General features: G+C 63.8%; 35 protein-coding genes and 1 pseudogene. 15 read left to right on the forward strand and 21 right to left on the reverse strand.

Features of this window, described 5'->3' with window-relative positions; genetic code table 11:
• Positions 1 to 376 precede the first annotated feature (376 nt).
• Positions 377 to 610, forward strand: coding sequence for a helix-turn-helix domain-containing protein (locus QYC26_RS16595; protein WP_317513329.1), 234 nt, complete (start codon positions 377 to 379; stop codon positions 608 to 610).
• A gap of 53 nt (positions 611 to 663) precedes the next feature.
• Positions 664 to 2,157, forward strand: coding sequence for an undecaprenyl-phosphate glucose phosphotransferase (locus QYC26_RS16600; RefSeq protein ID WP_317513330.1), 1,494 nt, complete (start codon positions 664 to 666; stop codon positions 2,155 to 2,157).
• Here the strand turns inward: QYC26_RS16600 and QYC26_RS16605 are convergent.
• Genes QYC26_RS16605 through QYC26_RS16640 form a run of 8 tightly spaced genes read right to left on the reverse strand, consistent with a single transcriptional unit; the run spans position 2,151 to position 18,267 of the window.
• Positions 2,151 to 2,744, reverse strand: coding sequence for a 4'-phosphopantetheinyl transferase family protein (locus tag QYC26_RS16605; RefSeq protein WP_317513331.1), 594 nt, complete (start codon positions 2,742 to 2,744; stop codon positions 2,151 to 2,153). The two genes, QYC26_RS16600 and QYC26_RS16605, sit on opposite strands and share 7 nt — an antisense overlap.
• Positions 2,745 to 2,797: 53 nt before the next feature.
• On the reverse strand, positions 2,798 to 3,784 hold the full coding sequence (locus QYC26_RS16610; RefSeq protein WP_317513332.1) for a glycosyltransferase family 2 protein: 987 nt from the start codon (positions 3,782 to 3,784) through the stop codon (positions 2,798 to 2,800).
• Positions 3,781 to 10,146: a type I polyketide synthase gene (locus QYC26_RS16615; protein ID WP_317513333.1), complete on the reverse strand. Its 6,366-nt coding sequence runs from the start codon at positions 10,144 to 10,146 to the stop codon at positions 3,781 to 3,783. The genes QYC26_RS16610 and QYC26_RS16615 overlap by 4 nt, the downstream gene beginning before the upstream one ends.
• Before the next feature lie 2 nt (positions 10,147 to 10,148).
• The gene (locus QYC26_RS16620; RefSeq protein WP_317513334.1) at positions 10,149 to 14,732 is read right to left on the reverse strand and encodes a MupA/Atu3671 family FMN-dependent luciferase-like monooxygenase; all 4,584 of its coding nucleotides are present in this window, start codon (positions 14,730 to 14,732) and stop codon (positions 10,149 to 10,151) included.
• A 40-nt stretch (positions 14,733 to 14,772) separates the two neighbouring features.
• Entirely contained in the window at positions 14,773 to 15,018 is a 246-nt protein-coding gene (locus tag QYC26_RS16625; protein WP_317513335.1) for a hypothetical protein, read from the reverse strand.
• Positions 15,019 to 15,029: 11 nt separating this feature from the next.
• Positions 15,030 to 15,950, reverse strand: coding sequence for a glycosyltransferase family 2 protein (locus QYC26_RS16630; RefSeq protein ID WP_317513336.1), 921 nt, complete (start codon positions 15,948 to 15,950; stop codon positions 15,030 to 15,032).
• Complete coding sequence (locus QYC26_RS16635) at positions 15,947 to 16,981, reverse strand: hypothetical protein (protein ID WP_317513337.1); 1,035 nt, start codon at positions 16,979 to 16,981, stop codon at positions 15,947 to 15,949. The genes QYC26_RS16630 and QYC26_RS16635 overlap by 4 nt, the downstream gene beginning before the upstream one ends.
• Complete coding sequence (locus QYC26_RS16640) at positions 16,981 to 18,267, reverse strand: glycosyltransferase family 4 protein (protein ID WP_317513339.1); 1,287 nt, start codon at positions 18,265 to 18,267, stop codon at positions 16,981 to 16,983. The genes QYC26_RS16635 and QYC26_RS16640 overlap by 1 nt, the downstream gene beginning before the upstream one ends.
• A gap of 311 nt (positions 18,268 to 18,578) precedes the next feature.
• Between QYC26_RS16640 and QYC26_RS16645 the strand changes: the two genes are divergently transcribed.
• Genes QYC26_RS16645 through QYC26_RS16655 form a run of 3 tightly spaced genes read left to right on the forward strand, consistent with a single transcriptional unit; the run spans position 18,579 to position 21,817 of the window.
• Positions 18,579 to 19,514: a VOC family protein gene (locus QYC26_RS16645; RefSeq protein ID WP_317513340.1), complete on the forward strand. Its 936-nt coding sequence runs from the start codon at positions 18,579 to 18,581 to the stop codon at positions 19,512 to 19,514.
• Between the two features lie 14 nt (positions 19,515 to 19,528).
• Positions 19,529 to 20,716 carry a flavin-dependent monooxygenase gene (locus tag QYC26_RS16650; RefSeq protein ID WP_317513341.1) on the forward strand — a complete coding sequence of 396 codons (1,188 nt, stop codon included), beginning with the start codon at positions 19,529 to 19,531 and terminating at the stop codon, positions 20,714 to 20,716.
• Between the two features lie 24 nt (positions 20,717 to 20,740).
• Positions 20,741 to 21,817 carry a Rieske 2Fe-2S domain-containing protein gene (locus QYC26_RS16655; protein WP_317513342.1) on the forward strand — a complete coding sequence of 359 codons (1,077 nt, stop codon included), beginning with the start codon at positions 20,741 to 20,743 and terminating at the stop codon, positions 21,815 to 21,817.
• A gap of 28 nt (positions 21,818 to 21,845) precedes the next feature.
• On the opposite strand, the gene QYC26_RS16660 is transcribed toward QYC26_RS16655, so the two are convergent.
• Genes QYC26_RS16660 through QYC26_RS16670 form a run of 3 tightly spaced genes read right to left on the reverse strand, consistent with a single transcriptional unit; the run spans position 21,846 to position 25,345 of the window.
• Complete coding sequence (locus QYC26_RS16660) at positions 21,846 to 23,102, reverse strand: N-succinylarginine dihydrolase (RefSeq protein ID WP_317513343.1); 1,257 nt, start codon at positions 23,100 to 23,102, stop codon at positions 21,846 to 21,848.
• Between the two features lie 21 nt (positions 23,103 to 23,123).
• The gene (locus tag QYC26_RS16665) at positions 23,124 to 24,140 is read right to left on the reverse strand and encodes an arginine N-succinyltransferase (RefSeq protein WP_317513344.1); all 1,017 of its coding nucleotides are present in this window, start codon (positions 24,138 to 24,140) and stop codon (positions 23,124 to 23,126) included.
• Complete coding sequence (locus QYC26_RS16670) at positions 24,137 to 25,345, reverse strand: hydrolase (RefSeq protein ID WP_317513345.1); 1,209 nt, start codon at positions 25,343 to 25,345, stop codon at positions 24,137 to 24,139. Before QYC26_RS16670 ends, QYC26_RS16665 begins: the two co-directional genes overlap by 4 nt.
• Positions 25,346 to 25,503: 158 nt before the next feature.
• Here QYC26_RS16670 and QYC26_RS16675 point away from each other — a divergent pair, with 158 nt between their 5' ends.
• Positions 25,504 to 27,597 carry a malate synthase G gene (locus QYC26_RS16675; protein ID WP_317513346.1) on the forward strand — a complete coding sequence of 698 codons (2,094 nt, stop codon included), beginning with the start codon at positions 25,504 to 25,506 and terminating at the stop codon, positions 27,595 to 27,597.
• 8 nt (positions 27,598 to 27,605) lie between these two features.
• On the forward strand, positions 27,606 to 28,412 hold the full coding sequence (locus QYC26_RS16680; protein WP_317513347.1) for a rhodanese-related sulfurtransferase: 807 nt from the start codon (positions 27,606 to 27,608) through the stop codon (positions 28,410 to 28,412).
• A 17-nt stretch (positions 28,413 to 28,429) separates the two neighbouring features.
• On the opposite strand, the gene QYC26_RS16685 is transcribed toward QYC26_RS16680, so the two are convergent.
• Positions 28,430 to 30,712, reverse strand: a complete 2,283-nt coding sequence (locus QYC26_RS16685; protein WP_317513348.1) for a hypothetical protein — start codon at positions 30,710 to 30,712, stop codon at positions 28,430 to 28,432.
• Positions 30,713 to 30,894: 182 nt separating this feature from the next.
• Here QYC26_RS16685 and QYC26_RS16690 point away from each other — a divergent pair, with 182 nt between their 5' ends.
• The 3 genes from QYC26_RS16690 to QYC26_RS16700 are packed head-to-tail and all read left to right on the forward strand — an operon-like array spanning position 30,895 to position 34,580.
• Positions 30,895 to 32,067, forward strand: coding sequence for a hypothetical protein (locus QYC26_RS16690; RefSeq protein WP_317513349.1), 1,173 nt, complete (start codon positions 30,895 to 30,897; stop codon positions 32,065 to 32,067).
• Positions 32,068 to 32,100: 33 nt separating this feature from the next.
• Entirely contained in the window at positions 32,101 to 33,222 is a 1,122-nt protein-coding gene (locus tag QYC26_RS16695) for a DUF2336 domain-containing protein (RefSeq protein ID WP_317513350.1), read from the forward strand.
• On the forward strand, positions 33,210 to 34,580 hold the full coding sequence (locus QYC26_RS16700; protein WP_317513351.1) for a HAMP domain-containing sensor histidine kinase: 1,371 nt from the start codon (positions 33,210 to 33,212) through the stop codon (positions 34,578 to 34,580). The genes QYC26_RS16695 and QYC26_RS16700 overlap by 13 nt, the downstream gene beginning before the upstream one ends.
• A 111-nt stretch (positions 34,581 to 34,691) precedes the next feature.
• Here the strand turns inward: QYC26_RS16700 and QYC26_RS16705 are convergent, their stop codons facing one another.
• The gene (locus tag QYC26_RS16705) at positions 34,692 to 35,978 is read right to left on the reverse strand and encodes a citrate synthase (RefSeq protein ID WP_317513352.1); all 1,287 of its coding nucleotides are present in this window, start codon (positions 35,976 to 35,978) and stop codon (positions 34,692 to 34,694) included.
• Between the two features lie 34 nt (positions 35,979 to 36,012).
• Positions 36,013 to 37,443: a glutamate--tRNA ligase gene (gene gltX, locus QYC26_RS16710; protein ID WP_317513353.1), complete on the reverse strand. Its 1,431-nt coding sequence runs from the start codon at positions 37,441 to 37,443 to the stop codon at positions 36,013 to 36,015.
• A gap of 132 nt (positions 37,444 to 37,575) precedes the next feature.
• Here gltX and QYC26_RS16715 point away from each other — a divergent pair, with 132 nt between their 5' ends.
• Complete coding sequence (locus tag QYC26_RS16715; protein WP_317513354.1) at positions 37,576 to 39,624, forward strand: ComEC/Rec2 family competence protein; 2,049 nt, start codon at positions 37,576 to 37,578, stop codon at positions 39,622 to 39,624.
• Here the strand turns inward: QYC26_RS16715 and lexA are convergent.
• From lexA to QYC26_RS16745, 6 genes are all read right to left on the reverse strand, one after another.
• Complete coding sequence (gene lexA / locus QYC26_RS16720; RefSeq protein WP_317513355.1) at positions 39,618 to 40,307, reverse strand: transcriptional repressor LexA; 690 nt, start codon at positions 40,305 to 40,307, stop codon at positions 39,618 to 39,620. The two genes, QYC26_RS16715 and lexA, sit on opposite strands and share 7 nt — an antisense overlap.
• 94 nt (positions 40,308 to 40,401) lie before the next feature.
• Positions 40,402 to 41,193 (reverse strand): indole-3-glycerol phosphate synthase TrpC, encoded by a 792-nt coding sequence (gene trpC, locus QYC26_RS16725; protein ID WP_317513356.1) that lies wholly within the window; start codon positions 41,191 to 41,193, stop codon positions 40,402 to 40,404.
• Entirely contained in the window at positions 41,190 to 42,188 is a 999-nt protein-coding gene (trpD, locus tag QYC26_RS16730) for an anthranilate phosphoribosyltransferase (RefSeq protein WP_317513357.1), read from the reverse strand. The genes trpC and trpD overlap by 4 nt, the downstream gene beginning before the upstream one ends.
• Complete coding sequence (locus tag QYC26_RS16735; RefSeq protein WP_317513358.1) at positions 42,185 to 42,778, reverse strand: aminodeoxychorismate/anthranilate synthase component II; 594 nt, start codon at positions 42,776 to 42,778, stop codon at positions 42,185 to 42,187. Before QYC26_RS16735 ends, trpD begins: the two co-directional genes overlap by 4 nt.
• Before the next feature lie 107 nt (positions 42,779 to 42,885).
• Positions 42,886 to 44,382, reverse strand: coding sequence for an anthranilate synthase component I (gene trpE, locus QYC26_RS16740; protein ID WP_317513359.1), 1,497 nt, complete (start codon positions 44,380 to 44,382; stop codon positions 42,886 to 42,888).
• Complete coding sequence (locus QYC26_RS16745) at positions 44,379 to 46,331, reverse strand: peptidylprolyl isomerase (protein ID WP_317513360.1); 1,953 nt, start codon at positions 46,329 to 46,331, stop codon at positions 44,379 to 44,381. Before QYC26_RS16745 ends, trpE begins: the two co-directional genes overlap by 4 nt.
• Before the next feature lie 113 nt (positions 46,332 to 46,444).
• Here QYC26_RS16745 and tpiA point away from each other — a divergent pair, with 113 nt between their 5' ends.
• From tpiA to QYC26_RS16765, 4 genes and pseudogenes are all read left to right on the forward strand, one after another.
• Positions 46,445 to 47,185, forward strand: a complete 741-nt coding sequence (tpiA, locus tag QYC26_RS16750) for a triose-phosphate isomerase (RefSeq protein WP_317513361.1) — start codon at positions 46,445 to 46,447, stop codon at positions 47,183 to 47,185.
• Between the two features lie 95 nt (positions 47,186 to 47,280).
• A pseudogene (secG, locus tag QYC26_RS16755) lies at positions 47,281 to 47,670 on the forward strand (preprotein translocase subunit SecG); the annotation flags it as partial.
• Between the two features lie 215 nt (positions 47,671 to 47,885).
• Positions 47,886 to 49,520: a CTP synthase gene (locus tag QYC26_RS16760; protein WP_317513362.1), complete on the forward strand. Its 1,635-nt coding sequence runs from the start codon at positions 47,886 to 47,888 to the stop codon at positions 49,518 to 49,520.
• Between the two features lie 133 nt (positions 49,521 to 49,653).
• Entirely contained in the window at positions 49,654 to 50,340 is a 687-nt protein-coding gene (locus QYC26_RS16765) for a Crp/Fnr family transcriptional regulator (protein WP_317513363.1), read from the forward strand.
• A gap of 49 nt (positions 50,341 to 50,389) precedes the next feature.
• On the opposite strand, the gene QYC26_RS16770 is transcribed toward QYC26_RS16765, so the two are convergent.
• Positions 50,390 to 50,860, reverse strand: a complete 471-nt coding sequence (locus QYC26_RS16770; RefSeq protein WP_317513364.1) for an Hsp20 family protein — start codon at positions 50,858 to 50,860, stop codon at positions 50,390 to 50,392.
• Between the last annotated feature and the right edge of the window lie 474 nt (positions 50,861 to 51,334).

Here is a 51,334-nt window from a genome sequence, read left to right on the forward strand (position 1 = left end):
GGGTAGGTGTGCGGTGGACCGTGGGGAAATATCGGTCGGATAAATCAGGGGGTAAACATAGCATTGTCAATATAATCAATATATTAAATTGAATGAATGCATGTGCTTGCGAAGCTAAAATCGTAATTTTACGTATATTATCTGAATTTTAGGCGCTGTTTTTGGGCTTGATCGCGCGCCTTTGTTGAAATATTCAACGAAATGTTAATTCATTCCTCCCGTCATAATCTCATCGGGTCGCCGGGGGACATGTAGCAGTCGAGCAGACTGAGGCATTTCGTGCTGGGACACCGAAATTCCTTGGACTGGAAGGCACATTGGTGTGCTTTCCGGATAGGCGGCGGATCGCCCTGCTTACAACGCACAGGGGGTGAAGATGAGCTATTTTACGGATACCGCGACGATCGAACTCACCAACCGCGAGGCCGAAGTGCTTCAACTGGTGGCTTACGGCCTTTCGGCCAAGAAGGTCGCGATCGCGCTCGATATCGCGCCGTGCACGGTCGAACGGCATATTGAAAATGTCCGTCTCAAAACGCGCACGCGCAACCGGGCGCACATGATCGCCTTCGTCATCCGCGAAGGGATGCTCCCGTCGCAAACGGCTTGATGACGCACTGAACGCAAAGGGCAGGCTCCATCATGGGTGAGCCAGGGCTTGGTATGGAAAAAGCCTTTCCGGCTGCCCGCCTCGACGGGCTGGTAAGGCTGCCGCCATCCGGCCCGCATGGCGGCGGGGCGCCGCGGCGCACGGCATTTCCACTGCCGCTTGTCGCCGCCCTCAACGGTTTTGCCGATGTCGTGGCGGTTGTTATCGTCACGCTTTGGCTCGCGCCGGGCATATCGGCAGATCATGTCGTGTTCGGGGCGTTTCGGAGCAGCCCGCTTGTCCTGCTGGCAGGAATGGCCTTTGCCGCTCTGGGGCAGTTCGTCGGCGCCTATGATCAGGAAGTGCTGTTCTCGCTCCGCCGTGGCTGGGCGCGCATCCTCACGGTGTGGTGCTGCACAGTGCTGCTGCTCTTCGTGGCCGGCATATTCTTCAACGCGATGGGGTCTTTCTCCTGGGATAGCTGGATGGCTTGGCTCGGTGCCGGCTGTGCGGCACTGGCGGCGGTCCGCGCGGTCTTCGTGGTCGTCGCGAGGCGCTTGCGCGAGGCGGGGGTGTTTCACTGTCGTACCGCCATATTTGGCGCGGACGTCCAGGGACAGGAACTGGCCCAGTACATCATGAGTCACGACAAGCTGACCTTGTCGGTCGTCGGCTTTTATGACGACAGCGCGGTTGCGCTATCTCCGGTCAAGGTGGCGTTGCCCTTTCTGGGGGGGCTGGCGGAGCTCGTGGGCGCCATTCGCGCGGGCACGGTGGACAGGGTCATCATTGCCTTGCCATGGGCGGCCGAGACGCGGTTGCGAACCGTGGTGGAGGCGCTCGCGCTGACCCCGGTCCAAATTCGCCTTGCGCCCGAACGGGCGGGTTTCATCTATGCTGAACGCCCGGTCACCCTATTGGGTGGCCTTCCGGTCATGACCTTGCTGGAACGCCCGATTTCAGGCATGCAGCGTGTCGAAAAATGGCTGGAGGATCGCGTTCTCGCATTTCTGCTCCTGCTCTTCACCGCACCGCTCATGTTGCTTATCGCGCTGGTGATCCGGCTGGAATCGGGCGGGCCAATCCTGTTCCGTCAGGCGCGTGAAGGCTTTAACTGCCGGACCTTTTCGATCTTCAAGTTCCGCACCATGTATGCCGATCGCGGTGAGGACGGCACCATTCATCAGGCGCGCCGCAAGGATCCGCGGGTCACGCGCGTCGGCGCCTTCCTTCGCCGGACCAGTCTTGATGAACTGCCGCAACTGCTCAACGTGCTGATGGGGCAGATGTCGCTCGTCGGCCCACGCCCGCATGCGCCGGCGACACGGGCGGGAGATCGTCTTTTCGGCGAAGTCGTCGCCTCCTATGCGGCGCGCCACAAAGTAAAGCCGGGGCTTACCGGCTGGGCGCAGGTATGCGGCTGGCGCGGGGAAACCGATACCGAGGAAAAGCTCGTCAAACGCCTCGAGCATGATCTCTATTATATCGAGAATTGGTCGCTGCTTTTCGACCTCTATATCCTCGTCCGCACCGTCGCCACGGTGCTCACCCAGAAGAACGCCTATTGATTGAAACAGGCATAGGCGCCGACCATGTCGGCGTGGATGAAGGAACACACTGTCGCGGCGGCCACACCGTCCATGTTTACCTGCGCAGGCTTTTCCGTCAGCCCCACAGTCACGCTCTCGGGCGGCAGGGTAAAGCCTGATCCCGTCAGTTTGAGATAGGCTTCCTTGCGCGTCCATCCGAGGAGGAAGCGCTGTGCCAGATCTGCAGGCGCGCTGTCATCCAGTTCCTCGATTTCACTTGGGGTAAAGCATGAACGCGCTACCGCTCGCGCATCGGGAATATGCCGGAACCGTTCGATATCGATCCCGATCGCTTGCCCTTCGGCAATGGCAATCAGAGCGTGTCGCCCCGAATAGCTCAGGCTGAAATGCAGTTCTGGCAGGTCCGCAAAGCGGGGTTTCCCCAACGAATCGATATGCCAATCGAGCGAGGCGCCCGGCGCAAAATGCCTATCGGCCATCTCCCTGAGCGCCGTGTGCGCATGGATATAGCGCCTGGCTTGAACCGGTGCACGAAAGCGCCGCGCGCGTTCATGTTCGGCTGGGGACAGGCATATATCGCGGCGCTCCACATCAAGATCGACCATCCAGATGGGGAAGGGCGCGCTGGTGCCTATCTCGGTGATTCCGTCCGCCATGCTTACGCCGTCTTTCGCTCCGCACGGTTGAATAGCGCCGAGTGCGAAAGAAAGTCCGTCAGGCGCTCCCTTGGCTCGCGGTCGATGGGCAACCGAAAGCGGTGCCGGGCAAGCCGAAGGATATGGCCGATCGTCCAGAACAGATCCGCCGCAATGGCATAGCTGCGGCCATGGTTCTTGATGAAATAGCGGCGCCGGGATTCGAACCAGTATCCGGGCATCGCTTTCTGCGTGGGGGCTTGTCCCGTCAATCCGGTGCTTTGCCCGGCGATATGGACCACATGGGCGTCGGGTACATACCAGCAGCCCCATCCCGCGCGCGCGGCCTGCAGGCAGAAATCGGTTTCCTCGAAATAGAGGAAATAGCCATCGTCCATCTTCCCGATATCGGCGAAGACGGCACCGCGAACGACCATGCTCGCACCCGACACCCATTGTGCCCGCGATGGCTGATCGCCCATTTTTTCGAGGATGTTATAACGCGATAGCCAGCGACTGAGCGCCCTCAGCCGCGCGCCGCGTTCCAGTTCGCCCAGTAAGGAAGGGAAGCGGAAGGCATAGGGCCAGGGCGCGCCATCGGCTTCGATAAGCAGGCTGCCCGCTATCCCCGCCTCCGGATGCGCGGCCATGAAATTGGCCAGGACGGTCGCCGCGCCGGGCCGGACGATCGTGTCCGGATTGAGCAACCAGACAAGATCGTTCGGCGCGCAGTCGGTTATCAGTCGGACGATCGCTTGATTATTGCCATGCGCAAAACCGCCATTTACCGGCGAAATCACAAGCTCCACCCAATCGTGCCACCCGCTCTGGGAAATCGCAGCGGCGATGGCGGCGGCTGAACCGTCGTCAGATGCGTTGTCGACCACCATGGCGCGCAGCCCCGGTTCGCGCTGGCGCTCATCGTTCAGGCTTTCAAGGCAGCCTATCGCCAGTTGCGCGGAACGATAGTTTACGATCACCGCCGTGATCCGGGGGGCCTGCTCCTTCATTGATGAACCAATCGCGCATCCGCATCGCGTGCGTCTGTTGGCTCCTCAAGGAATGAACCGGGCAAGCTCTGGCCGAGGGCGGCGTCGATCGACGCCTGCATGGCCCTTGCGAGCACATCGACATTCGGCTCCTGCAACGCGCTGCTATGCCCGCCCGGAACCTCCACCAGTTCGACATCGTGCGCGGCGCGCTTGCCCCAACCCAGAATACAGTCGGTATATTTTTCGCGGAACGGAATATCTTCTTCCGGCCCCGTACCTTGCATCGCCCTGAAAAGCGTCACCCGCGTATCGGCGAGCAATGCCCATGGGCGATATTCGCGGTGCGCCACCTGATAGATTTGAAGGAAACCGAGAGGAGCGGTCTCGGGCTCGGTTTTCTGCCGCAGCCGTTCGACTTCATGCTCCTGCCGGCGCCGGTCGAAGCGCGATGCGATTTCATAGCGCGCCGCGCCATACGCCTTGCGCCCGAGCGTCCGGGCAAGGGCGCCTATGCCTTTGTCCTCCGGGGCACTGAACAATTCACCCACGCGCCGCAGCCGCGTTCGCGCGATGTAGAAGGGCACTTCACTGGCCTCGACATCGGCGGCATCGACAATGCCCAGAAAGGCAATATCAGCGCCGTCGTGCTGCAGCTGGCAGGCCATTTCAAAGGCGATCACACCGCCCGCACATAGCCCAGCCAGTGCATAGGGCCCCTCGGGCTGCACCGCGCGCACCGCCGCGACATAGCTTCGGGCCATGTCCTCGATCCGGGTGTGCGCGAACGCCCCATCCGGCGATTTCACCGGCGCAATCCCGTAAACCGGGTGCCCCTCGTCAAGGCGCAGTGCCAATGAACGGTATAGCAGCACCTCGCCCAGCCCATCATGAACCAGGAAGATTGGGGCTTTTCCGCCACCGGGGCGCAGCAATACGGCGCGTGGCCCATCCATGGTCGGAACGATTTCGTCAGGGCTATCAAATGCTTCTGATTGCTCCTCGGGTGCGATCAGCGCGGCCAGCGTGCTCACGGTCGGGGCCTCGATCAATGCGGTCAGCAGAACGTCGCGCCCGCTTTGCTGGCGCAGCTTGTTGATCATCTGCACGGCCAGCAGCGAATGCCCGCCAAGATCGAAGAAATTGTCGCTGCGAGAAAGGTGGGATACGCCCAGCATCTTCTCCCACAGCTCGGCGATCAAATTCTCTGTCCGGGTTCGAGGGCCATCGTCGCATTGCGCGTCAGTTGCCCGCGACGCAACAGCCTTTGCTATCGGCGCTCGCAACGCGGAAAGCTGCTCGTCGATGGGGAGGGGGCAGATGATCGCCTGAGGTCCGCAATCGGCGCGGGTGAGTGTCTCGATCATTGCCATCGCATCGTCGGTTGCGATGGACAGCGCGTCCACCGCCATGCCTCCCGGTGCATCGGCAGAGAGCGTCATTCCGTCCCGCACGCGCAGCATGGTGAAGCGTTCGATCTCCACCAGCGTTTGCCCGTGGGCATCCATGATCGTCACGTCAAAGCACGCCATCTCGCCTTGCGTGCTCGCATCGGGGCGATAGCGAATATGGCTGAATATCCGTGCTGGCAGAGGTGCGTGGATCCGCACACGACCATAGGAAGCCGGCGCATAAAAATCGGTTTCCGTCCGATACCCTGGCATCAGCCACTGTGCCCCGGCCGTCGCGAAATCCATCAAGGCCGGGTGCAGCATGAAATGCGCCAGATCATGCTCCATCTCGGTGGGCAACTGCAGTTCGATCAGCGCGCTTTGGCCATTGCGGTTGATCTGGCGAACAGTGTCCCATCGCGGGCCAAAGCGCAGGTGCGGCTGGGCTTCGGGCGGGCGGACCATGTCGGGGCATTGGCGGCGCAACTCGGCCATGTCGTGGACCGGCGCAATCGCGCCGTCCTGCACCTCGGCAAAGCCGCGGACATGGGTCGCCCAGCCCTGGCCCGGTTCCGCCTCGGTGGCCCGCCCGATGATCGCGAACTGCCACATTCCACCGCCCTGCTGGATCAGGTGCACGCGCAGATCCCGTTCTCTACCATCCTCCACCGCGAAGGGGGCAAGAAAGGCTATGTCGCGCATCTCGATGCCTTCGGCGTTGCACAGGCCGCGCATCGCCGCCCTGACAAGTTCGAGATAGCCCGTGCCGGGGATCAGCGCAGCGCCCGATGCCAGCCGATGTTCGGCCAGCAGCCAATCGCGATCGGGAGACATGCGGGCCGCAAAAACCTGCTCTCTGCTGCCACCCGACCAGACCCGGTTCAAAACGGGATGCGGATTGTCGCATGCCTGTTCGCCCTTGCCTGTGGCGATCGCACCACATCCCGGCTGGATCGTCGCAGCCATGCCGATCTCCCGCCAGCGCGGCCAGTTCACTGCAATCGTCCGGGTGCCCGTGCGGTGGCAATGGCTCTGTGCAACCGCGTCCAGAAACGCATTCGCCGCCGCATAATCGGCCTGTCCGCCAATCCCGGCAAAGGCACTGATCGAGGAAAAGAGGAAGATGAAATCCGGCGTCTCCCGCCGCAGCGCTTCCAGCAGGTTCAGCGTACCGTCCACCTTGGGGGCAAGAACGGTCGCTGCGGCCGCGTCGGTTTTCAGCTGGATCGGCCCATCGTCGAGCACCCCGGCGGTATGGAACACGCCGTCGATCTTGCCGAACCGCTTTCGGGCTTCCCGAACCGCCCGGTCGAGCGCGCTTGCATCGGTCAGATTCGTATTGAGGATCAGGATATCGGCGCCCATCGCCTCAAGGGCAGTAAGGCGCCTGATACGCACGGCCATCGGATCGTCGGGGAGCAATTCCGCCAGCAGGCGGGGCCATGTCGCTCGATCGGGCAAAGCGGTCCGGGCGATCAACGCAATCCGGGCGCCCCAATGCTGCACAAGATGCTCGGCAAGGCTGAGGCCGATCCCGCCCAGTCCGCCGGTGATCAGATAGGCGCCGCCCGGACGAAGCCCTTGCTCATCCAACGAGACAGACCTTTCTGTCGGTAGCGAATGGGGCGTAAAGCGCCGGACCCAACGCTCGGGCCCGCGAAGCGCCACCGGGGCTCCCTGCGCGGCTCCCTCCATCTCCGCGAGCAACCGGCGTGCCAGCACATCCCGATCCTGCGGCCAGTCGACATCGATCGACGTCACGTCAACATTCGCCATTTCGGCTGGAATCACGCTTGCCGGGCCAAGGATCGTTGCCTTGGTGCTCGCATAAACCGGCTCACTGGCAATGCGCTGCATGCCATCGGTCACGACCGCGATGCGCACCTCATGCTCCGGGTCGCCGTCCCCCAGCGCGCGCGCGAGGTTGAGCAGGCTGTAAAACCCATGGTCGAGGTTCGCAGCAGCCTTCCGGTTTCGCCCGCCGTCGAGCGACCAGAGGTGAAAGACATGATCGGGCGGGGAGGGCATTGCCGCAAGCAAGGTCGCATAATCCTCCGCCGAACGCGCCCTCATCTGAAAGTCGCTGCCTCTTTGCCCGAAACGCGCGCCCGGCTTTACGGTCGAAACGGTAATTCCCCGCTGGCGCAGCCCAATGGCAATCCGTTCACCAACCCCCAGCCGATCAAGAAAGATCAGCGCCGATCGCGCTTCGTTTCCAGAGGACGGCGCGAGCGCTGCGCGCTCCCATGACGGGGCATAGCAATGGAGCCCGCCCACCGGATCCGTCGGTGGCTGGCGTGTCTGTGCCGTTTGCTTGCCCGGCTCGATCCAATGTCGGTGCAGATCGAAACAATAACCGGGCAGCGATACGCGCCGCCGCTTTTCACCATCATGATATGCGGCCCAGTCCACCGGCAGGCCCGCAGCCCATATCCGGCCCAGCATGTCGGCGGCGTGCGCCACATCTCCGGCCGCATCGTCGCGGTGGGGCAATGATCCGAAAATCGGCTGGTCGGCGTGGCGGTCGGGATGCAGCCGGGCTAGGCTCTGAAGCGATCGCCCGGGGCCAACCTCGATCAGTGCGGCTTCTTCGTCCCCCAGCACCGTGCGCAGTCCGTCGTGAAAGCGCACCGTTTCGCGCAGATGGCGCACCCAATATTCGGGATCGCAGGCCTCTTGCGCCGTGATCCAGTCCCCCGAAATATTGGAGATAAAGGCGCGCGACGGCGCCCGGAACGTCACGGTTTTCAGCAACTCGCGAAATGCCGGCAAGATGCCGTCTTGAAGGTGCGAGTGCGCGGCCACCGCAACAGGAATGCGTTGCGCCGAAATCTCGCGGGCCGCCAATTCGGTTTCAAGCGTTGCGATCGCCTGTTCGCTGCCCGAAATCACCGTCATTTCGGCACCATTGACCGCGGCAATCGAAAGCTCCGCTCCAATGAATGGTCGCAACGCATCTTCCGAGGCCATGACGCTCGTCATCGCGCCGCGTGGAGAGGTTTCGAACAATTGCCCGCGCCCCGCCACCAGCTTCAACGCATCGCGCAGATCAAAAACCCCCGCCAGATGCGCGGCGGTATATTGGCCCATGCTGTGGCCGATCATCGCGCCGGGCGTGACCCCCCATGCCATCCAGAGCCGCGCCATCGCATATTGCACGGTGAACAGCGCGGGCAGCGCAATCGACGGACGCTCGAGCAAGGTCGCCGCCTGTTCGTCCGCGCCGCTCTCGGGGAAAAGGACCATGCGAACATCAGCGCGCGCGGTCGCAGGCATCAGGTCGAGGCACTCGTCCACCGCCGCGCGAAAGACCTTTTCGGCGGCGTATAGCCCGCGGGCCATCCCCGCATATTGAACGCCCGCACCGGCAAAGAGAAAGACGGGCTTTCGCTCTGATGCCATCGTGGCCCCGCGCACCGCAGGCGGGGCGCTCAGTGCCTGTGCCGCCTCGGCGTGGGTGGTGGCCGCGATGCTCCTCCGGTAGCGCAGCGCCTTGCGACCGTGATGGAGCGTGAACGCGATATCGGCCAGCTTGTCGGTCGCCTTCTCCAGATGGCTGGCGAGCGCCGCGCAATTCGCCTCCAACGCGCTTTCGCTCGCGGCGGATACCGTCAAAATCTGATGCGCGCGCGCGGGGGCCGAGGGCGTCGCTTCGGGCGCTTCTTCAAGAATGGCATGGGCATTGGTACCGCCAACGCCAAGCGAGCTGACGCCCGCGCGGCGGGGGGCTGCCCGTTGGCGTGGCCAGTTCCGCAATTGCCCATTCACGAAGAACGGCGTGCGTTCGAAATCGCAGGCGGGGTTGCCGTTTTCGAAATGGAGCGAGGGCGGAATTTCTCCCTGATGCAGCGCCATCGCCGCCTTGATCAGTCCCGCGACGCCCGCTGCCGTATCGGTATGGCCGATATTGGGTTTGACCGATCCGATCGCGCAATATCCGCGCGCGTCGCCGTTCTGGCCAAAGGCTTGGGTGAGGGCGGCGATCTCGATCGGGTCGCCCACCGGGGTGCCCGTGCCATGTGTCTCGACATAGCCGATCGATCGCGGGTCGATATCGGCAACCGACAGCGCCTCGGCGATCGCGCGGGCCTGTCCGTCGACGCTGGGGGCGAGATAGCTGACCTTGCCCACCCCGTCATTGTTGACCGCCGAGCCTTTGATAACCGCATAGACATGATCGCCGTCGTCGAGCGCATCCTGAAGCCTTCGGAGGGCGACGACGCCAACTCCGCTGCCAAACACCGTACCGGCGGCGCTGGCATCGAACGCCTTGCACCGACCATCGGGCGACAGAATTTCGCCGGGTTCATAAAGATAGCCTTGGCGGTGCGGCAATTCGATCGTCACGCCGCCGGCCAGCGCCATGTCGCTCTCGCCATTGAGCAGGCTCTGGACCGCCATATGTACCGCCACAAGCGATGTCGAACAGGCCGTCTGGACGTTGACGCTCGGTCCCGTCAGGTTGAGCAGATAGGACGCGCGGGTCGCCAGAAAATCCTTGTCGTTGCCCGTGTGCCGCAACAGGAAAAAGCCGATCTGCTCGACAAGCTCTGCATTGGTCAGCAGATTATAGGGCATATAGGCATTGTGGCCCGAGCCCGCGAAGACGCTGATCGCGCCGGGAAAATTATCGGCGACATGCCCGGCATCCTCAAGCGCCTGCCAGGCGCATTGCAGAAAGTGGCGATGCTGCGGGTCCATGATCGCCGCGTCGCGCGGGCTGAGCCCGAACAGCGCATGGTCGAAACATTCCATATCGGGCAGCGGCGCGCCCATGGGCAGATAGTTGGGCTTTTCGAACATCTGGCGCGGGACGCCAGCGGCCTGCAACTGCTTCGGATCGAACCGTTCGATGGATTCGATGCCATGCCTCAAATTGGCCCAATATTCCTGAAGGTTGCGCGCGCCGGCAAAGCGACAGGCCATGCCGATGATCGCAATGTCATTCTCGCTGGGCGCAGGCGGATTATCGAAATTCTGGGGCTGATACATTGTCATTCCCCCTTGTCGGCCATGGCGAAACGAGATTCGCGCCGACGCTGCATCGCGGCCCGGCGTCCTGTCGCGCGGTCCTCTCCGGTCCGCGCGGCAATCGGCTCGTTCGCCGCACCTCCCAGATGTGCCGAAAGCGTTCGTACCGTCGGGAAACGGAAGATATCGGTAATCGGCAGATCGCGGCCCAGTTCCGTCTTCAGCAGACTGTGCAACTGGACGGCGAGAAGCGAATGTCCGCCAATGTCGAAGAAATTGTCATTGGCGCCGATGGTGCGCGGCCCCAGCACCTGCTTCCACAGGCCAACGATCCGCTCCTCCAGCCCATTGGCGGGGGGCTGGGCGTGGTCATGCTCAGCAATGGCCGCATTGCTGAACGGCACGGCTTCGGGCGCGGGCAGCGCGGCGCGGTCGATCTTGAAGTTGGGCGTGCGCGGCATGTCATCTATCGACAGGATCGCCGATGGTTGCATGAACGCTGGTAGTTGCCTTTGCACCAGCGCCTGCATCCTTTCGATCGCCTCGGGGTTCTGGCAGGGGCTGACATAAGCAATCAAGCCGCCATTATGGGCAATCACCACCGCCTCGCGGACAGTCTCCATCGACGCGAGAAGCGCTTCGATCTCGCCCAGTTCGATCCGGTAACCGCGCAGCTTCACCTGATTGTCTCGGCGGCCGAGATAGTCGATCGTCGAACCGTCGTTTCGCAGAACCCCGATATCACCCGTGCGGTACAGCCGTTCGCCAGACACGTCCGGATCGCGCGGGAAGCGTTCTTCGGTCAGGTCCGTGCGGTGGAGATATCCCCGCGCCACGCCCATTCCGCCGATGACGATTTCACCCGGAATGCCGGGCGGAAGCGGCCGAAGGCGACTGTCCCTGATGCAAAGCCGTTGGTTCGCCAATGGTCGGCCCAACGGCACTGGCCCCAAGGCGCTGTCCAGTTCATGCGCAGAGGACCAGATCGTCGTTTCGGTCGGCCCGTACATATTGGTGACCCGGCCGGGGACGATCGTCTTTAGCGCCACCGCCATGTCCGGCGGCATAGCCTCGCCGCCGACAAGAAGGTGCTGTAACTGGCCCAGCGCGGCCCGGCTTTCGGCATCCGCCAGTAACAGCCGCACCATCGACGGCGTGCACTGGAAATGGGTGACCCCATGTCGGTGGATCAGTTCCGCCAGCGAAAGTTGATCAGCCTGCTCCGCCGCTTGCGCACGTTCCCGAAGCGCGTTCAGCCAGCCGAGATGGCCCAGCACCGTATCGGTCGGCACCCCGAAATCGATAAGGCAGGCGATTTCGTCCACTCCGGCCGCGCGGACGCGGTCGATCATCGCAAGGCAGCTCTCCGGCGTGCCGAACAGTCCGCTCGTCTCATAATAGCGATCGAACGCATATTCGAGCAGCGCGTCCATATCGCTTGCGGACAGCGCGTCCAGCCCGCCCGATGTGCTCGTCTGCGCCGCGCCGTCCGGGCGACGAAAGGCGGGGAAAGACCAGGCATGCTGCTTCAGCAAATTGGTCGCGGTGCGCAGATAGGCAATCATCGGTTCGCGCACCTGCGCGCGGACCGCGTCGGCATCGGGGCCGACAAAACTGTGCAGCATCAGCGTCACATGCCCGTCACCGTCATGGCCCGCCGCGCGCCGCTCGCTGCGATAGATCGCCAGTTTTTCAACCAGCTCATCCAGCGATTGGCCGAGCAGGTGCGTGAGGACGGACGCACCTGCCCGGCCTGCGGCGGCGAAGCTGTCGACGCTTCCGGCCGATGTGATCCAGGTGGGCAATTCGGCCCGAAGTGGACGGGGCAGGGTCCTGAATTCTACCGGCTCGCCCAGCGGTCCCGGCATCCGCACCGCTTCGCCGCGCCACAGTTGCTGAACCAGCGCGATATCGTGCACCAGCCGCTTGGAACGATCGGCATAGCTTTCGGGGCGCAGCAGGAAATCATCGGGCTGCCAGCCCGAGGCAAAGGCAATGCCGACCCGCCCGCCCGAAATATTGTCGACAACCGCCCATTCCTCGGCAACGCGCGCGGGATGGTGCAGCGGCAGGACGACGCTGCCGCCACGGATCTCGATACGATCGGTGATCGCAGCGATGGCCGCGCTGGTCACTGCGGGGTTTGGATAGAGGCCACCAAAGGCATGGAAATGGCGTTCGGGCGTCCAGATCGCCTTGAAGCCATGCGTGTCGCCAAACTTCGCGCCTTCCAGCAGCAGCCTGTATTTCTCGCTCCCGCCCGCCGCCTCATCGGCCGAGAAATAGAAGAGGCTGAAATCGAGTGGCCGAGCCGCCTCAACGGCGCCTCCCGTCAACGCATCGCTGCCCGCCAGAACCACATGGAAACCGCGCGTCAGCGTCCAGAACAATTCCAGCACCGAAATGTCGAAGCAGATGCTCGTGACCGCAAGCCAGGTGCCATTGGGCGCCAGCTTCGCGTCCATCCCGTTCAGGAAATTGCAGACGTTGCGATGTTCGATCATCACCCCCTTGGGGCGGCCCGTCGAACCCGAAGTGTAGATCACATAGGCCAGATTTTCGGGTTGCACCTCCACCACGGGCGGGGTGTCCGGATAAAGCGCAATCGCCGGCCAGTCCGCATCGGCCCGCACGATGATCGCATCGCTCGCAGGCAGCGTATCGAGCAACCGCGATTGGGTGATGATCACCTGGGCGCCGCTATCCTCCATCATATGGGCGGTGCGCGCTTGCGGATATGCGGGGTCCAGCGGAACATAGGCGCCGCCCGCCTTATGGATCGCGATCATGGCGACGATCATCATCGGATCACGGTCCATGAACACGCCGACCAGAGTGTCGGGCTTCACGCCGAGCTTCTGCAAATGATGCGCCAGCCGGTTCGCACGTTGCTCGACGTCGCGGTACGTCAGCGTTGCGGCGCCAAAGCTGATCGCCTTGTCATCAGGCGTGCGCGCCGCCTGCTCGCTGAAAAGCCGGTGCAGACACAGCAATTCGCCGGTCTGCTCAACCGCATTGAAGCGCTCGGCCAGAGCCTGTTGCCGCGCGCTCACAACCGTCAAATCGCCAATGGCGGTCGCGGGTGCGGTTCGTGCGGCGGACAGGAAGGCCGAAAAGCTCTCGTCGAGCGCAGCCATCGCATCATCGGCAATGACCGAGGCGTCGTAATGCCATGTCCAGCCCGATCCGTCATCGCGCAGCGCCAGCGCAACCTGTGTTCCTTGCGGCAAAGCGGCCTCGCCGGGACGGTCGGTCACGATCAGCGCGACCGGGAAGTGCCGGAACGGGATATCAGGGCTGCGAAGCAGCAAATCCCAGCCAAAGCCGGGCCGTGATGCAATCTCGGCCAGATGCGGCGAAAGCGCTTCGTCGAGCGCGGCCATGGGGGCACCGAAATCGACCGCGATGCTGAGCGGACGGAGCCTTACCTCCAGACCGATATTAGCGTCATGCCCTGCCGAAAAACCGACATCAACCCGGCCCTTGTCTGCGATCCGGGCGAGGAAGGCGATCGCCGTTGCCACAGGATGCGGGGCGCTCAAAGCCGTCCCGGCAATCGCGCGCGGTATGGGGGACCCTACGGTCTCGTTGGCGATCGGCAGCACAAGCGGCTCGAAGGCGTGCAGGGCCTTGCGCCAGAATTTTTCTGCTGACGCACGCTTGCTGTCCCATACGCTGCGCATATCCAGCGCCGTCGCGTCTGGCATATCGAACCGTCGCCCGACGAGATGTTGCGTGGCCTCGATTGGTTGACCATGGATGTCGGTCAGCCGCGTCAGCAATATATCGTTCGAGCCCGTCGCCACCGTGATCCCGCTGTCATGGGCGGCCGTGATCGTTCCGGGTGCGCTGGCCGAGGTGCTCGACAGGATCTGCGCTGCGCCAATGACGGCAACCGCGTCACCGAGCATGGTATTGGCGATCCCCACCGGGTTTGGGTGCGGGCCGAAATCCAGCGCACGGATGAGCGCGTCGATCTGTTCGGCGCTATCTGCCCAGGTCAGGGCGCAGGCTCCTAGCGGCCGGTCCTTGCGTCGAAATATGCGGCAAGGGGGCTGCCCCGCCTGTAGAACCGGTGGCGGTGTCTGGCCGTCAAGTCGTGCCAGCAAGCCGCCAAAAGCCGCCTGCGCAGCCGAGAAGCATTTTACATTGAGCGAAAATGCCGTCTCGCCCGGATCGATGTCGAAATCCGCGCGCGCCAGAATATCGCCCGCATCTACCGCTTCGGTCATCCGGTGCCAGCGGATGCCATATGCTGTTTCGCCATTCAGAAGCGCCCATACCGGAGCATGCACGCCGGCATAATCGGGCAGGGGGCCATCATGGAAATTGATCGCCGCCACGCGCGGAAAGGCCAATAACGAAGCGGGCAGCAGCGAGAGGTTGGTGATGCTGAACAGATAGGCGACGTCGCCGATTGTGGCGCCGTGCAACGCCTCGGGCGTATCCAACGCAACAATGCCCTTGCTCCGCGCCCAGCTGCGATTGGCATCGTTGCTGCTCACCACGGCGGCAATGTTGTGGCCATGGTGCAGGATCATCTCGCCGCAATGGGTAAGAAGGCTCTCGTCGCCGATCAGGACGCAGCGCCAATTGCTGCCATTCATCGCACATCCCCCACGATAATTCTCTTGCGAACTGCCCGGCTCAGGACAGCACCACTTTCACCGGCGCCCGCCGCCGCGAAAGCCCGACGACCAGCGCGGCGCACGCGATCAGCGCGGCATAGGTGCGGTCATCGGATGGTGCTGTTCGCGGAATCTCGGTGCTCATCAGTGTCAACGAAAATGGATCGCCCGCTGCGCATGGAGGGGGGGCAATCCCTGCGATCGATGCGGCTTCCAGCCCAAGCAACAGGGCAAGGAAAAAGATGATCGTTCTGCCTCTTTTCATCTCGGCCTCTCTCATTTGTACTCGATAAGCGACATTTTCTTGTTTTTTATCTTGGACATCAGGAAATCGATCTGGCCCAGGCTGTGCGGGATCTTCCCGATCGTCATATAGTTCGCAGCCAGTCGCCCACGGCGCATTGCGATGCGCAGCCACAGGACCGGCCAGAGCAGCCAGGCGGGGGGCAGGGACCAGAAAAGGTTGCTGCACGCCTCACGGATCAATTGGGGTTCGTGCCGCCCGCGAAGAGCCAGTGCTTCGGCGGTGGCAAAACCGCTTCGCCTGTTGCGCTGCCACCATTGCCCGAAGCGCTCCATCGCGGCGTCATGCTCGGTCATGTCCGCAGCGATCCGGCAAATCTTCCAGCCCTGCGCGCGCATGCGGAAGCACAGGTCCGGTTCTTCGCCCGCGATCAGCCAGGGACGGAATCCGCCAACCGCGTTGAAGGCCGCAACCCGCACCAGCGCGTCCCCCCCGCAGGTGGGCGTTTCGCCGCAGGGCGTGTTCCATTCCTGATCGCACAGTTGGTTATAGGGGCTGGCCTGGGGGCGCCATTCCCGCCTGCGCCCGCACACCGCCGCTAGGTCTGCGCTGCGCTGCATCACCGAAAGCGCGGTGGCTGGCCAATGCTCGGCAAGGCTGCAGTCCCCATCGATAAACTGGATGAACGCGGCGTCGGGCAATATCGTACCCAGTTTTTCCGCACCGGCATTACGCGCCCGGGCAGCGGTAAACGGCTCATCGTCGGACAATGATATCACCTCGACACCCGCCTGTGCTGCCCGAACGAGGCTGTCGTCGGCGGAGCCGGAATCGACGTAGACGATGGCGTCATAGCGCCCGACAACGCTGGCGAGGCAACGGCTGAGCCGTTCGCCTTCATTGCGCCCGATCACCACGCAGCCGATCAGCGGATGGGGCGATTGCACGGTCATTGCGGCACCAAATCGGAAAGCGGACTTGTGTTGTCTGGCCGATACACCAGCCCCGGAAACACCATCCGCAAAGGGAGCAGATCGCGGCCCCACCGTATCCAGACCGCCCAGAGGCCGAGCAACAACCACAACTGCGCGCCGGCAAAAAGCATTGCGGGGGCAGCATCGTCGGTAATCATGGCTGCGCCGGCGAAAACACCCAACCCGATCGCCGAGAGCCCCAGTGCCGAGCGGATAGAGGGCATGAGGTGGCGGGGCATCGGGATGTGGCGCAGCGCGGGCGTGACGGCACCTGCCATCTGTCCACGCGCTCTGGCGCGATCATGCTCGACAAAGGCCGCATCGCGCTCGCAGCGGAGCGCATGCCGCGTCAGGCCTTCGGCCCCCAGCGGCATGCGATCGAAGACAGCCCATGGCAGCGCGACGGGCCCCTCGGCCGGTGCCGCGATACCGGCAAGACGCTGCAACCCGGTCTGAAGGATCTGGCGGTGCATCAGGCAGGAAAATGCCGCCACGCGCGTCTGCGGCCCGGCGGCGTGGTCCGGCACGCACAGCAACGGCGCTAGGGTGGCGCACCCGTTGATCGCGGCGGCGGCGGCGAGTTGCTGAATCGCTCCCGGAAATGGAACCTGCCCGGCTTCCATCAGGACAATCAGTTGGGGCGGGGCGGGCTGCAATATCGTTCGCCCGAACTGCCAGCCATCCGCCTTGTCGGCGTGCCGGAAATCCTGTCGTGCCACGACGGTAGCGCCCGCCACTTGTGCTATGGTCGCGGTATCGTCGGTGCAATTGTCCGCTATCACCAGCAACTGATCGCAGGGGCGAAGCTGTGCCCGCGCCGCACGGATAGTGGCGGCGATATGGCCCTGTGCATTGCGGGCGCGCATGATCAGCACAAAGGGGGACGCCGGCGGATGCTGCCCGCGCGCTTTCCGCTGCGTGGTCAGCGCCATCACGCATTCGAGCCCAAGCACCATCGCCGGAAGGCTGAGGAGGATCGCAAGGACCCAATGTCCGAGCGCGACGATCATCAGACGAGCGGACGCAGCAGCGCCGCGAGGGTGGAGGTGTTGCGATCCACATTATGGCTGCGGATCACGCGTTCACGCCCGATCGCGCCCATCTGGGCAAGGCGCGGGGGAGAAGCGGTCAGGATTTCCTCGATCGCCTGCGCCAGCGCTGCATCCGAGCCCGCGGCGACCAGGCAACCACAGGCCTCATCAACCAGTTCGGGAATACCCGCGATGCAGGTGGTGACGACCGGCCGGCCCAGCGCGAGCGCTTCCATCAGCACCACGGGCAGCCCTTCGGCAAGGCTGGGAAGCACCATCGCGCGCGCCGCCAATATTTCCTTGCGGACATCGTCGACGCCGCGCCAACCCAACAGCACGACATGCTGCTCCAGGCCGAGCGTCCGGATATCCTTTTCCAGTTCGGCCCGCAGTTCGCCGTCGCCGATGATACGGACCGTGAACTCATGGTCGTGCGCCAGCCGTGCGACCGCGCGGAGCAGCAGGTTCAGCCCCTTTTGCGCACTCAGCCGGGCGATGCACACCAGCGTGTTGGACCATATCCCGACATTGGCTTGGTCATTGGCCGAAGATTGGAGCAGCCGCTGGTCGACGCCGCAGCGGATCACCTTGATCTTCCGCCAGTCCTCGGGGTCGGACCAGCGCATCAGCTGCGCCAGCCCGAAATTGGATATCGCGACCACGAAGCTCGCGGACGCCACCTTTTCGCGGATGTGGAGTGCCTTGGGCGCGTCGAACTCGTCCGGCCCGTGCAGCGTCACGCTGAAGGTGATCGCGGCGAGCTGATGCGCCAGCATCGCAACCGTTGCCGGATTGGTGCCGAAATGGACATGCACATGCCGCAGGCCATGGGCTGCGAGCAGGCGCACCAGAAAACACGCTTCGACCAGATAGACCATCGATTTGAAAAGGCCCGCCTCGCTCCGCACTCCTGTGGTCGCGGCAAAGGCGCAGGCCTTGAGGAAGCGGATGGGGCGGCGGATCGCCTGGGCAAGCGTCGCGGTCAGGAAGGGCAACCAGCGCCCGTTGAGCATGGTGACCGTGCGGTCGGCTTCGGCGCGGTCCTCCGCTTCGGGCAGGTTGGCATCGCCCGGGCGGATCGAGATGCGCAGGATTTCAAAACCCTGTTGCTCAAGCGCGCGGATCTCGCGCCGGATGAAGCTGTGGCTCACCTTGGGATAGGCATTGGTGAGATAGGCGACGCGCGCGGGCATTCCGATCATCACCTGATCCGGCATGAAAGTGCGGGTTTCCGATGCACTGTTGGTGCATGTGGAGGCCTGCATGGCTATTTCCGGGCGAAGGGCGAAAGCTGGTGCATGCGCCTATCAGACGCCTGCGCGGCCGACCGCGCCATTCCAGAGATCAACCACGTCCGTCTACTCAGTACGGATTGGGTGCCCGAAACTACCCACTGTCTTGTCAGGTGTGGGTTGTCCCGCATTACGCAAAGAGGGGTTTATCAGTTGAATATATCGTGAAATGCGTTTCTTCGATTTGATTATGTGCGCAAAGCATCTCTAATTTGATCTGGATCAAGGTTTTCGGTGATCGGTGGCGGCATGTTTCCCTCACAAGGATCGAGGGAGAGCGAACCGTGCAGATCACCGCACTGGCCTATGTAGTCGTCCATGCCGCCGCGCCAGAGAGCTGGGTCCGCTATGGCGAAGACGTTCTGGGCATGAAGGCCGCGCGCCTCGGCGATGATGTCGCGCTCAAGATGGATGAACGCGCCGGCCGCATCTTTGTGCAGCGCGCGGCCGCCGATCGCTACGCCGCCAGCGGGTGGGAAGTCGCCAACAAGCCCGCCTTCCAGGCCGCCATCGCCGAACTGGTCGCCGCCGGTGTTGAAATTTTTCCGGGAACCCCTGCCGAAATCGCGCTGCGGCATGTGGCGGACATGGTCTGGTTTCTCGATCCGTCGAACAACCGCCACGAAATTTGCTGGGGCTATGTCAGCGACTTTGCGCGCTTCGTTTCGCCCGAGGGGGTAGAGGGCTTCGTCACCGGCGAACTCGGCCTTGGCCATATGGTTTTGCCGGCGCCCGCCTTCGAGGAAACCCGTGCCTTCATGCACGATGTGCTGGGCTTCGGCCTGTCGGATATCATGGTGCACCGTCCCGAGGGCCAGTCCGCGCAGCGCATCGATTTCATGCACTGTGGCAATGGCCGTCATCACAGCCTTGCGCTGTTCGAGGGCGATGTGCCGTCGGGTTGCGTCCATCTGATGGTCGAGGCCGCCACCATCGACGAAATCGGCCGCGCGATGGACCGCGCCGCCCGGCACAAGGTCCCCCTGATGGCCACGCTGGGGCGTCATGTGAACGATCACATGATTTCCTTCTACATCCAGTCACCCGGCGGTTTTGCCATTGAATATGGCTATGGCGGCCGCGTGATCGACTGGGATCGCCACACCGTTTTCGAAACCACCGCCGCCAGCCTCTGGGGGCATGACTTCTCGGTCGGTTTCGGCGCTGCGGACGCTTCCGCGCCCGCCGCCGAGCCCGAACTCGCCACCACTGAAATCTGAAAAGGAGACGCGCTATGAAAGCTTCTGCAGCAACCCTTGTCCAAAGCAGCGATCTCGTCGCCCGGGCCCGCGCGCTTGTTCCGGTCTTGCGCGAACGCGCCGAACAGGCCGCCACGCTCTGCCGTGTGCCCGATGAAACGATCCGCGATTTTCAGGACGCCGGCCTTTTCCGCATCCTCCAGCCCAGGCAATATGGCGGTTACGAACTCGATCCCGAAACCTTCTATGCGGTCCAGACCACGCTTGCTGAAGGGTGCATGTCCTCGGCATGGGTCTTCGGTGTCGTCGCGGTCCATAACTGGCAGCTCGCCTTGTTCGATGCGCAGGCGCAGGCCGATGTCTGGGGCGAGCGCGACGACACGCTGATCGCGTCGTCCTACATGCCCAAGGCCGAAGTTACGCCCGTTGATGGCGGCTATCGGATCAGCGGGCGCTGGAATTTCTCGAGCGGCGTCGATCACTGCGAATGGGTCTTTCTCGGTGGTCTCGTGCCCAGCCCCGATGGCCCGCCCGATTATCGCACCTTCCTCGTGCCCCGTGCCGATTTCGAGGTGATCCGCGTTTGGGACACGCTCGGCCTGCGTGGCACCGGCAGCCATGACGTCGTGGTGAAGGATGCCTTTGTGCCCGCCTATCGCTCGCACCGCTCGAAGGACGGTTTCGCCACCACCAGCCCCGGCCTCAAGGTCAACGACGCGCCGCTCTACAAGCTGCCCTTCGGCCAGATCTTCGTCCGCGCGGTGTCGTCCTCGGCGATCGGCGCACTACAGGGCGCGCTCGATACCTTCCTCGAAATGGGCGCGCGCCGGGTGAGCGCCAATGATTTCTCCAAGACGTCCGATGATCCGGATACCCGGATGACGGTTGCCCGCACGGCCGCCGCGATCGACGAGATGAAGCTGGTGCTCTCGCGCAATTTCGCGGTCCTGATGGATCAGGCGCGTGCCGGCCAGCCCTTCGATCTCGATCAGCGGTTGCGCTTCCGCTTCCAGTCGGCCGAGGTGCTCGATCGCTGCGCGGAACTGATCACGCGGATCTTCTATCTCAGCGGCGCACAGGGCGTGATCCGCAGCAACCCCGTCGCCCGCACCTTTGCCGACATCCATACCGGGCGCACGCATATCGCCAACAACCCCGACAAGGTCGGCCGCAATGTCGGCGGTGTCATGCTCGGCGCGGCAAATACCGACACGTTCATCTGAGCCAGCGAAACAAGGAGAGGGACTATGGCAACAACGGCTGAATATGGTCTGGGCGAACACACCTTCCCGCGGGGCTGGTTCATGATCGCCGACAGCAACGAACTGGGCGAGGCGCCGCTGGCGCTTCGCTTCTTCGGGCGCGAATTCGTCGCCTATCGCGGCAAGGACAGCGGCAAGGTCTTCCTCGTCGATGCTTACTGCCCGCACATGCGCGTCCATCTGGCGAAGAACACGACCTCCTATATCGTGCGCGACGGCAACCAGATCGAAGGGGATTCGATCCGCTGCCCCGGTCATGGCTGGCGCTTCAACCCGCAAGGCCAGTGCGACGATATTCCCTATTCCACCCACGCCATCCCCAAGGCCGCGTGCATCAAGACCTTCCCGGTGATCGAACGCGCGGGCTGCATCTGGATGTGGCACGATGCAGAGGGCGGGGCGCCCGATTACGATCTGCCCGCCTTCGCCGAATGGGATATGCCGGGCTGGGCACGCTGGCGGATCGATCATCTCGGCACGCTGCCGGTCCATCCGCAGGAAATCGTCGACAACATGACCGACTATGCCCATTTCGTGCCGGTGCATGGCAGTCTCGATATCGAATATTTCGCCAATGAATTCGAAGGCCATATCATCCGGCAGTTTTTCCGGGCAGGCCACCGGACGCTGGTGAGCGAGGCGGGGACGCTCGAAACCGATACCTGGTACACCGGCCCCGGCATCCTCCAGTCGCGCATGGGCGGCCAGTTTCCGGCCCTCATGATGATCTGCCACACCCCGGTCGAAGACGGCGTGGTGAAGGTCTGGCACGCGGTGATGGTCAAGGTCGCCGACGACAGCGTCGACGAAACCGGGCTCGAAATCGCGCGCGGTTATCAGGATACCGCGCTCGCCGCCTTCGCGCAGGATTTCGAGCTGTGGCAGAACAAGGAACCGGCCATCAGCGTGCTGCAGGTGCTCGATGACGGGCCGTTCCACAAGGAACGCATCTGGTATCGTCAGTTCTACAACCCGCGTACCCGCGCCGGTGACTTTCACAAGCGCGTGAATGGCATGCACGTCACGGTGGACAGGCGGGCATCGGCGATCGCCGCCGAATAACGGCGATCACCCTGTAAAGCGGCAGGTTCTAGCGCTGGGCCAGCGTATTCAGGTCCAGCATCTCCAACAGGGCCTGCCGCGCCGCCCGGATCTGTCTGATCAGCTCCGGGTTGCCGATGTCGGCGGCGCCGATCTGCTCCGGCCAGTGTGCCTCCACCAGTGCTTCGAGCTGCGCGATCTTCCGCCCATCGAGAAGAAAGCGCGGGTCGACCAGCGCTGGATCGCACACGACCCGTAGACGGAGACAGGCGGGGCCGCCGCCATTGGCCATCGACTGGCGAACATCCACCACTTCGAGCCGGCGGATCGGGCCATTGCCCGCCACATGCGCCTCCAGCCAGCGCCACACCGCGGGCGTCTCGCGCGCTTCGCTGGGCAGGATCAGCGCCATGTCGCCCATGGGCAACGTAACCAGCTGGGCGTTGAACAGATAGGATCGGATGGCGTCCTCAAGGCTCACCGCCGCCGCCGGAACCTCGACGATCTCGATCTCGGGCAGCTTCCGCCGCAATTCGGCATACACCGCCTCGCGGTCGGCAAAGGCCAGCTCGTGGGTGAACAGCACATGCTCGTTCGCCACCGCAACAACATCGTTGTGGAACGCGCCCGCCGCGATCGCCGCGTCGGATTGGCGAACGAACATTGTCCGCTCCGGGGGCAGCCCGTGGCGCCGGGCCACCGCGCGCGAGGCTTCCACATGCTGGCGGGCAGGGAAGGGGCCACCGCTTTCGCCGTAAACGAAAACCTCGATCGCGGGCGCACCGTGATCGCGGCACAGGCGCATATGGTTGGCGGCACCCTCATCGCCAAAGGGGGCGGGAACCGGCGCATGGACGGCGAAGGCGTCATGCGCAAAGGCCAGTTGCAGCTGCGCCAGCGTTCCCGGCCATTCATGGCTGCGATGGGGCATGGTCACGAGGTTGGCGACCGTCAGGTGACAGCGGCCATCGGCGCTGTCGGGGGCGGGGGATATCGTCGCGGCATTGGCCGCCCACATCGCCGACGCCGAAAGCGCGCACGCCTGCAGATGCGGTTCGGCTTCGGCATAACGCGTGCCCAATTCGCCAAGCCAGGCTTCGTCCGGCCGATCATGCGGCAAGAGTAGCCCCTGCGTCAGCCCCAGCGCGATATTGGCGCGCATCTTGGCCAGCCCCTGCAGCGCGGCGGCGCGCGGTTGTGATACCGCGCCCGCATTGCGCGCCGAGGCCAGATTGCCCAGGCTCAGCCCCGCATAATTATGGCTCGGGCCGATCAGCCCGTCGAAATTGATCTCAACAACCGACATCGAACACTCCGGAAATTCTGCTCACCAGCGGGCAACATGCGAAATCCGGTCGCCTATCCCGATCTCCAGCAGCGCAGCGCCCTCGGGATCGATGACCACGCCGCCCTCGCGTTTCTCGACGATGGCATAGGCCGCCTTGAAATCGCTCAGCCGGCCATGCGCGCACAGCGCCTTTTCGCCCGCATTGGGCTCGACCGCGACGATGGTCGCGTCGCAGGCGTCGCGGATCGAACGGACATCGTCGGTCTTGGCCGTCATCGTCGGGCCGCCGTCGAAAATGTCGATATAGCTGGTAAAGGCAAACCCTTCATTTTCCAGCATCCGCATCGCTGCGCGGCCGCTGGGGTGCGGCACGCCGATCACCGCGCGCGCGGTTTCGGGCAGCATCGCGATATAGATCGGGTGCTTGGGCATCAGATCGGCGATGAACTGGTTGCCGTGGATCGCGTTGAACTGGTCCGCATCCTGAAAGTTCATCCCGAAGAAACGGCCCGCCAGCCCGTCCCAGAAAGGCGATCCCCCGGCCTCGTCGATCACTCCGCGCAACTCCGCCAGGATCGTGTCGGCAAAGCGTGCGCGGTGGTTGCGGATGAAAAGATAACGGCTGCGCGCGATCAACAGGCCAAGACCGCCCGCGCGCTCGCCTGGGTGGAGGAACAGCCCGCCCACCTCGCTCGATCCTTCCAGATCGGTGGACAGGCTCAGCATGTCCGCCCGAAACGTCCGGTCCAGTTCCTGGCTATGCTGGGTCAGCGTGCCGATGCGATAGGAATAAAAGGGCCATTTTTGCCCAACCTGCGAGAATATCTGGCAAGTGCCGCGCACATCGCCGGTGTCCATATTTTCGAGCACGAGCACGAACAATTCGTCGGACAACGTATCCGCCTCGCGGGAAAAAGCCTGTTCGGATCGGGACAGCTTGGCCGTCAGCGATTTTCGGTCGGGCGGCAGGTTGGTAAAGCCGCCCCCGGTCAGTTTCGCCATTTCATACAGATGCTGAAGGTCGGTCCGTCGGGCGGCCCTTATCCGAAAGCTCAAGCAACTCCCCTTTCGATGATGCGTGCAATGGTTAGGGCGGAAAGCGCCGCGCGTTCGGGCAGCGAATCGGTGATCAGAAATTCGTCGGCCGAATGGATCGCGCCGCCGCGCACCCCCATGGTGTCGACCACGGGAACGCCGCAGGCCGCGATATTGTTGCCGTCGCACACCCCGCCGGTCGCCTTCCAGCCGATCTCGATGCCCAGATCGCGCCCGCTCTGCTTCACCAGCCCGAACAGTTTTTCGGCCACTGCGTCGAGCGGCTTGGGCGGGCGGCCGAAGCCGCCGTGAACATGGATGGATACGTCGTGCTCGGCCGCCACGGCTGCGGTCACCGCGTCGATCATCGCGCGTGCCCGGTCCTCATCTTGGGGGGTGAGCGGGCGGAAATTCACGCGCAGGATCGCATGGTCGGGCACCACATTGTTCGGCCCGCCGCCATCGATCTTGGCCGGGTTCACCGAAAGGCCGGCACCGCCGCCGCGTTTGAGGCGTAGCGCAATGTCGGCGGCGGCCACCAGCGCGTTGCGGCCTTCATCGGGGTTGCGCCCGGCATGGGCGCTCCGTCCGCGCACGATGATCGAAAAATTCCCGCTGCCTGCCCGTGCCCCCGCCAGCGTGCCGTCGGGGAGTGCGGGTTCATAGGTAAGCGCCGCGAGCTTGCCGCGCGCCGCACCCGCGATCAGCGGGGCAGAGGAGGGGGAGCCCACCTCCTCATCGGAATTGATCAGCACCTCATAGCCGAAACGGGGCGCAAGCGGCGACGCCTCGAGCGCGCGGAGCGCCGCCAGCATCACTGCGATCCCGCCCTTCATGTCGGCGGTGCCCGGCCCGTTGAGCACGCCGGGCTCCAGCCAGGCAGAGGTTTGGAAGGGGTGGTCGCTTCCGAAAACCGTGTCCATATGGCCGGTGAACAGCATCTGCACGGGCGCCTCGGGCCGGACAGACAGCAGCATATGCTGGCCATGCTCGGTTCCGGTCAGCGTTCCGTCCGGCGCAACGCTTTCTATCGGCGGTTGACGGATCAGCTTCAGCACGCCGGGAAGCGTCGAAAACGCATCCGCCAGCATCCCGGCCATCGTCGACAGCCCCTGCAAATTGCGGGAACCGCTGTTCACCGCCGCCCATTGTTCCACCTGCGCAAGCATCGGCGCGCCCTTTGCGGCGTCGACAATGGCCTGCTCGGTGCTATCCAGCATCCTCATCGTTTCATTTGTAACCAGCCTTTGGGCCGGGGTGAAGGGCGTGATTGCATCAAAAGCGTCACTGGGGCATAGCGTTGGCGAATCCTCTCCCCAGGAAGCCATGCGGAAACGCAATCGTACCTGTCGGGTCGTGCCCGGCGGGCAGGAAGGGATGAGAAATGACTGATTATGTCGCGTTTGGGCAGATCCGTATCGATCGGCGGCTTCACGACTTCATCGAACAGCGCGCGCTGCCCGGTACGGGCGTCGATCCAAACGCATTCTGGCAGGGCGTGGACGCGATTCTTGGCCGCTTCGCCCCGGAAAACCGCGCCCTTCTCGAAAAGCGCGATCACCTTCAGGCACAGCTTGATGCCTGGCACGTCGAACGGCGCGGCACGCCGATCGACCCCACGGCCTACCGCGCCTTTCTCGATGAAATCGGCTATCTCGTCCCCGAACCCGCGCCCTTTTCGGTCGGAACGCAGAATGTCGATGCCGAAATCGCGACCATGGCGGGGCCGCAGCTCGTCGTCCCCGCGCTCAACGATCGCTTCGTCCTCAATGCCGCCAATGCGCGCTGGGGCAGCCTGTACGACGCCTATTACGGCACCGATGCGCTCCCCGGCGCGGCAAAGCCCGGCGGCTATGATGCCGAACGCGGGGCCCAGGTCGTCACCGCCGTCCGCGCCTTTCTGGATCAGGCCGTTCCGCTCGCCGGCAAAAGCTGGTCGGACGTCACCGACGTTGCCGCCGAAACGCCGTGGATCGCGCGGCAGGGCGATGGTAATTTCCTGTTCAACAACAACGGTCTTCATATCGAAGTTCATGTTAATCGTGAGCATCCGGTCGGCCGCATGGACACAGCCGGTATCGCCGATGTCGTGCTCGAAGCGGCGCTGACGACGATCGTCGATCTCGAGGATTCGGTCGCCGCCGTTGATGCGGAGGACAAGGTTGCCGCCTATGCCAATTGGCTCGGCCTGATGCGCGGCGATCTGGAAGCCAGTTTTGAAAAGGGCGGGCGTACCCTGACGCGTACCCTCGCGGGGGACCGGGAATGGACCGGCCGGGATGGTGCCGCGATGACGCTTCATGGCCGCAGCCTGCTCTTCGTGCGCAATGTCGGCCATCTGATGACCAACCCGGCGGTCTTGCTGGCGGACGGTGCTGAGGCGCCCGAAGGCGTGCTCGATGCGGTCTTCACATCGCTCATCGCGCTCTATGACCTGAAGGGACTGGGGCGGCACCGCAACAGCCGCACCGGCTCGATCTATATCGTCAAGCCCAAGATGCACGGGCCCGAAGAAGCGGGCTTCACCAACCGCCTGTTCGATGCGGTCGAGGATCTGCTCGGGCTCGCGCGGTACACGATCAAGGTTGGCGTGATGGACGAGGAACGTCGTACCTCGGCCAATCTGGCCGCCTGCATCCATGCGGTGCGCGATCGTATCGCCTTCATCAACACCGGCTTTCTCGATCGCACCGGCGACGAAATCCATAGCTCGATGCAGGCCGGCGCGATGGTCCGCAAGGCGGACATGAAGGCCGCCGACTGGATTTCGGCCTATGAGGATCGCAACGTCCGCATCGGGCTCAATTGCGGGCTTTCGGGCAAGGCGCAGATCGGCAAGGGGATGTGGGCCGCGCCCGATATGATGGCCGACATGCTCGTCCAGAAGATCGGCCATCCGCGTTCGGGGGCGAACACCGCCTGGGTGCCGAGCCCGACGGCGGCGACGCTCCACGCCACCCATTATCACGCGGTCGACGTCTTCGCCCGGCAGCGCGAGATTGCGGGGGAGGCGGTTCCCGCGCTTGAACGGCTCCTCACCATCCCGCTCGCCCAGGGCGCCAACTGGTCCGAAGACGATATCCGGAACGAGCTCGACAATAATGCCCAGGGCATTCTCGGCTATGTTGTTCGCTGGATCGATCAGGGCATCGGCTGCTCCAAGGTGCCCGACATCAACGATATCGGGTTGATGGAAGATCGCGCGACGCTACGCATTTCTTCGCAGCATCTCGCCAACTGGCTGCTCCGCGGTATCTGCACGCCCGCACAGGTCGATGCCGCGCTTTTGCGGATGGCTGCGAAAGTGGATGCCCAAAATGCCGGCGATCCGCTATATCGCCCGATGGCGGCCGATCCGGATGGCAGCATTGCGTTCCGGGCGGCCCGCGCGCTCGTGTTCGAGGGCGTGGATCAGCCCAATGGCTATACCGAGCCGTTGCTCCACAAATTCAGGCAAGAAGCCAAGAAAACGGATTGATTGACGTCATGACTTCAAGGGTGCGCGTGGCAGCGCTGTATCGTTTCGCCGTTCTCGACGATTTTGCGGATCTGCGCGAACCGCTGCGCACCCTTTGCGATGCCCATGGCATTCGCGGCACGCTCCTTCTCGCTTCCGAGGGCATTAACGGCACCATTGCGGGGGCGGAAGACGGCATCGCGGCGGTGGTTGCGCATATCCGCGCGCTGCCGGGCTGCGATGAAGTCGACGTCAAATATAGCTGGGCCGAGGCAATGCCCTTCGATCGCATGAAGGTGCGGCTCAAAAAGGAAATTGTCACCATGGGCGTGGCGGGCGTCGATGCCGCGCGCGATGCGGGCAATTATGTCGAGCCTGAAGATTGGAACGCGCTGATTTCCGATCCCGACGTCATCCTGATCGATACGCGCAACGATTATGAGGTCGAGATCGGCACCTTCCGGGGGGCGATCGATCCCAAGACGAACAGCTTCCGCGAATTTCCCGAATGGTTCCGCGCCAAGCGGGCCGAACTGGGCAAGACGCCCAAGGTCGCAATGTTCTGCACCGGCGGCATTCGGTGCGAAAAATCGACCGCCTTTGTGAAGGCTGAGGGGATCGACGATGTCTTCCACCTCAAGGGCGGTATCCTCAACTATCTCGAAAAAATCCCCGAGGCCGAAAGCCTCTGGGATGGTCAATGCTATGTCTTCGATCACCGCGTCAGCGTCGGCCACGGCGTCGTCCCCGGCGATTACGGTGCGTGCCGCGCCTGCGGCCGTCCGGTTGCCAAGGGCGGGGATTGCGGCGTGTGCTCGGGCGGCAAGCCCGTCTGAGCCCGCCCATCAGGCGATCAGCGAAGTCGCTCGATCGCCTGCGCCAGCGCCACGTACAGCTTGCCCATGTCGGACGACAGGATCGTCACGCCCAGCGGCGATCCATCGCGCGTCGACAGGATGTTGCGAAGCATCGCCTCGAAATCGTGGATGTAGCGGTTCACCTGCTCGCGGAATTCCGGATCATCGTCATAATGCTGGCTGATCTCGCGAACTTCGCCGGCATCGAGCAGGCGCACCGCGCGGCGGGTGAACACGCCCCGGTCGCCCTTCAGATAGGCTGCCCAGGCGGTGTCGGTCATCTCGTTCGACAGGATCTTGGTGACGTCGATCGCGGTTGAATTGAGCGCCTCGATCAAAAGCGCCACGCGGCGCGACAATGTGTCGCGATTGGCGCTTTCCACTTCGTCGCGCGCGGTCTGGATCCGGTCTTCGACGGCGGCGGTGGTCTCGGCGATCGTCAGCATCCGGCTTGTAAGATGTTCGGATGCCGCTTCGGCCGCCTTCACCGCACGCTCGGCGGCGGCGGCAATCTCGGCCATCTGAACCTCGACCTTGTCGGAGATCGCCTCGCGCATCGCCGCTTCGCTCGCCGCGCCCAGTTTCTCGCGGGTTTCGGGAACGATCGAGGCGAGCGTTTCCTTGGCGCGTTCGGACGCCTGAACGGCGGTCTCGCGCACGCGGACCAGCGATTCGACCAGTTGCGGCCCCACCGATTCGGCAAAGCGCTGCGCGGAATCGCCCGCCAGCCCGATCGCTCGGCCCAGTTCCTCGACGGCATCGCGGTTGCCCGTGATCCGCGCGTCCATTTCGCCGATCACGCCGTCGATCCGGCGCTGGTGCTGATCGATCATCGCATGCGCGTCGGTCAGGCGGTTGAACGCCTTTTCGGTCGCCTGTTCCAGGCGCTCGGCCTCGGGCATCACCTGGCCCAGCAACGCCATGCTCTGGTTCAGCTTGGCATCCAGCCTGTCGATGGCGCCCGGCAGCGTCTCGTCCAGCTCGCGCGCATTGGCGTCGAGCGCGGTCAGCAAGGCTTCGGAACGCCCGATCAGCGTATCGGCATAGCTCTGGCCGCCGCGCAGCATTTCGGCCATTTTCTCGGCATTGCCATGCAGCCCGGTCAGCGCCTCCGAAAGCCGTCCGGCATGCGCGCTTCCGGCCTCGTCGAGCGACGCGAGCTTGTGCTCGGCATCCTGGAAGGCGGTCTGCAGCGATGCGAGCATATCGCGGGTCACCGCTTCGTGCGTCGTCAGCAATTCGCCTAAGTGGCGAATGCGGTCGTTGATATCGGCCACCCGGCCGGTCAGCGCGCGCGCCGCCTCTTCGCCTGTCTGGCCAAGCGCGGCCTGCGATTGCTCGACCATCGCCATCATCGCCGCGCCCTGCGCTTCCATGCCCCGGCGGGCGGCGTCGATCGCCTCGGCCGCGCGGCCAAGGGCGGCATCGACCGCCTCAGTCATCTGCCCGGCGGCCGCCTCAAGCCGTGTCCCGGCATTCTCGCTGGTGCTTTCCATGCGCGAAAGATGCGCGGCGAGCCGTTGCGCCGCGCCGCCTGCGATTTCATCGGCTTCGCGCCCGCGCAGCGCCAGCGCGGCCAACTGGGCTTCCAGCGCCCCGGCGCGCTCATGCGCGGCGAGCCCAGCGCCCTTCAATTCCTCGGTCATCCGCTCTGTCTGGCTCTGCGCCTTGGGCAGGTCGGCCAGCAGGACGGACATGTCGGTGCGCGCGGCGATCGCTGCGCTCTTCAGCGCGTGCGCATGGCGCGCCAGCGTCTCGATCTCGCCGCCCAGGGCGCGGCTCGCCCCGTGCAGGCGCACCGTGGCGTCTTCGCCGATCCCGTTCAGCTCGCCCGCCTGCTCGGCCAGAAGGGCGCGATTTTCATGGATGCGGGTCGTCACTGTGCGGAGCACCGCGTCGAGCCGGGCCGATTCGGCGCGCAGCCCAGCGCTCGTCGCCGAAAAACGGCGCGCTTCGCGGCTGCTGGAACGCATGGCGAGAAGATAGCCGACACCGATCGTCGCCAGCGGCGCGCACAGCATCGCGGCCATCGCGGGCAGATCGGGCATCGGCGCCGATTGCGTGAAATACCACCCACTGAACCCCGTCCAGCCAAGCGCGGTCGCCGCTGCAATCGCTGATATGGCGCGGTCGCGGCCGGACGAAACCGGGGCCTCGCTCCACGAATCGGCGATGATCGCGTCCCAATCGGGCGCGCGCATCTGCTCCGCCAGTTCGGCTTGCGGTTCGCTTCCTGCGGCGTCGCGAGGAAAGTCTATGATGCGTGATCCCCCAGTCATGGCGCATCTTTACCATGAAAGCGGCGACAGGGAACAACGTGCTTTTCCCATCAATCCGCGCGCACTGTCCATTCGTCGCAGAAATGCGGCGAATAATGCGTGGGGGGTGGGGAAAAGCTTGCTTTGCACCGGGCGATCAAAACGCTTATCGACCGGATAAGAAATCCGGGGGTTTAGGTACGTTGGCGCTCGCCAGTCTGATTATCGGTTGTTCGGAACGCGATGACGACAATCGCGGTCTTCGCGCCGCTTTGCCTTTTCTCGGCCAGACGCTGATCGAATATCAGGTGCGTCAGGCCGCGGCAGCGGGTGCCTCGCACGTCGTCGTGCTGGTCGAACGGTTGCCCGCCGCCCTGGTCGGCGCGGTCGACAGGCTTCGGCGCGATGGCATCGTCGTCGAACTCGCGCGCAGCGTCGCGGATGCGGCGGACCGTATCCATCCCGATGAACGCCTGCTCATGATCGGCGACGGTGTCGTCGTACGGCAGGACGTGATCGACCGTGCCGCGCGGGTCGATGCACCCGCGATCTTCACCTTGCCGGACAGTGCCGACATGCAGCGGTTCGAGCGGATCGATGCCGATGCGCGCTGGGCGGGGATCGCCACGCTCGACGGCACGACGCTCCGCCGCACCGTCGCGATGCTCGGCGATTGGGATCTCCAGTCGACATTGCTGCGCCGGGTGGTTCAGGCGGACGCGGTTCGGCACGAAGCGGCCGTTGGATCGGTCTGGCTCGTCGACCGAGCAGAGGAAGCCCGCAGCGCCGAAGCCCAGTTGCTCAGCGGCAAGGGGGCGGATTTCCTGCCCAGTTCGCTCTCCGAGGCCGTCACCCATTTCCTGCTCGGTCGCAATATTCAGCCGATCTGGCTGCGAATCGGGTCGATCAGCCTTTCGGCGCTGGCGCTGCCTGCCTTTGCGAGTGGCTGGATCACGGTCGGCGCGCTCTTGCTTGCGCTGGCCGGGCCGGTTGCCGCCATTCCCAAGCGGATGGATGGCGTGGCGCTTCGCGCCGCCAAATGGAGCCGTTTCTGGCGCATGGGGCGCGATAGTCTTGCCGCCTGCGCCACGGTCATCCTTGCCGGCCGGCTCGCCGCGGACGGGGCGGGGTGGGGCGTCTGGGCGCTCGGCGCGATATTGATCGGCCTCATGGCCGCCAACGCCGTGCAGGATCGGCTGACCAACCACAGCTTCCTCAACGCGCCCGTCATGGCGGGAATTTTCCTGCCTTTCGCCTTTTTCGGCTATCCGGTCGGCGGGCTCGGCACCTGCGCGCTTGCGGCCTTTGCAGCGCTGCTGGCGGGCCAGCAACTGGTCGCGCGAAAATTGCGCGATATGCCCCTCAAACAGATTTAGGCCAAATTAACTATGGGCTGGTAATCAGCCCTCATGTTCGTTGGGGACAGAAACGACGCAAAGCTTCAGGCAGATCCGGCTGACCGGCTTCTGGCGGAGGCGGCGCGCGCCGCGAAGAGCGCCCGTCAGCGGATCGGCGCGATGGTCGATCTGTTCCTTCCCGATTCGATGCGGCTTTCGGATTATCAGCGGATCACCGTCCGCCGCTTTCTCGCGCGGCTCGTCACCTCGGTCGAAAACGACATCCGTCAGCGCCTGGTCGTCGAACACGGCCAGCATTTTTCCGAAGACCTGCTCGCCGCGCTTGGCAGCACGCGCGTCACCATCGCTTTGCCCGTGCTCGAACGCGCCCGCGCGCTCCACGATGCCGAACTGATCGCGCTGCTGCTCGCCCGTGTTGAGGAGCAGAAGCTTACCGAACGCCTGCGCAAGAATGCCGAGGCAAACGGCGAGGCCAGTTCGTTGATCGAGGCGCTGATGGCCGATGCGGATCCGGCATTGTCCGCCGCCGCCATGGCGCTGCTGATCGCCGAAAGCCGCCGCTGTTACATCTTCGAAGACAGCGCCTTACCGCGCACCGATCTGCCCGCCGAGATGCATTATCGGCTCACCTGGTGCGTCGCGGCCGCCATTCGCGATTATCTGGTGCGTCTCCACGGGGTTTCGCCCGCCGCGGCGGATAGCGCGCTCACCGAATGCGGCTCTGCGTTGCTCGCCGCCCATGACGAGGGAGAGATGCTCGAGGCGGCCGCCATGCATCTCGCGCAACTGCTCGGCGAACGGGGCTGGCTCGACGATCAGGTTCTGAAGGCCACGTGCGTCGAAGGGCGGCTTGCGCTGCTCATCGCCATTCTGGCCGTTCGCGCCGGCATGGATTTCGACGGCGTACGCGAAATGATCCTGCCCCCCAATGGCGGTCGGCTCATCCTGCTGTTGAAAGCTCTGGGCGTCGCGCGCGATACCGCCGCCGCCATATTGCTCGCGATGAACGAGGCGGACGATCACTTCGCCGAAGTCATGGTCGCCTTCGATACTGTCGATCCTGCGCGCGCGCAGGATGCGATCCGGCCGTGGCAGATCCATCCCGGCTACCGCGCGGCGATTGCGGCGCTTTCGTCGGGAACCTCCGAACGGGGGGATGGATGGGTTCCGTGAACGGCGCGCTCAACGCCGGCGTGCGTGGACGCGTCGATCGCAACGGCCGCCTCGTCGAGGCGGATCGCCAGTTGCTCGATCTGCATATCCGCGCCGGCGGAGAGGCTGGGGGTGCGCTCGCGGTGCCGCAGATCGCAGCACTTGCCCGGCTCTCGCAGCGGCTCGGCATTCTCATCTCGCGCTCGGTCGTCGCGGCGGACGGCGCCAATGACCTTGATCTCTGGGTGCGCGCGCAGCCCGACGGCAATGACGTACAGCTTACCGTCGGGGGCTGGGCGCAGCGCGTCGCCGTACAACCCAATATCGCCGACACCGCCCGCGAAACCGATTTCCTGCGCGCCACCTCGGACTGGCTCTGGGAAACTGATGACAGTCTCAAGGTTGTGGCGCTTTCTGCCTCGGCTGAAACGGTGATCGGCAGCGCCGCCAGCGCGATCATCGGCCAGCCCTTCACCCGCATCATCAAGCTGCTGGAAAATGAAGAGGGCGCTCTCCCGCTCGTCGATGCGCTCGCAGCCAAGATACGCTTTGCCAATCAACTCGCCCAGATCCGGGGGCGCGAAGCGCGCGTTCGCCTGTCCGCGATGCCGCTTTTCGATGGCGTCGGCCGGTTTCGCGGGTTTCGCGGCGGGGCCAGCTGGCTTGATTTGCCGGGTGAGGACGGAGCGGATGAGGCGCCGCTTGCCGTGCCCGATGCCTTTGCCGGCCGGCTCGACAAGGCGCTGCGCGAGCCGCTCGACCGGATTATCGCCAATGCCGAGACGATCAGCGCGCAGACCGAAGGGCCGCTCCGCCGCGATTATGCCGATTATGCCCGCGATATCGCGACCGCGGGGCGTCATCTGATGGCGCTGGTCGACGATCTCGTCGATCTCCAGGCCATTGAACGTCCCGATTTCAGCCCGCAATCGGATGCGGTGGACATTGCGGACATAGCCCGCCGGGCGGCCGCGCTTCTCGCGGTGCGCGCCTCCGAACGCGGGGTGCGGATAGACCGGCCTGCGCCCGATGAAATCTTGATGGGGCGGGGCGAGTTTCGCCGCGTGCTCCAGATCCTCGTCAATCTCATCGGCAATGCGGTGCGCTATTCGCCCTCGGGCGCCATGGTCTGGCTGCGCTGCGAAGCCCAGGACGACCGCGCGGTGATCGTCGTCGCCGATCAGGGCAAGGGGATCGCGGATAGCGATCACGGCCGCATCTTTGAAAAATTCGAGCGCGTCGATGTGTCGGAACCCGGCGGCAGCGGGCTCGGGCTTTACATCGCCCGGCGGCTCGCCCGCGCGATGGGCGGCGATATATTGGTGGACAGCGCACCAGGCCAGGGTGCCCGCTTCACGTTGATCCTGCCGCTCGCCTGATATCTTTTATCATCAGTCGGTTGAGTCTGGTTCTCAACAATTCATCTGCACGAATCAAAAGGGACACATGGCGGTGCCACATGTCCCTCTTGTTGCGATATTCGCTTCGGATCAGCGGTTGCCGATCGCCACATAGTCGCGCTGCACCGGGCCGGTGTAGAGCTGACGGGGGCGGCCGATCTTCTGAGCGGGGTCCGAGATCATTTCGTTCCACTGCGCAACCCAGCCCACGGTGCGGGCGAGGGCGAAGAGCACGGTGAACATCGTGGTCGGGAAACCGATCGCCGACAGGATCACGCCCGAATAGAAGTCCACGTTCGGGTAGAGCTTCTTGTCGACGAAATACGGATCCTTGAGCGCGATCTGCTCGAGTTCGCGTGCGACGTCGAAGACGGGATCGGTCACGCCGAGCTTTTCGAGCACTTCGTTCGCGGTCTTCTGCATCACCTTGGCGCGCGGATCGTAGTTCTTGTACACGCGGTGGCCAAAGCCCATCAGGCGGAACGGATCGTCCTTGTCCTTCGCGCGGGCGATATATTCGGGGATGCGATCCGGCGTGCCGATTTCACGCAGCATGTTGAGCGCGGCTTCGTTCGCGCCGCCATGTGCGGGGCCCCACAGGCAGGCGATGCCGGCCGCGATGCATGCGAACGGGTTGGCGCCCGACGAACCGGCGAGACGGACGGTCGAGGTCGACGCGTTCTGCTCGTGGTCGGCGTGGAGGATGAAGATCTTGTCCATCGCTGCTTCAACGACGGGGTCGACAACATATTCCTCGGCCGGAACGCCGAAGGTCATGCGCAGGAAGTTGCCGGTGTAGGACAGCGAGTTGTCGGGGTACAGGAAGGGCTGACCGACCGAATATTTATACGCCATCGCGGCGATCGTCGGCATCTTGGCGATCAGGCGGTGGCTGGCGACCATGCGCTGATGCGGGTCGTTGATGTCGGTCGAATCGTGGTAGAAAGCCGAAAGCGCGCCGACCACGCCGCACATAACGGCCATCGGGTGCGCATCGCGGCGGAAGCCACGGAAAAACGCCGCGAGCTGCTCGTGCAGCATCGTGTGGCGCGTGATCGTGCCCGTGAACTTGTCGAGTTCGCCAGCGTTGGGCAGTTCGCCGTTCAGCAGCAGATAGGCGACTTCCATGAAGCTCGACTGTTCGGCCAGCTGATCGATCGGATAGCCGCGGTGCAGAAGAATGCCCTGGTCACCATCGATATAGGTGAGACCGGATTCGCAGCTTGCGGTCGAAGTGAAGCCGGGATCGTACGTGAAGGCACCCGTCTGGCCGTAAAGCTTGCGAATGTCGATGACGTCAGGGCCTACCGAGCCGGACAGGACGGGATATTCTAATTCCTTGTCGCCCAGCGCCAGTTTCGCTTTGCTGTCGGCCATATAACACTTCCTCCTGTATTAACTCCGTCAGGCCTCAGGCGACCTGATCATGGATACGTGCAAGCGACTCCTGCTTTCCAAGCAGCACGAGCACGTCAAATATTCCCGGTGAGGTCGCACGCCCCGTCAGGGCAGCCCTGAGCGGTTGCGCAACCTTCCCCAGACCAATTCCGGCATCTTCAGCGACCTGGCGCACCGCATTTTCCAGTTCAGGTGCGGACCATTCTGCCGAGCTCTCCAAGGCGGCACCCGCTTTTGCCAGCAGGGTTGCCGCTTCGCCTCCTACCAGAGTCGAAGCCTTTTCGTCGAGCGAAAGCGGGCGCTTTTCAAAGAGGAAAAGCGCGCCTTCGGCCAGTTCATCGAGTGTCTTTGCACGCGGTTTGAGCGATGCCATCGCCGCGGTCAGCAGGGTGATCTGCGCATGGTCCAGCGTCACGCCAAGCCGGCTTTCCACGCGCGGGGCAACCAGCGTTGCCAGACGCGCATCATCGCCTTCGCGAATATAATGGCCGTTCAGATTTTCGAGCTTCTTGATGTCGAAGCGCGAAGGCGAACGTCCCACGCCGGCCAGGTCGAACCATTCGATCGCCTGCTCGCGGCTGATGATCTCATCGTCGCCGTGGCCCCAGCCGAGGCGGAGCAGATAATTGCCGACCGCTTCGGGCAGCAGGCCCATCTCGTCGCGGTACGCGTCCACGCCCAGCGCGCCGTGGCGCTTGGACAGCTTGGCGCCGTCATTGCCGTGGATCAGCGGAATGTGCGCGTAAACCGGCTCGTCCCAGCCCATCGCGCGGATGATGCCGAGCTGGCGGAAGGCGTTGTTCAGATGGTCGTCGCCGCGGATGACATGCGTCACGCCCATGTCGTTATCGTCCACGACCACGGCGAGCATATAGGTGGGGGTGCCGTCCGAACGCAGCAGGATCATGTCGTCCAGCTCGCTGTTCTGGACGACGACGCGGCCCTGCACGGCGTCCTCAATCGCCGTCTCGCCTTCGTGCAGCGCCTTGAGGCGGATTACGAAGGGGGCGCCCTCGGGGGCCTCGGAAGGGTCGCGGTCGCGCCAGCGGCCGTCATAGCGCATCGGCTGCTTGGCCGCGCGCTGCTGCTCGCGCAGTTCCGCCAGTTCCTCGGGGGTCGCATAGCAGCGATAGGCATGCCCCGATTCGAGCAGCGCGTTCGCCACTTCGGCATGACGCTCGGCACGCGCGAACTGGTAGACGGTGTCGCCGTCCCAATCGAGGCCAAGCCAGCTCATGCCGTCAAGGATCGCGTCGATCGCCTCCTGGGTCGAACGCGCACGATCGGTGTCCTCGATGCGCAGCAGGAACTTGCCGCCATGGTGGCGCGCGAACAGCCAGTTGAACAGGGCGGTGCGGGCACCGCCGATATGCAGGAAACCGGTCGGGGAAGGCGCGAACCGGGTTACAACAGGCTTGTTTTCAACGCTTGCGCCCACGCGCATGTTCTCCACTATGCTTATATGGCCAGAACGACCGGGGACGCCCCTAGCACGGCTTATCGCGCGCTGCAAAAGCCTCAGACGGGGGTTGAGGCTGCATTTTTTTGCATTGCACTTGTTGCAATCGAAACCTGGTTGGAAAAGGAGCGCGATCAGCTCCCGCTCTGGCTGCCGATTGGGCTGGGCGCGGGCATCGCGGCCTGGTTTGTCTTGCCGTCGCAGGCGCATTGGGCAGCGGCAATTTTCACCTTTCTCGCGCTTGCGCTGTTGGGCGTCGCGCTCGGCCTGTTCCGCCGTTCGGGAAAGGCGCTTCTGCTCTTTGGGCTGTCGGGCGCGCTTGGCGTCGCGCTGATCGGCGTGCGTTCTGAAATGGTGGCGGCGCCGCGTCTCGAACGCCCGGTCGTGTCTACTTTTTCCGCCGAGGTCGAAAAGGTTGAGAAACTTCCGGCGCGCGGGCTTGTACGGCTTACGGTCGCGCCCGTGGCCGACGCAAAGCTGCCCCCACGGCTACGCATCAATGTCGTCGACACCGATCCGGTTGCGGTCGTGGTCGCACCCGGCGCACAGATGAGCCTCAAGGCCCGGCTGATGCCCCCGCCCGATGCGGCCGTACCCGGAGCCTATGATTATGCGCGTATCGCCTGGTTTCAGGGTGTCGGCGCCACGGGCCGGGCATTGGGGCCGATCACGCTCCTGTCCGCTGGAAAACCGCGCTGGGGAAGCGATTTTCGCGCCCGACTGACCGCGCATATTCATGAGGCGCTTCCCGGCGCGCCCGGGGGAATAGCCGCTGCGCTCGTGACCGGCGATCGCGGCGCCATCAGCGAAGCGGATGCAGAGGCGATGCGGCGGAGTGGCCTTGCGCATCTGCTCTCTATCAGCGGTCTGCACGTAACCGCCGTGGTCGGCGCGACGATGCTGCTCGTGCTCAAGCTGCTGGCGCTCAGCCCACGCCTGGCGCTGAATGCACCGCTGCTCCTCATTTCAGCCGCCGCCGGGGCTTTGGCCGGCATCGGCTACACGCTGCTCAGCGGTGCTGAGGTGCCGACGATCAGATCGTGCATCGCCGCGCTGCTGGTTCTGGGCGGGCTGGCACTTGGGCGCGATGCGATCACCCTGCGGCTCATCGCCACCGGCGCGTTGTTCGTCCTCCTCTTCTGGCCCGAATCGCTCGTCGGCCCCAGCTTCCAGATGAGTTTTGCTGCCGTCACCGCGCTCGTCGCGCTGCACGAACACCCTCGGATGAAGGCACTTCTCGCGCGCCGCGATGAACCGATGCCAATGACTTTGGCGCGTTCGCTCTTCGGGTTGCTGGCAACCGGCATCGCCGTCGAAATCGCATTGATGCCGATCGCGATGTTCCATTTCCACAAGACCGGTGTTTACGGCGCCCTGGCCAATATCCTTGCCATCCCGCTCACCACCTTTGTCGTCATGCCGCTTGAGGCGCTCGCGCTGGTCTTCGACCTTGTGGGTCTGGGCGCGCCATTCTGGTGGGGGGCAGGGCAGGCGCTCGGCCTGCTGCTCGGGGTTGCGCATTATACGGCGGCGCTGCCGGGGGCGGTGCTCGGCATTCCGATCATCCCCACCGGCGCGTTCGCGCTGACGGTTGCTGGCGGGTTATGGATATGCCTCTGGCGCACGCGCGTTCGCTGGGCCGGGATTTTCCCCTTGGCGCTCGGCATGGGATGGATGCTCGCAACGCCCGCGCCCGATCTGCTCGTCACGGGCGATGGTCGTCATCTCGCCATACGCACGCCAGGGCAGGGCTACGCAATCCTGCGTGATCGCGCTGGCAATTATGTCCGCAACACGCTCGGGGAAAGCGCCGGGACGCAGCAGGAATTGATCTCGCTCGACCAAGCCGGTGCGGCGCGCTGCACGCCGGACAGCTGTGTCATGGAAGTCGCGGATGGGGGACGAACATGGCGCATCCTTGCGCTGCGCAGTTCCTATCTGCTTCCCCGGCAAGAACTCGAACCCGCTTGCGCGCTCGCAAATATTGTCGTCAGCGAGCGCCGCTTGCCGTCCTGGTGCCACCCGGCATGGCTCAAGATCGACCGGAGCCTGCTTGCCAGAACCGGCGGGCTTGCGATCACCCTTGCGGGGCGCCGCGTATCGACTGTCAGGCAACCGGGCAGCGATCATCCATGGGAGAACGCTGCTGTGGGCGCGGTTCAGTAACGCCGTAGCAGTCCTGCCAGTCGGCCTTGGATACGGATCTGATCGGGGCTGTAACGCTGCGGATCATAGGCGCGGTTTGCCGGGTCGAGGCGGACCATCGCGCCTTCGCGGCGGAAATATTTGAGGGTTGCTTCATGGTCCTCGATCAATGCGACAACGATCTCACCATCGCGCGCCACATCGGTTCGTCGGATCAGCGCGTAATCGCCGTCGAGAATGCCCGCTTCGACCATCGAATCGCCCGAAACCTCAAGCGCATAATGCTCGCCCGTTCCCAACAAGGCGGCCGGCACCGAGAGCATGTTGTGGCTTTCGATCGCCTCGATCGGCAGGCCCGCTGCAATGCGCCCATGCAGCGGGATTTCGAGCACGTCGTTCGCCGCCGGGGGAAGCGGACGGCTGAGTTCCGTTGCGGGATTGGCGGCGGGAACCTGCGGCGTGACCGGTGCGGAGGGGGCAGCATCGGCGCGTTCGGGCATCTTGATGACCTCAAGCGCGCGTGCGCGATTGGGCAAGCGTCGGATGAAGCCGCGTTCTTCGAGCGCGCTGATCAGGCGGTGCACGCCCGACTTGGACTTGAGGTCCAGCGCTTCCTTCATTTCCTCGAACGAAGGAGAGACACCCGTCTCGGTCAAACGGTCGCTGATGAAGCAGATAAGCTCATGTTGCTTGCGTGTGAGCACGGCGCGCCTCTCGAATGGAACGAATGAGGAACGTGTAGGAAACATATCGGGCCGCGTCAAGCGAAGCCCGATAGTTCGTTCCTTCCGCTCGCTATCAGGCCGTCCCGATCAATGCGCGCGTCGCCTGCTCGACATCCGCTTCGCGCATCAGCGCTTCGCCGACAAGGAAGCAGTGGACGCCGTGCTTTGCCATCGCGTCGAGATCGTCCTTGGTACGTAGCCCGCTTTCCGCAACGAAGGTGCATCCCGCCGGTGCCTTGCCCACCAGTTCATAGGTGCGCTCGAAGCTGACCGAAAAATCGCGAAGATCGCGGTTGTTCACGCCAATGAGGCGCGATTTGAGCGTGAGCGCGCGTTCCAGTTCCTCGGTGTCATGCACTTCGATCAGCGCGTCCATGCCGAAACGGATCGCCTCGTCCTCGATGGCCACCATTTCGGCGTCGGTCAGCGCCGCGGCGATGATCAGGACCGCATCGGCGCCCAGCGCACGCGCTTCTGCGACCTGCCAGGGGTCGACCATGAAATCCTTGCGGAGCACCGGGATCGAAACCGCCTCGCGCGCGGCGACCAGATAGGCATCGGCGCCCTGAAAATACGGCTCATCGGTCAGCACCGAAAGGCATGCCGCCCCGGCGCGCTCATAGGCGCGGGCATGCGCCGGCGGATCGAAATCGGCGCGGATCAGGCCCTTGGACGGGCTTGCTTTCTTCACCTCGGTGATCACTGCATGGCCGGTGCGCGCCTTGGCATCCAGTGCGGCGCGAAAGCCGCGGGGCGCCGTCTGGCGCGCAGCCTGCGCTTCCAGTTCGCCAAGGCTCGTCAGCGCCTTGCGCCGGGCGACCTCGTCGCGCTTGGTGTTGCAGATTTCGATGAGCTTGTTGGTCATTTATAGGCAATCCAGCAATCAAGAAGCGTGTTGGCCACGCCGTTGTCGAGCACCTCGCGCGCCTCTTCGACGCCGTTTTCCCAGCTGTCGACGCGTCCGGCGACAACGAGTGCAGCGGCGGCGTTCAGCAGCACGGCATCGCGATATGCGCCTTCTTCGCCCAGCAACAGCCGGCGCAGCGCCGCCGCGTTGAAGACCGCGTCGCCGCCGCGCAGCGCTTCCTGAGGATGGCGGGAAAGCCCCACATCCTCAGGCGTCAATCGCGACGTGCCGTGGCCACAGGCGCCGATGCGCACGATCGTGCTGGGCCCGCAGACCGACAGTTCGTCAAGCGGCTCGTCGCCTGCCACCAGCATCGCCGATTCGAGGCCAAGAAGTTCGATCGCGCCGGCAACCACGTTCAGGAAGTCGGGGCGCGCAACGCCCAGCAACTGGCGCTTTACACCGGCCGGATTGCACAGCGGCCCGGTCAGGTTAAAGATGGTCCGGCGGCCGATAGCCTTGCGCACGCCAGCAAGCTTGCCGAGCGCGGGATGATGTTTCTGCGCGAACAAAAAGCCGATGCCGATATCGGCCAGGCTTCGCTCGGCGGTCTCGGACGCGCGGTCGAGGTTCAGTCCAAGCGCTTCCAATGTGTCGGACGATCCCGCCTTGCTCGACGCGGCGCGGTTGCCATGCTTGGCGACGGGCACACCGCAGGCGGCCACCACGATCGCGACCGCGGTCGAGATGTTGAGGCTGTGCGATCCGTCGCCCCCGGTCCCGCACACATCGATGGCGCCCTCGGGCGCGCTCACTGGGATCAGTCGCTGGCGCATCGCGCGCACGGCGGCGGCGATTTCCACCGAGGTCTCGTCACGCTCCGCCATTACGGTCAGAAAACGCTGGATCTCGTCCTCAGCGGCCTTGCCGTCGAGAATGTCGCTGAACGCCGCGAGCGCGGTTTCGGAATCGAGGGGCGCCGAGGCATCGGGCAGCAATACGGAAACAGTCATGCCCGTTCCGCCACCTTCAGCCCGGCAATCCGCATGAAATTGGCAAGCATTTCATGGCCATATTCGGTGGCGATGCTTTCGGGATGGAACTGGACGCCGTGGATCGGCAGCGTTTCATGGGCAAAGCCCATCACCGCGCCGTCGGCCGTGCGGGCATTGACGCGCAGGCACGAAGGCATGCCTTCATCGGGCACGATCAGCGAGTGGTAGCGGGTGGCCGTGAGCGGCGAGGGGAGCCCCTCGAACAGCCCCGTGCCGTCATGCGTGATCGGCGATGTCTTGCCGTGCATCAGCTCGGACGCGCGGATCACCTGGCCGCCGAAATGCTGGCCGATCGACTGATGGCCAAGGCAGACGCCGAGCAGCGGCTTGTTCGCCGCCGCGCACGCAGCCACCAGTGAAAGCGAAATACCCGCCTCATTGGGGGTGCACGGCCCCGGCGAAATCAGAAAGGCATCGGCACCGGTGGCGATCGCTTCATTGGCGCTGATCGCGTCGTTGCGGACAACCTGCACCTCGGCGCCGAGCTCCATCAGATAATGAACAAGGTTCCAGGTGAAGCTGTCGTAATTGTCGATGACGAGTATCATGGCGGGCGCTTTATCCTGTCGCGCGCGCAGGGGGAAGCTTTTGCTTCCTTCCGGGCGCGGCGTTGCTGCCGAAAGAAGATTGCGGGCCCATCGAAAGGGCCCGCACCTTATTGTCCGAAGCGAGCCTCCCCAGCGATGCGGACGGCTTCGCGCGCGGCGGCAAACAGTGCGCCGGACTTGGCCTCGCATTCGCGCTGCTCATATTCGGGGTTCGAATCCGCGACGATTCCGGCGCCGGCCTGCACATGCATCATGCCGTCCTTCACCACGGCGGTGCGCAGGACGATGCAGCTGTCCATCGATCCGTCGGGTGAGAAATAGCCTACCCCGCCAGCATAGGCGCCGCGCGTTTCGGGTTCCAGCTCGGCGATGATCTCGCACGCCCGCACCTTGGGCGCACCGGAAACCGTGCCCGCCGGGAAACCGGCAAACAGCGCGTCGATCGCATCTTTCGACGGATCGAGCTGCCCCACCACGTTCGATACGATGTGCATCACATGGCTGTAGAACTCGACCGTATAGCTCTCGGTCACCTGCACGCTGCCCGCAGTTGCCACGCGACCAACATCGTTGCGGCCGAGATCGAGCAGCATCAGATGCTCGGCGCGTTCCTTGGGGTCGGCGAGCAGGCTGGCCTTGTTCTCCGCATCCTCGGCGGCCGTCTTGCCGCGCGGGCGGGTGCCCGCGATCGGGCGGATCGTCACCTCATTGTCCCGCGCGCGCACCAGGATCTCCGGGCTCGACCCGATGATCGAAAAGCCGGGCATGTCGAGATAATAGAGGAAGGGCGACGGGTTTATCCGTCGCAGCGATCGGTAAAGATCGAAAGGCGGCAAGGTGAAGGGCGTCGAGAAACGCTGCGCCAGTACCACCTGAAATATATCGCCAGCCGCGATATATTCCTTCGCCGCCGCCACCATTTCGCCGTAACGTCCCGGCGCGAGCACCGGGGTTTGGACGATCTCGGGCAAATCCGTCGCGGGCTCTGGCCGCTGCAACGGGGCGGCCAGTCGGGCCGCCGTCGCCTCGATCCGCTCCTCGGCCAGCCTGATCTTGTCGTCGATCGATCCGGGCGTCTCGGGCCAGACCGGGGAAACGAGGAAAAGCTCGTCGGCCAGCCGGTCAAAGATCAGGATCACCGTGGGGCGGACGAACAGCATGTCCGGCAGGCCCAGCGCGTTCTCGGGCGGACGCGGCAGCTTTTCAACCAGCCCCACCGTCTCGTAACCGAAATAGCCGACCAGGCAGGCAAGCGCGCGGGGCAGTTCCTGCGGCACGTCCATCCGGCATTGCAAAACGAGTTCGCGAAGCGCGTCGAGCGCATTGCTCTCAAGCGGTTCGAACGCGGCCTTGTCACTCAACCAATGGCGGTTAACCTCGGCCTTCTGGCCCTCGGCCCGAAATACGAGGTCGGGCGCCAGCCCGATCAGGCTGTGGCGCCCGCGGGTCTCGCCGCATTCAACCGATTCCAGCAGATAATCGCCGCGATCGGCCTCGATCAGCTTCAACGCCGCCGATACCGGGGTGTCGGTATCGGCAATTTGACGCTTCCATATCAGGGCAGGGCGGCCAGCCTCCAGCGCTTCGCGTACAGCAACGCTCATTGTGCCAGGGACTCGCTGCCAGCCAGCTGACGCTTCAGCTTGGCGGCGGCTTCGGCATTGCGCTTCACGCCGAGTTCTGCCTTGGTCGCGTTGACGAACTGCTCGGTATATTCTTGGCCGATCGCGCGGCTCATCTCGCGGCGCAGCAGGTCCACCAGTTGGGGCTGCGTGTTGATGTCGCCGGGCGTGATCTTGTCGAGCCAGACGACGAACCAGCCCTGCTTGCCGGGCGCTTCAAGGTGCTTGGCGCGCTTTTCGGCCATCGAGAAGAGCAGCGTCAGCGGCGGCGCAACCGGGCGGCCCGAAGCGCTGATTTCCGAACGCTTGCCACCGATACGCTCGGGCGCCGGCAGCTTCACGCCGGCCTCGTTCATTGCCTGGGGAAGGGGCATACCCTTGCTCACCTTCGCCACGATCGCGTCGGCGATCGCCTTGGCACGTGCCGAAGCGCGTTCCAGCTTGAACGCTTCGGTCACGGCCGCACGCACCTGCGCCAGCGGGCGCGGCGTCGCCGGGATCACGCGTTCGACATCGGTCAGCGCGTATCGGTTGCCGTCTTCGATCGTTTCGATCGTCGGATCGTCATCGGCCGACATTTCGAATGCGGGTTCAAGGAAGCGCGCAAAGGACGCATCGGGACGGAAGTCTGCATTGTCCGGGTCAACGCCTGCTGCGGTGATTGCGGGCGTGGTGATCGCGGTCAGGTTGTTGGCCTTCAGGATCTCGTCGAAGGTCGCCTTGTCTGCAATCATGTTCTCGATGTTCGCAGCAAAATCGGAAAGTGCGGCGTCGAGCTTTTCCTTCTCAAGCGCCTGATTGATTTCGGCGCGCACCGATTCGAGCGAGCGGGCGGGGATCGTCTTGACGCCGTCGACGCGAATGACGTGCCAGCCAAGGCCCGAACGCTGCGGCGCAAGGACCGTGCCCTGTGCGGCGGCGAAGGCTGCATTCGCCGCCGCTTCGGAGCTGAGCCCGGCAAAGGCCTGCTTGCTCTGTTCGGTCAGCGTCGATGCTTCCAGCCCGGCCTGCGCGGCGGCGGCGGCAAAGCTCGTGCCGCCGCGAACCTTGGTTTCGAATGCGCGCGCGGCGTTCTGATCCTGCAAGATCACCTGCGTGATGTTGCGGGTTTCGCTGGCGGCGTAGCGGGTTGCGTTCGCCTTGTAATAGTCCGCAATGTCGGCTTCGGTCGGCTTGGCCTTCGCGGCCAGCATCGCGCGGTCGAAAACGGCGTAACGGATCACGCGGCGCTCGGGCACCGTGTAGCGGCCGATATTGCGGTTATAATATTGGGTCAGTTCGGCGTCGCTCGGTGCGGCGCCGTCGGTCAGCGCGGCAGAGGGCACGAAGCCGACCATGCCGCTGCGCTCTTCAAGCGACAGGGCGGCATAGGGGCGGGCGAGCAGGGCGGGTACGCGCGATACCGCACCGGTGGGCACCAGCATCTGGCGCGTCAACAGGTCCGAGGCGATGTCGCCGCGCAGCTGCTTTTCGGTCACGCGGCGCTGCGCCAGAACCGAAAGAAACGTCGTGCGATCGAACTTTCCGCCCGGGCCATTAAATGCCGGAATTCCAGCGATCTCGGCGTCGACCAAGCGGCGGCTGACCGCAAAGCCCGCCTGATCGGCAAAGCCGTCAAGTGCGCGGACGTTGATCATCTGTTCCAGCGTCTGTTCGAAACCGCCGGCGTTGATGAAGGTCGTCATGTCGAGCCCCGGCATCTCGCGGCGCTGGATATCCAGCTGGTTCTGCGCGCGCATCTGCAGTTCTTCGCTCGAGATGTCGTGCTTGCCGACTTCGGCGACCACGCCGCTACCCAGCGATGTGCCTGAGCCGTTCATCGAGCCGGAAATGTCGGATCCCGCAAAGGAAACCGCCACTAGGGCGATGAAAATGAAGCTGCCGATCAGCCCGATCTTGGAATTGAAGATGCGCCGGAAAAACTGGATCATGCGATAGCCCGAAGCCCGAAAAAGAAAATGTGAAGCGTTGCTTTAGGCGGCAGAACTTCCCTCGACAAGGTATCGGCGATATTGGCAGCCCCGGAATCACCAAGGAGCATGTAATGGCTTTGCGCAAACTGGTCGCCGGAAACTGGAAGATGAATGGCGATCGTGCCCAGCTGGTTGAACTTGATGCAATTGCTCAGGCCGCTGCCGCCAATGGCAGCGTCGACGTTGCAATCTGCCCGCCCTTCACGCTGATCGCTCCGGCCGCCGAACGGCAGCCGACGCTGGCAATCGGTGCGCAGGACTGTCACGCCGCCCCCAATGGCGCGCACACCGGCTGCATCTCGGCAGCCATGCTGAAGGAAGCGGGCGCCACGCTCGCCATCGTCGGCCACAGCGAACGTCGTACCGACAATCATGAAACCGACGGCGAAATCCGCGCCAAGGCCGAAGCTGCTATTGCAGCCGGGCTGACCGCGATCGTCTGCGTCGGCGAAACCGAGGCGGAACGCGATGCCGGCAAGGCGCTGCACGTCGTCAACAAGCAGCTCGATGGCTCGGTCCCCGGTTCGGGCTCGGGCGAAACGCTGGTCATCGCCTATGAACCCGTCTGGGCGATCGGCACCGGCCGCACGCCTTCGGTCGCCGATGTGGCCGAGGTTCACGCCGCGATCCGCGCCAAGCTCGTCGATCTGCTGGGCGAAGAAGGCGCCAAGGTCCGCATTCTTTACGGCGGTTCGGTCAAGCCCTCGAATGCGGTGGAACTGCTTTCGGTGGCCGATGTCGACGGCGCGCTCGTTGGCGGGGCCAGCCTGAAGGCTGCTGATTTCATTCCGATTATCGAGGCCGGCGCCTGAGCTTTTGGCTGGGTAATTGCCTGATGTGTTGAACTAAGAAGCGCGAGCAGGTAAGGGCAGCGCTTCATCATTTCTGATTGGCGGCTTTCGCATCCATGTTCACTTTCCTGCTCGTCGTTCACGCCATTATTGCAGCCGCTCTCGTGGGCGTGATTCTCATGCAGCGCTCTGAGGGCGGTGGGCTTGGCGTGGGCGGAAGCCCCTCGGGGCTGATGTCGGCGCGTGGTGCGGCAGATTTCCTGACGCGCGCAACTACGGTGCTGGCAACGCTCTTCGTGCTCATGTGCATTTTCCTGGCGGCTCTCGCCTCGATGCGCGGTTCGGGGGAAGCTCTCGATACCTCGCTCGTCCGCGAACCCTCGGCCGTTCAGCCCGCACAGCCGCTGCCGGCACCGACCAACGACCCGCTTGCGGGTGCGGTCGCACCGGCCCCGGCTCCTGCACCGACGGCAGCCCCTGCGGCAACGCCCAAGGCAGACGCTGCACCGAAAAAGGAAGCAGCCGACAAGCCGGCGGCTCCTGCGGCCAAGCCGGTCGCGGCACCGCCGGTCGTCAGCCTGACGACCCCTGCGGGCAACGCCACAAACACCAACTGAGCTTCCAGACCTCTGTTTTTGAGGTCTTGACGCATGATTTAGCGGCAAGCGCCAGATTCGGGCGCTTGCCCAAACCCCATTTACAGGTCTAAGCCTTTACTCCCATGGCGCGGTTCATTTTCATCACCGGCGGCGTGGTCTCCTCGCTCGGCAAAGGTCTCATGGCGGCAAGTCTTGCTGCCCTTTTGCAGGCGCGCGGGTATCGCGTACGCATTCGTAAATTCGATCCCTATCTGAACGTCGATCCGGGAACGATGTCTCCCTACCAGCACGGCGAGGTCTATGTGACCGACGATGGCGCTGAAACCGATCTCGACCTCGGGCATTATGAACGCTTCACCGGCGTTCCCAGCCGCAAGTCGGACAATATCACCTCGGGTCGCATCTATCAGACGATCATCGCCAAGGAACGTCGCGGCGATTATCTCGGCGCAACGGTTCAGGTCATCCCGCACGTTACCGACGCGATCAAGGAATTCGCGCGCAACGAAACCGACGATGTCGATTTCGTGCTCTGCGAAATCGGCGGCACGGTCGGCGATATTGAATCGCTTCCCTTCATGGAGGCGATCCGCCAGCTTCGGAACGATCTCGGCCGCAGCAACAGCGTTTTCGTCCATGTCACGCTCGTCCCCTATATCGCGGCGGCGGGTGAACTGAAGACGAAGCCGACGCAGCACAGCGTGCGCGATCTCACTTCGCTCGGCATTCAGCCCGATGTGCTGGTTTGCCGCTGCGAACGTCCGCTCCCCGAAAGCGAGCGCGCAAAGATCGCGCTGTTCTGCAATGTGCCCACCGACGCGGTCATTCCGGCGCTCGATGCGTCGAGCATCTACGGCGTGCCGCTGCAATATCATGCCGAAGGGCTCGATCACGCGGTGCTCGGCGCTTTTGGTCTCGATTCCAGCGCCCAGCCTGAACTGAGCCGTTGGGACGATATCATGGATCGTCTCGGCAACCCCGAAGGCGAAGTCACGATCGGCGTCGTCGGCAAATATGTCGGCCTGGCCGATGCCTATAAGTCGCTCAACGAAGCGTTGGTCCATGGCGGCATCGCCAACCGCGTGAAGGTGAAGGTCCGCTGGATCGACGCCGAGCTGTTCGAAAAGGACGAAGAAGATATCGCGGCAGCGCTTGAGCCCTGCCACGCCATTCTCGTCCCCGGAGGCTTTGGTGAGCGCGGTTCGGAAGGCAAGATCGCGAGCATCAAGTTCGCGCGTGAACGCAATGTGCCGTTTTTCGGCATCTGCCTCGGCATGCAGATGGCCTGCATCGAAGGCGCGCGGAACACCGCGGGCATCGCCAAGGCGTCGACCACCGAATTCGGCCCCACCGAAGAGCCCGTTGTCGGCCTCATCACCGAGTGGGAAAATGCCGAGGGCCGGCAGCTGCGCGAAGCGGGGGGCGATCTGGGCGGCACGATGCGCCTCGGCGCCTATCCTGCGTCGCTCACCGGCAACAGCCATGTCGCGACGATCTATGGCGGCACCGACATCAGCGAGCGGCATCGCCACCGCTATGAGGTGAACGTCCATTACCGCGATGCGCTTGAAAAGGGTGGGCTCGTCTTTTCGGGCATGTCGCCGGACGGCGCGCTCCCCGAAATCGTCGAGCGCCCGGATCATCCGTGGTTCGTCGGCGTTCAGTTCCACCCTGAACTCAAGTCGAAGCCGTTCGATCCGCATCCGCTGTTCGCAAGCTTCATTGAAGCCGCCGTGAAGCAGAGCCGACTGGTCTGATCCGACGGTGAAGAAAATCGGGCCGGTATGGGCATCCTTCGGGGTGTCCATACCGGCCTTTTTCTTTAAGGGGGTGACAGGACGTCTCCAATAGGCTTTTGAAGGCAATTCCAAAGGCATGCGGAGCGTCTTCATGAATGCCGATCAACTGGCGACAATCCTCCCGCAACATTCGATTTTCGCATCGGCCAGTGCCGCCGAACTCGAAGCCATTCTCGCGCGCGGCATGCTCGTCAAATTCGCCAAGGGCACCGACATCGTCCGCCAGGGCGATGAAGGCGATGCGCTTGTCATCCTCCTGTCGGGACGCGCACGCATCTCGATGATCGCCAGCAACGGCCGCGAAATCGTGCTCGATTATGCTGAGCCGGGCGCCGTGATCGGTGAAATCGCACTGCTTGACGGGGGGGAGCGCACCGCGACGGCCACGGCGATCGACGATGCGTCAGGGCTTCGCCTTGCTCGGGATAGCTTCGAAGCGGTCGTCGCCGCGCATAGCGGGCTTGCCATCCGAATCATGCGCGAACTCGCGCTGCGCCTGCGCCAGGCCAATGCCACGATCGAGAGCGACCGTGCGTTGACGGCCGGGCCGCGTCTTGCGCGCTTTCTGGTCCGGCTATGCGACGGGCAGGATCTCAGCGGTCATTTGCGCCTCGATCTCAGCCAGAGCGAACTGGGCATGTTCGCGGGCATGTCGCGTGAACAGATCAACCGCCAGCTTGGCGCTTGGGCCGATACCGGGGTGATTGCGCTGGAGGGTGGGCGTATCCGTATCGTCGACGGGCAGGCGCTCACCGATATCGCCGAGGCGCTTGATTGAAAAGAAAACGCCCGGGTGTTTGGCCCGGGCGTTTTCCTGGTGATACGGGTCAGGCGGCGTCGCGATGGGCTGTGATCTGCTCCACGTCCGCGGGCGCACCGGCGGAAATGGCAATCTTCTGGGGCTTCATCGCCTCGGGGATTTCGCGAACCAGATCGATCGTCAGCAAACCGTCCTGCAGCGAAGCGGCTTCGACGCGCACGAAATCGGCGAGTTCAAAGCGGCGTTCAAAGCTGCGATTGGCAATGCCGACATGCAGGAAGTTGGAACGGTCCTGATTGGCGCCGTCCTTATTGCCCTTGACCAGCAAAAGGTTCTGCTGCGCAACAATCTCGATCTCGGTCTGCCGGAAACCGGCCACCGCCAGGGTGATGCGGTAGCGATCTTCGCTCAGGCGCTCGAGGTCGAAGGGGGGGTAATTGTCGCTCTGCTGCTGACGCGCGCTGTTTTCGAGCAGGTCGAAAAGGCGGTCGAAACCAACGGTGGAACGGCGATAGGGGGTAAAGTCGAAAGCACGCATGTCTCAAATCCTCGCATGAGCAAAATGAACATTCTGCGGAATCCCTTCCAAGGCGATCCCGTTTATCCCGGGCCCCATCGGGCGGCCCGGTGTACTCAATCTGGTATGGAAAAATCGGCGTTCAAGAGGGGCGGCGCGCAAATTTGCGGCTGCCCTGAAAAGCCGAATGCCCGGATCGTTTCCGATCCGGGCACCCGCGTGACGATAAATCGTCAGCCCCCTTTGGTTGGCTTCAGCACACTGTCGAAACGTCCCCTTAAACGTTCCGCTGGGCGAAGCCCTCCCCGAACCACGGCTTTGCCTGCGTTTCAGTAAGGAGACGCTACGCAATGGACCGCCGATTGTCATCGACCGTTTTGGACTTGAGGATAGATTCCTTAACCCTGTGTTCATTTGGCAACAGGCTCTTGCGGTTGCCTCGAACACCGCGTGACCGTAGAGCCAAGCAATGTCCGCACAGCCAGGGTGCCTCCC

It is taken from the genome of Sphingomonas sp. C3-2 (assembly GCF_033025475.1).
In the GTDB taxonomy this organism is placed as follows: Bacteria; Pseudomonadota; Alphaproteobacteria; order Sphingomonadales; family Sphingomonadaceae; genus Sphingobium_A.

Bases quoted from the DNA above. Each gene is read 5' to 3' on its own strand.
- QYC26_RS16675 (WP_317513346.1), top strand. From the start codon at position 25,504: ATGACTGATTATGTCGCGTTTGGGCAGATCCGTATCGATCGGCGGCTT.
- QYC26_RS16685 (WP_317513348.1), bottom strand. From the start codon at position 30,712: ATGACTGGGGGATCACGCATCATAGACTTTCCTCGCGACGCCGCAGGA.
- QYC26_RS16615 (WP_317513333.1), bottom strand. From the start codon at position 10,146: ATGTATCAGCCCCAGAATTTCGATAATCCGCCTGCGCCCAGCGAGAAT.
- tpiA (WP_317513361.1), top strand. From the start codon at position 46,445: ATGGCTTTGCGCAAACTGGTCGCCGGAAACTGGAAGATGAATGGCGAT.
- QYC26_RS16640 (WP_317513339.1), bottom strand. From the start codon at position 18,267: ATGCAGGCCTCCACATGCACCAACAGTGCATCGGAAACCCGCACTTTC.
- QYC26_RS16660 (WP_317513343.1), bottom strand. From the start codon at position 23,102: ATGTCGGTTGTTGAGATCAATTTCGACGGGCTGATCGGCCCGAGCCAT.
- QYC26_RS16630 (WP_317513336.1), bottom strand. From the start codon at position 15,950: ATGACCGTGCAATCGCCCCATCCGCTGATCGGCTGCGTGGTGATCGGG.
- QYC26_RS16700 (WP_317513351.1), top strand. From the start codon at position 33,210: ATGGGTTCCGTGAACGGCGCGCTCAACGCCGGCGTGCGTGGACGCGTC.
- QYC26_RS16595 (WP_317513329.1), top strand. From the start codon at position 377: ATGAGCTATTTTACGGATACCGCGACGATCGAACTCACCAACCGCGAG.
- QYC26_RS16735 (WP_317513358.1), bottom strand. From the start codon at position 42,778: ATGATACTCGTCATCGACAATTACGACAGCTTCACCTGGAACCTTGTT.
- QYC26_RS16745 (WP_317513360.1), bottom strand. From the start codon at position 46,331: ATGATCCAGTTTTTCCGGCGCATCTTCAATTCCAAGATCGGGCTGATC.
- QYC26_RS16760 (WP_317513362.1), top strand. From the start codon at position 47,886: ATGGCGCGGTTCATTTTCATCACCGGCGGCGTGGTCTCCTCGCTCGGC.
- QYC26_RS16620 (WP_317513334.1), bottom strand. From the start codon at position 14,732: ATGAATGGCAGCAATTGGCGCTGCGTCCTGATCGGCGACGAGAGCCTT.
- QYC26_RS16680 (WP_317513347.1), top strand. From the start codon at position 27,606: ATGACTTCAAGGGTGCGCGTGGCAGCGCTGTATCGTTTCGCCGTTCTC.
- QYC26_RS16670 (WP_317513345.1), bottom strand. From the start codon at position 25,345: ATGAGGATGCTGGATAGCACCGAGCAGGCCATTGTCGACGCCGCAAAG.
- gltX (WP_317513353.1), bottom strand. From the start codon at position 37,443: ATGCGCGTGGGCGCAAGCGTTGAAAACAAGCCTGTTGTAACCCGGTTC.
- QYC26_RS16610 (WP_317513332.1), bottom strand. From the start codon at position 3,784: ATGAAGGAGCAGGCCCCCCGGATCACGGCGGTGATCGTAAACTATCGT.
- trpD (WP_317513357.1), bottom strand. From the start codon at position 42,188: ATGACTGTTTCCGTATTGCTGCCCGATGCCTCGGCGCCCCTCGATTCC.
- QYC26_RS16635 (WP_317513337.1), bottom strand. From the start codon at position 16,981: ATGATCGTCGCGCTCGGACATTGGGTCCTTGCGATCCTCCTCAGCCTT.
- QYC26_RS16705 (WP_317513352.1), bottom strand. From the start codon at position 35,978: ATGGCCGACAGCAAAGCGAAACTGGCGCTGGGCGACAAGGAATTAGAA.
- QYC26_RS16625 (WP_317513335.1), bottom strand. From the start codon at position 15,018: ATGAAAAGAGGCAGAACGATCATCTTTTTCCTTGCCCTGTTGCTTGGG.
- QYC26_RS16650 (WP_317513341.1), top strand. From the start codon at position 19,529: ATGAAAGCTTCTGCAGCAACCCTTGTCCAAAGCAGCGATCTCGTCGCC.
- trpE (WP_317513359.1), bottom strand. From the start codon at position 44,382: ATGAGCGTTGCTGTACGCGAAGCGCTGGAGGCTGGCCGCCCTGCCCTG.
- trpC (WP_317513356.1), bottom strand. From the start codon at position 41,193: ATGACCAACAAGCTCATCGAAATCTGCAACACCAAGCGCGACGAGGTC.
- QYC26_RS16605 (WP_317513331.1), bottom strand. From the start codon at position 2,744: ATGGTCGATCTTGATGTGGAGCGCCGCGATATATGCCTGTCCCCAGCC.
- QYC26_RS16770 (WP_317513364.1), bottom strand. From the start codon at position 50,860: ATGCGTGCTTTCGACTTTACCCCCTATCGCCGTTCCACCGTTGGTTTC.
- QYC26_RS16695 (WP_317513350.1), top strand. From the start codon at position 32,101: ATGTTCGTTGGGGACAGAAACGACGCAAAGCTTCAGGCAGATCCGGCT.
- QYC26_RS16765 (WP_317513363.1), top strand. From the start codon at position 49,654: ATGAATGCCGATCAACTGGCGACAATCCTCCCGCAACATTCGATTTTC.
- QYC26_RS16655 (WP_317513342.1), top strand. From the start codon at position 20,741: ATGGCAACAACGGCTGAATATGGTCTGGGCGAACACACCTTCCCGCGG.
- QYC26_RS16600 (WP_317513330.1), top strand. From the start codon at position 664: ATGGAAAAAGCCTTTCCGGCTGCCCGCCTCGACGGGCTGGTAAGGCTG.